We start from the raw sequence: 56,707 nt of genomic DNA, 5'->3' as shown, positions 1-56,707 counted from the left end.
CTGATCACTGTATCACTAGCTCTCGAAAGAGCAGTACATCTCCGCCAGGCGGAGCATCACATGGCCCGAGGGCCCGTCGAGTTCCCGTATCGGTACCCCCGACTTAAGTCGTATATCTCACTATGAAGCCGAAGAGTCCAGACCTCTGTCCGGTCAAAGGTTGCGGCAAAATGGCATCATTATAAGCCAGACGTACAAGGAGATATTCTTGTTGTTTTTCAGTCTCTTAGAATGATGTCGGCGAAGGCCATCCGCGGAATTACCGCCGCCCATACGGGTTGCAGAGGCGCTGAAATGCGACTTCTATAATGCATTCTAAACATCTGAAAACGCGACGTTTTCGCTGCTCGTCGGCCGCAAATTGAACACGATTGAGATCGTCGTTTTTAATTTTGCACGTACAATCACGTGATCAGATATCGCCGCGCTCAATCGCGCCCGCATGCACACGGGCGATGCTCTTCGGCAGAAAAGACCGGCCGAACAGCACAACCGGCCGATGCGGCGAAGCGACGAACCGCCGCCTGATCCTGGCCGCATCCGAGACAGCGCTCCTCCCGGTCATGAAAAATGCGCTGACAGAATGCCTCTCGTCCTCAAGCCGGACGGAGGCGAACGCGAGCCGCGATCAGGTCATTCACCGCGTTCGGTGCGGGATCTTCAGCGAAACGGGGCCGCTGAAGCGGAGGGAGGTTCCAAAGCATGGCCGTCACTGGGGAAATGGGCGTCTGGCCTGCCCTGTCCCATGCGCCACACGGATCTGGGAGGCGTCGGGTTCGGCGCCTAGAGATGCATGACCCCAAAGCCCATGCGCTCATGGTTCGTTTCGGGGTGGAAAGCCGATTCGCCGTGCGCAGCGATGGCGAGCCACCGTCCGTCGGAAACGATCGCCACCTTGAGCTTCAGGCTCGATTCTGCCGCCACGTCCGAGCTGACGCCCTTCAGGCATTCGAGGCCCGCATGGATCACGGCGTGGATCTCGTTGTGATGGTGATGGATGATATGGCTTTGAAGCGCGCAGGCGACGAGCGACTTCACGAATGTCTTCGTCACATCCGTGCGAATGCCGCTGACAAAGGTGATGCCGAGCTTCAAGCGCGTACTCGCAGCGATATACTGCTTGAAGACCTCTTCCTCCTCGCGCGAGCTGATCGCAGCAATGATCGCGACCTTACCCAGACGGTCAGGATTGATGTCCATTGGGGGATTTCCTTGTGCGAGAACATGCCCGGCCCGCGATAACCCAAGGTTATCCCGCGAAACCCTTCCGCTATGCTGCCCCCCAAGGCGTGCAGTCGGGCCGGTGCCGAGAGGCATCTCGATAGGGCGTCACTTGGTTCCAGTAAACCCTAAAGATCGCTCCAGGCTTGCAATCGAGATTGTCCTTTACGGCGCGTGCGCGGGGCATAAATGTGAAGACAGATACGCCCGAGCGAAGGTGCATTCGCCTGCGCTACCCCATAACTCTGCGGCGCCGACCCCTGTTCCGCCGCGAGTGCAAGACGCGAGGAGAATCTATGCCCGCTGCCATCACACCGTCCGTTCTGGAAACGGTCGGCAACACACCGCTTTTGCGGCTGCGTCACGCATCGGAGATGACCGGCTGCGAAATCCTCGCCAAAGCCGAGTTTCTCAACCCTGGCCAGTCTGTCAAAGACCGGGCCGCCCTTGGCATCATCCGCGACGCGGAAAAGCGTGGATTGTTGCAACCGGGCGGGACCATCGTCGAAGGGACAGCCGGCAATACGGGCATCGGGCTCGCTCTCGTTGCGAAAGCGCTTGGCTACCGCGCCGTCATCGTCATCCCGCAAACGCAGTCTGAGGAGAAGAAGCAGGCTCTTCGTCTGCATGGCGCGCGCCTCCTGGAAGTCCCGGCGGTGCCCTACCGCAACCCCAACAACTACATCAAAGTCTCGGGACGACTTGCCGAGAAGCTCGCCGCAGAGGAGCCAAACGGCGCGATCTGGGCCAACCAATTCGACAACACCGCGAACCGCAACGCCCATATCGAAACGACGGGTCCGGAAATCTGGCGGCAGACGGATGGCAAGCTCGACGGCTTCATCTGCGCCGTCGGAACGGGCGGCACACTCGCCGGATGCGGCATGGCGCTGAAAGAGAGGAACAGTTCGATCAAGATCGGGCTCGCGGACCCAGATGGCGCGGCATTGTACAATTACTATGCCCATGGCCAGCTCAAATCCTCCGGCTCATCCGTCACGGAGGGCATCGGCCAGGGTCGGATCACGGCCAATCTTGAAGGTGCTGCCGTCGACATGCCGTTCAACATTCCCGATTCGGAAGCGATGACCGTCCTCTTCGACCTCGTCGAGAAGGAGGGGCTGTGCCTGGGTGGTTCGTCGGGGATCAATGTTGCGGGAGCCATCCGCATGGCCCGCGAGCTGGGTCCGGGCCACCGTATCGTGACCATTCTGTGCGACCATGGCGCACGTTACGCCACGAAATTGTTCAATCCCGACTTCCTGCGCGCTAAGAACCTGCCTGTGCCGACCTGGCTGTCACAGCCGCCGGCGATCGATATCCCATTCGAGGAGGTGCCCGAGTGAGTGGGCCGACTGAACTTCTCTTTCGCGACGATGCCTATCTGAAAGAATGCGAGGCGGAGGTTGTCGCCATCAACGATCGTGGCGGCGTCATCCTGGACAAAACCGTTTTCTACGCCACCGGCGGCGGCCAGCCTGGCGACACAGGACGCCTTCTCTTCGCCGACGGAGAGGCCGCGATCAGCGCCACCGTCTATGGCGACGACAAATCTGAGATCGTGCATGTGCCGGCTGGCGAGACGAAGCTCCCTTCAGTTGGGGAGCAAGTGAAAGTCATCCTCGACTGGGACCGACGTCACGCGCATATGCGCATGCACACCGCCCTGCATCTCCTCTGCTCGCTGATCGCCTTCCCCGTCACGGGAGGATCGATCGGAGCGGCGGAAAGCCGGCTCGATTTCGATATCGCCGAGGCGGATGCCATCGACAAGGACGCGCTGACCGATGCGCTCAACGAACTCGTGAAAGCTGACCACGCCGTGACAACACGCTGGATTACGGATGAAGAACTCGCCGACAACCCGGATCTCGTTCGCACCATGAGCGTGAAGCCGCCAACCGGCTCCGGCAAGGTGCGGCTCGTGGCGATTGGCGCCGATGGTTCGGTCGATCTTCAGCCTTGTGGCGGCACCCATGTGCGCACAACCGGCGAAATCGGCGGCCTCAAAATCGGCAAGGTCGAGAAAAAGGGCCGCCAGAACCGACGCATCCGTTTGCAGCGGGCGAACTGACGATGGGCACCATGCTGGTCAGTCCCAAATGGCTCAACGAGCACCTTGCGGACGAAAAGGTAAAAGTCGTCGACGCCTCCTGGTACCTCCCCGCCCATGCGCGCGATGCCAAGGCGGAGTACCAGGCCGGACATATTCCCGGTGCGGTTTATTTCGACATCGACCGGATCGCCGATCCCGACACGGAGCTGCCGCACATGCTGCCGAGCCGCGAAACTTTCGCGCAAGCAGCGGGAAAGCTCGGGCTGTCGGAGAAGGATACGATCATCGTCTACGACGGAATGGGCTGCTTCTCCGCTCCGCGCGTATGGTGGACGCTCAAGACCTTCGGCGCGACCGATGTGCGCCTCCTCGATGGCGGTCTGCCGGCCTGGCGCGCGGCAGGACTGCCGTTGGAGACCGAAACGCCCTCACCTCCCGAGACAACCTTCACCGTTCGGTTCGACCGAGACGCGGTTGCCGATCTTGAGCGGGTCCGCAATGCGATCGTCAACAAGAACGCGCAGGTGGTCGATGCACGGCCCGCAACGCGCTTCAGCGGCGAAGCGGCCGAGCCGCGCCCCGGTCTGAAGAGCGGCCACATGCCAGGCTCTTTCAATCTGCCCTTCGGCGCACTTTTCGCAGAAGACGGCAAAAGCCTGGCGGAACCCGGCACCATCCGTCGGCTTTTCGAGCAAGCCGGCGTCGACTGGCACAGACCCATCATCACATCCTGCGGTTCGGGCGTGACGGCCGCAGTCTTGAGCTTCGCGCTTGCCACGGCGGGCAAGCGGGATGTGGCTCTTTACGATGGTTCGTGGGCGGAATGGGGCGGCAGAACCGACACACCCATCGAACGAGGAAGCGAATGACGCGTCTGGTTCCGACCACGATCACGGATCTGCGGATGAGTGCGCCCCCGCGGCACCTTCCCCCGCCTCCGGCCGGCATTCGTCTCGCGCTGATGCGTGCCGAAAACTGCCCCCTGCATTTCTACCGATATCTCTACGCCACGATTGGTCGGAGCTATCTGTGGGTCGAACGGCACGGGCTCGACGATGCGACCTTGGCGGAACGCATCCACGGGGACGGCATCGAAGTCTGGGTGCTTTATGGGAATGGCGCACCGGCCGGCTTCTTCGAGCTCAACTTCGCCGATCCCACAACCGTCGACCTCGTCTATTTCGGCCTCATGCCGGACTGGAAGGGCCGCCGCATCGGACCCTGGCTCCTCGGCACTGCCGTCAACGAAGCTTTTTCGCGCGGTGCGGAAGCGGTCACCGTGAACACGTGCACGATGGATCACCCGGCAGCCTTGCCGCTCTACCAGCGCCTGGGATTTGAGGCCGTCGGGCGGCGAGAGCATCAGCTACCGGTCCCGGAAGGCTTCACCCTGCCCACCCACGTCCCGGCCGCGAATTCACCGTAAGACGGAACAATTCGCCATCGGCGGATTTAGCCGTGTCCGAGGGGGCTCGGAACACGGATAGGTCGATGAGATTTGCAGCCATACTCGCGGCGACGGCGCTCACTCTGCCGCTCGCCCACACCGCCTCCGCCGGCACTGCCGGCGTGGAGCGCCCGACCCTCCTTGCGCAAGCGGGACAGCCCGACTGGCCGCCCAACATCGGCCCGAGACGCGGCAACGGCGAGGGTGAGAAGAAGCGCGAGCAAAACCGCGAACGTCCAAAGCTCGGACAACCCGGCCCGCCTCCACAAAAGGCTCCTCAACCGCAAGCGAACAAGCCCCAGAGGCCGCCTCAAGGTCCGGGCCCAATGCAACCTGCACCGCCTGCACCTCGGGCCGAACGGCCGCAGCAGCCCCCGAAGCAGGCGCCGCAGCGACAAGCCGAGCCGCCTCGTAAATCCGCACCCCAGCCCGCACCGAAGCGTGCAGAACCGGCACGCCCAGAAAGACCCGCTGCCGCGCCACCACGAGGCGAAGGGCCGTCTCGTCAAGCAGATCCGCGCCGGGAGAAAGCAGGGCCAGGAGCGGAATTCCTGCATCGGCAAAAGGAACAGGCGAACGAACGGCGGAAGCGGCCCGCGGAAGCGCCCGCCAAGGCACCCGTCCCGCCAAAGCCGGAAGCAACACCACCAAAGCGCAACGTGCAGCAGCGGCCGGAGGCGGAGCCGAGAGGCGAAGCGGCCGCTTCGCAAACGCCCCAGCTCGGCATCGCCGGCGAGCGTGAAGATCCGCGAGTGCGCGAGCTGCGCCAGAAATTGCATCAGCAGCGACGCGAGGCTGTGCGGCAGGCAGATAGGCCAGATCGCGACGAGGCCCGTCGTCGCGGACGGGATGGTCGCGAGCGGCCGGTCGAAGATGACCGGCGAGATCGCCGCGGCCCTCCCCGCGGCGCGGCGGGCTTCATGCTCCCCTTCGCCTCAGGCGACATCGTCCAGGATTCGGGCGACCGCGTCATCGTTCGGCGGAATGGTCAGCTTCTCATTCGCTCCGACAGCGAAACCGACCGTCTTCTGCGCCGCGCACGGGATGTCTCGGTCGACGAGCTGGGCGGTGGACGGACGCGCACGATCGTGACCCGTCCCGACGGAATCCGCGTCATCACCGAGCGGGATTATGACGGCGAGATCATCCGGCGCGTCCGCCAGTATCCGGACGGCAACCAGGTCGTGCTGATCGACGAGCGCGGCTACGATCGTCGCGATCGCGAATATGAGCCAGGCTATTTCGAGCGCTCGCTGCCCCCGCTCGACCTGCAAATGCCGCAAGATCGCTACATCGTCGAAATGCAGCGCGCATCTGAACGCGAGCTCGAAGATGCCTTGATGGCACCGCCGGTCGAAGGCGTCGAGCGGATCTATACATTGGAGGAGGTCCGCGACAGCTCGCGTTTGCGCGACAAGCTCCGTCGCGTCGACCTGGATGCGATCACCTTCGACACGGGCAGCGCCGCGATATCGCGCAGCCAGATAGGTGAGCTCTCAGCGATCGGCCAGGCCATCGAAGACGTGCTGTCGCGCAATCCCAACGAGATCTTCCTCGTCGAAGGCCATACCGATGCCGTCGGCTCGGACGTGTCGAACCTCGCCCTCTCAGACCGCCGCGCGGAATCGGTTGCTATCGTTCTGTCGGAAAATTTCGATATTCCGCCTGAGAATCTCGTCACCCAGGGTTACGGCGAACAATACCTCAAAGTGCCGACGGAGACGGCGGAACGTTCGAACCGGCGCGTCGCCGTGCGCCGCATCACGCCGCTCATTCAAAGCACGAGCCGGTAAATCGCCGCTCTTCCTGTGTGCTGCCTGCAAAGAAAATGGGTCTGCCATAGCGGGCCCATTTTCTTTGCGGCCCATCTTCAGTGGGCGCTCGCAACGGATCCGGTCTCCGGCCCAGACACGGTCACGAGGCACGGCCCCTGTCCAGCCTGACGTTCCATCGCGTCGACAACGCATCCATGGACGAGATTTCCGATATCGTCGCGTTGCCGAGACCCCACCCGGCTCGGAACGCGACCAGTTCGCCAACAGACCCCGAGGTTCCGGCAAGCGCGGAGAACGCGACGATGAGAAGGGCCCCCACCATCAACGTCTTGCGGCCGCCCAACCGGCTCGAAACGAAACCTGTGACCAGCATCATCACCGAGGTGACGAAAAAGTAGCTGGTAAACAGTAGCGATACCTGACTGGGGGATGCGTTGAGGCCCGCTGCGATCGAAGTGAGAATGGGATCGACCAGACCGATCGACATGAAGCTGACGACACATGCGAATGCAGTCGCCCCAAACGGCTTTTGGCTGATCCAGAAAATGGGGAGATGCGGAAATGGCGGACATGCGGATCCTGAACGTCAAAAACAGGTGTACGATACAGGGATACGCGTGGCCCGCACCCAAAAACAAGGTGTATAATACAGGTATTGTGATGAGCCGTGCATGGGCGGGAGGTCGGCATGACTGACACGACAGCGGTGATCGAGAAACTGGAACGCGAGCTGGCGTTCTTTGCGCGAAGGCTGGAAGCAGTTCATCGCAAACGCGGCTATCCTCTTGAGCGCGCTCATTATCTTTTGCTGCTGCAATTGCGCGAAGGCCCTGCAAGCGTCACAGACCTCGCCCACCACCTCGACCTCGACGATTCGACCGTAACGAGGCAGATCGCCGCCATGCAGCGGCGCCGCCTGATCCGCCGCGTCAAGAATCCGGCCGACGGGCGCAGCACCCTCATCGAGCGCACACGGCTTGGCGCCGAGAGCGCCGAGACGATGCGTCTGGCAAGGCTCGGGCGGATCGAGACGCTGTTTGGGGCCTGGAAACAGACTGACCGAGAAAAGTTCGCGCAGATGCTCGCGCAGGTGAATCTTGCCCTATCGGACTCGCTCAAGGAGATGACGGAAGAGCTTCCCTCCCCGTCACCGCGACCCAGGGCCCCGCGATCCAAACCCGCTCGGCAGCGAAAGGCGAAGCCTCAGAAAGAGTGACTAGCCCCCGCTCGGCGCGCTCGCTTCATCGGCCTCATCCGGCTCCTCGACCGAGCGCCGAGGGTCGCCGGAGAGAAACTCGGCCACGGCTCCGAGGCTCGGGATATTCGTAGCGAAGATCTTGATCGCGACGAGAAGCGGCACGGCCATGAACATGCCGACGAAGCCCCAAAGCCAGCCCCAGAAGGCGATCGACAGGAAGACCGCCACCGGGTTCATCTCAAGCCGCCGTCCGACCACCATCGGCGTGACGAAATTGCCTTCCATGGCGGTGAAGAAGAGATAAACGAGCGGCGGATAGAAAGCTTCGCCGAGGGTCGGAAACGTGACGATGCCGACCACGGCCGAAAGCCCGATGCCCATCATCGACCCGACATAGGGGATGAAATTCAGCAACGTCGCCAGGATGCCCCAAAGCAGCGGGTTGGGCATGCCGATGACCCACATGCCCGAGCCGATCGCGATGCCCAGCATCGTGTTGATGAAGGTGACAGTGAAAAGATAGCGAGAAAGCTCGCGCTCGATGTCGTGCGCAATCCGCAAGGCTCGCTTCTTGTCACTGAGCGACGGCATCGAACGCACGAGCTTGACGTAGAAGAGTTCCGAATACGCAAGCAGGAAAAAGAGCAGTACGAGGCAAAGGAGAACGCGCGCCAGGATATCGGGTGTGCTGGTCGCGACATCCGACAAGAGCCCCGGCTCCCGCAGCACCACCTCCTGTGCCGCTCCGGGCGCTGGCCCCCCTTTGCCGGTGGTGAACTTATCCACCTCTTTGGATGCGCGCTGCAGCTGCTCGACGGAACCACGCAGATAGCCGACTTTTCGCTCCATCTCCCGCGCAATGCTGGGCGCGCGATCGACCCACTCCCCGATCGGATCGCTCAGGATGTAGGAGCCGCCGACGAGCATGATGAAGGTTGAGGAGACGAGAAGCGCGCCCGTCACCCACTCCGCGATTCCCCGCCGCGAAAAGAAACGCACCACGGGGCTCAAGACGAGCGCAAACAGGAACGCCAGCACGACCGGCAGGAAGAACCCCTTCGCCAGATAAAGCGAGCCAATAAGAGCGATCAGAAACAGACCGGTCAGAGGCCACGGCGCGCTCTGGCGCTGGGGCACAACGGAAGCGTCGGCTTGTGGGGGCGTCGTCTCCGAGGGACGGTCGTCGGCTTCGGAATCGGTTGAAGTCATGGGCCTGGCGGGTGTCTGCTACCCGCTTCAAACGCCCTGCAAACTCCTCAGTTCCGCCATAATCAGCGGCGGTTTCAATAACTTCCTAGCTGCCTTAGATTTTCCTCGACCGCGCGACTGCCCCCGCTCGCGCCAGCTCGCCGGCCGAACGTCGCGACGAGGCCGAGCCGCCGCCGGCCTGTCGGATAATGCCCGCTTGCCCGATGCTCAGTGCAGGATTTGCGACAGGAAGAGCTTGGTGCGATCGTGCTGCGGGTTCGTGAAGAACTGCTCGGGTTCGTTCTGTTCAACGATCTGACCGGCATCCATGAAGATGACCCGGTTCGCCACCTGTCTGGCAAAGCCCATCTCATGCGTGACGACGAGCATGGTCATGCCGGATTTGGCGAGATCCACCATCACGTCGAGCACCTCCTTGATCATCTCCGGATCGAGCGCGGAGGTCGGCTCGTCGAAGAGCATGATGCGCGGGTTCATGCACAAGGCGCGGGCAATCGCCACACGCTGCTGCTGGCCGCCCGAAAGCTGCCCTGGATATTTGTTGGCCTGCTCGGGGATCTTCACCCGCTCCAAATAATGCATTGCCGCCTCTTCGGCCTCGCGCTTGGGCATCTTGCGCACCCAAATCGGCGCCAGCGTGCAATTCTCCAGGATCGTGAGATGCGGGAAGAGATTGAAGTGCTGGAACACCATGCCGACCTCGCGACGAATTTCGTCGATCTTCTTCAGGTCGTTGGTGAGCTCAATCCCGTCGACGATAATGTCGCCCTTCTGATGCTCTTCGAGCCGATTGATGCAGCGGATCATCGTCGACTTGCCCGAACCCGAAGGGCCGCACACCACGATACGCTCGCCACGGCGCACATTCAGATTGATATCGCGCAACACATGGAACTCGCCGAACCATTTGTTGACGCCGCGCATCTCCACGGCAGGACCGGCGTTCGGGTCCATCATGTCGGCCGCGCCGTTCTCGTCTGCAGAGATATGGGCGCTTGTCTCGGTATCACTCATCAAAGGGGGCTCCTAACGCGCATGGCCAGTGCGAAGACGGTTTTCGGTGAAGATCGAATACCGCGACATGGAAAAACAGAAAATCCAGTAGACGCAGGCCGCAAAGAAATAGGCGGTCGTCGCCTGAACCGGCGTCGACCAGCTGGGGTCGGTAAAGCTCGACTGGATCTGGCCGAGAAAATCGAAAAGGCCAATGATCAAAACGAGCGTCGTGTCCTTGAAAAGGCCGATGAAGGTGTTGACGATGCCCGGGATCACGAGCGTCAGCGCCTGCGGCAGAATGATGAGCCGCATTTTCTGCCAATACGCAAGACCGACCGCGTCTGCGCCCTCATACTGCCCCTTCGGGATCGCCTGCAGCCCGCCCCGGATGACCTCGGCCATATAGGCGGCTGAAAACAACGCCACGCCGATCAGCGCCCGCAGGAGTTTGTCAAAGGAAACGCCTTCCGGCAAAAACAGCGGCAGCATCACCGAGGACATGAACAGGACGGTGATCAAGGGAACGCCGCGCCAGAATTCGATAAAGACGACGCAGGCGAAGCGCACGATCGGCATGTCCGAGCGACGTCCGAGAGCAAGCACGACACCAAGCGGCAGCGACGCGGCAATGCCCGTGATGGCAATCACCAGGGTGACGAGCAGACCGCCCCAGATCGATGTCGGAACGAATTCGAGCCCAAGATCCAGGCTGAGGACAAAGATAACTGCCGCAAGCGCGAGCATCATCGTCAAGACGAGCTTCAGAAGCCCGCCGGCCGGAGCTCCGGTTCCCCGCGCCCACGCATAGGCAATCCCGAGCACGACCAGCGTCAAAAGCGCATACTCGATCCAGAAATCGAGGCCGCTGCCGAGCGGCGCAAGCTCCCGCCCGATGCCGATCATGCTCTCGAATTCCATGTGACCACCGGTCAAAAGCAGGAGTGCGGCAACAGGAAAGACCACGGCCATATAGATGAGGTTGATGCTCTTGAAGGGGGCCGTCGGAACGAGGAGCGGCACGACGCCGATGACGAAGAGAACGAAGACGATGTTGACGCGCCAACGCTCCTCGACCGGATAGCGCCCATAGATGAACTGGGCAAAATAGTCTTTCACGTAAGGCCAGCAGGCCCCGAACCATCCATTCGGCTGGATGCCGCCCTGGTTGATCGTGGTGCAGACGTCGCGGCTATCGCCGGACCACACGGCCTGCACCAAAGCGAAATCGATGAGAGGCGGCACGACGATCCAGATCACATAAAGCGCGATCAGCGTCAGAACCGTGTTCGACAAGCTCGAGAAGAGGTTTTTGCGCAGCCAGCCCACGGGTCCGCTCTCACGATGCGGCGGCGGAGACTGAGACAACATCTCGTCGCGGACATAGACGAGATCAGTTTCGGATTGGATATCGGACATGGCTCAGCGCTCCACCAGCGCGACGCTGCGGTTGTACCAGTTCATGAAGAGCGAGGTCACAAGCGAGATCGTCAGATAGGTCGCCATGGTGATGAGGATGAACTCCACCGCGCGTCCCGTCTGGTTGAGCGCAGTCCCCGCGAAAACCGAGACCAGGTCGGGATAGGCGATTGCGACCGCAAGCGAGGAGTTCTTCGTCAGATTGAGATACTGGCTTGTGAGCGGAGGTATGATCACGCGCATGGCTTGCGGGATAACCACAAGCCTCAAAGTGTGACCGGGCCGCAATCCGAGGGAATAAGACGCCTCTGTCTGGCCATTCGGCACTGCAAGGATCCCCGCCCGCACGATCTCCGCAATAAAGGAGGCCGTGTAGAAGCTAAGCGCCATCAAAAGCCCGATGAATTCGGGGAAGACCCGCAGGCCGCCGCGTGGACCGAAATTGCCCGGGGTCGGGTATTCTAGAGAGAATGGTGGATTGGCGAACGCGAAGCCGGCAACGAAATAGGCAACGAGCGGCAGCCCGATGATGAGCGCGAGGGCCACGCGGAAGAGCGGAAAGATCTGACCAGTGGCCATCTGTCGCCGTCTCGCCCAAGCGCGAAGAACAAAAGTTGCGACGATGCCTATTATGAAGGCAGCCGCCACGAGCGCAAAGCCCCGCCCGAGAACCGGATTGGGTGCGTACCAGCCGGCGATGTTGAGAAGCCCGAACGGTCCGAGATCGATCGCATCGCGCTTGGCAGGTAGGAGCCGCAGAACCGCAAAATACCAAATGAAGATCTGCAACAGCAGCGGGATGTTCCGCAGAACCTCGATGTAGACATAGGCTGCCTTGGCGACGACCCAGTTCTTAGAAAGCCTGGAGATCCCGACGATAAAACCGATGATCGTGGCGAGGATCACGCCAATGAAAGAGACCAGCAGCGTGTTGAGCAGCCCGACGAAATAGACGCGGACGTAGGACGAGGTTTCCTGGTAGTCGATCAATGTCTGATTGATCTGGAAACCGGCCGAATCCCGCAAGATGCCGAAGCCGAAACCGATGCCTTGTGCCCGCAAATTGGCGGCGGTGTTGTGGATGATCCACCAGGCGAAACTGACGATTGCGACAATCAGGAGAACCTGAAAGATCACGCCACGTACGCGCTGATCGTTGAGTGCAGAAAATCCACTCGAGCCTTTTCGGCTCGGCAATACGTCCTGAGCAGCCATGTCCCCTCGGCTAGCAGGTTCCATGCCATCCCGGATCGTGAGCGCCCGGTTTGATGGCAAGGGGCCCGGCCGATCGCTCGGCCGGGCCCATGTTTATTCTTAGCGAACCGGCGGCGCGTACTGCAGGCCGCCATCGCTCCAGAGCTTGTTCAGCCCGCGGTCGATGCCGAGCTCCGTGTCCGGGCCGACATTGCGGTTGAACATCTCACCATAATTGCCGACCGCCTTGATCGCGTTCACCGCCCATTCTTTGTCGAGACCAATCGATTCGCCGAACGAACCTTCCGTCCCGAGAAGGCGCTTGATCGAGGGGTTGTCGGAGTTCTTCATCTCGTCGACGTTGTCCTGAGTGACGCCGAGCTCTTCGGCGTTGATGAGCGCAAACAGCGTCCACTTGACGACGTTGAACCACTGATCGTCACCCTGGCGAACGGCCGGGCCAAGCGGCTCCTTGGAGATGATCTCTGGCAGGATGACATGGTCGTCGGGATTGGTGAGCTTCAGCTTCTGGGCATAAAGGCCCGACTGATCGGTCGTATAGACATCGCAGCGGCCAGCATCGTAGGCGGCCACGACCTCATCGGCCTTTTCGAAGGCGACCACTTCGTAATCCATGTCGTGGCTGCGGAAATAATCCGCGACATTGAGTTCGGTCGTGGTGCCGGTGTTCGTGCAGACGCTGGCGCCCGAAAGCTCCAGAGCCGATGAGACGCCGAGATCTTTCGGCACCATGAAGCCCTGGCCGTCGTAATAGTTCACGCCGGTGAAGTTCAGCCCGAGATCGGTATCGCGCGACATCGTCCAGGTGGTGTTGCGCGTGAGAACGTCGACTTCGCCCGACTGCAGCGCAGTAAAGCGCTCTTTCGCCGAGAGAGGCGTGAATTTCGCGGCGTCCGCGTTGCCGAAGATAGCGGCGGCGATCGCCTTGCACGTGTCTACGTCGAGGCCGGTCCAATTGCCCTGGGAATCAGGGTTCGAGAAGCCGGGCAGGCCCTGGCTCACGCCGCATTGCACGGAGCCTTTGGCCTTCACGTCGTCAAGCGTCGCTGCAGAAGCGGAGACGGCCGACACAGCCAGGGCCGCCCCGGCTACGAGCGGTACGATGGATTTCTTCATATGACGATTTCCTGTTCACCGGTTTGGTTCTTAGAACGATGATTTGCAGTCATGCATCCAAAGCGAAGCAGACCCGCCTCGCTCTTCCCTGCCAGACGCCGCTTGACGCAACCCCGTCCATGCGGCCATCGAAAGCTATCTACTGGCCCCGGTCAAGCCTGCGGCCCTGAGGTCGTATGAGGCAAACAGAGGCAATTTCGAGAGGCGATCAAATGACGCGGAGACCCGCATGAGTAAAAACAAGGACGAAACAATCATGTCCGACACCCCCCGCAAAGCGGCAACTCTCGTCACCCACGGTGGGCGTCACCCGAAGGAATTCCACGGTTTCATCAATCCGCCTCTGGTTCGGGCATCGACCGTTCTCTTCAACGACGTGGACGAGATGAAAGGCCGGCGCGAGAGCCGCTACGCCTATGGTCTAATGAACACGCCGACGATCGAGGCCTTCAACGAGGTCTGGACCGAGCTCGAAGAGGCCGCCGGGACTGTGCTCGTCCCTTCAGGCCTCGCAGCGGTCACGGTGGCGATCTTGTCGGCACTCTCGGCCGGAGAAGAGATCCTCGTGCCGGACAACGTCTATGGGCCGACCCGACGGTTCTGCAATCAGACATTGAAGCGCTGGGGGATGAGGACGAGCTACTACGATCCGATGGATCTCGAGGCTTTGAAATCAGCTCTCGATGGCGGAGCAAGCGCAGTCTTCGTCGAAGCCCCAGGCTCTCTCACCTTCGAAGTTCCCGATATCGGAGCGACACTCGAACTCGCCAAAGCCGCCGGTGCGGTCACGATGATCGACAACACATGGGCGACGCCGCTCCTCTACAAGCCGATCGCCGAAGGTTTCGACCTCTCCATTCAGGCAGGCACCAAATATGTCGGCGGTCATGCCGACGTGCTCATCGGCTCGATCAGCGCCAATGAGAGGATGTGGCCGAAACTCTCCGCAACGCACGCCAATCTCGGCATCCAGGCAGGCCCCGACGAGATCTACCTCGCCATGCGCGGCCTGCGCACGATGAAGCTGCGCATGGATCAGCACGAAGGTCAGGCCCTTGAAGTGGCGAAATGGCTGGCTAACCAGCCGAAAGTCGCACGGCTTCTCCACCCGGCGATGGAAAGCTGCCCAGGGCATGAGAATTGGAAGCGCTATTTCGGTCGCTCAAGCGGGCTCTTCGCGTTTGAGCTCTCGGGCACCGAAGACGACGCCGCGACCTTCCTGAATGCTCTGCGCCTCTTCGGCCTCGGCTTTTCCTGGGGCGGTTTCGAAAGCCTGGCCACGCTGGCGGAGTTTCGGGAAACGCGAAGCGTCACGACCTGGCAGGCCGGCCCCGTGATCCGTCTTCAGATCGGCCTGGAAGCGGTCGAGGACCAGATCGCAGACCTCGAGCAGGCTCTTGCGGCGATCGCAGCCTGACCGGCATCAGGCCGTCGAACGCGTAAATGGCAGGCCGGCTGAGAGCCTCTCAGCCGGCATTTTTCATGGGCGATTTCGCCTCGCGAAAAATCAGCCACAAGTTGCGGAAATAGATGAAGAGGCCGAGACCCTGGCCGAGGATGAAGACGGGGTCTTGCCGATGCAGCGCGTAGATAAAGAGCAGGAACCCGCCAAAGACGGAGAAGAACCAAAAGGCGACGGGAACGACAGACCTCCCTGCCCTTTCGCTCGCCAGCCACTGGATGACGAAGCGCATCATGAACATGAACTGGGCGACGAAGCCGAGCGCGATCCACAAGGTGAACTGCTCGACAAAGACCTCGTGGATCCAGTTCCACATGTCACTCATCCAGATTCTCCTCGCTCAGCTGCGGACGCACCCTGCGCCGGCTGGCCAACCACCACACCCCGAAAAGATCGGCAATGCCAACCCAAAGGCGATCGAAGATGCCGTACTTCGAGGTGCCATGCCGTCGTTCCCGGTCCGCCACATCGACGAGTGCGATCTCGTAGCCTTCCCGCCTCACCAGTGCGGGCAGAAAGCGGTGCCAACCATCAAAATAAGGCAGCCGCAAGAACAACGTGCGGCGGACGGCCTTGAGGCCGCAACCGGTGTCTCGCACCTGGTCATCGAGGAGTGAGCGCCGCACGCGGTTGGCGATACGCGAGCCGTAGCGCTTGGCAAAACTCGCCTTGCGCCCGATCCGCTGCCCGGCCGCCAGGCCGACCTTGTCGCCACCGGCTGCGAGCGCATCGAGAAGTGCGGGAATATAAGCGGGATCGTTCTGACCGTCTCCGTCGATCGTGACGACGGCATCCCCCTTCGCCGCTTCGAGGCCGCTTCGAATCGCGGCGCTTTGGCCGGCGCTCGTCTCATGCCGCAACAGACGCACCTGTGGGTGCTGCCGCGCGCTTGAGCGGACGGTTTCACCGGTCCCGTCACGCGATCCATCATCGACGACGAGGATTTCGAAGGACCGCCCGGAAAGCGCCGTTGCGATTTCGTCGATCAGGAAGCCGATATTGCCGGCCTCGTCCTTGCACGGGACGATGACCGAGACTTCAGGCGAGAGAGGCGAAGTCATGACGTGCCTTTCTGGTGCACATGGCGCCTTTCAATGCGGCCGTCCTCGTCCAGGCGGAAGACGAGACGGCGTTCTGCGAAAATGCGTGCGGTGAGCCAGGCCACTGCCCCACCGAGAAGAAAACCGGCGACCACATCGGTCGGATAATGGGAGCGCGTCGCGAGGCGGCTGACGGCGATCCAGAATGCCCCGGTCAGGATGACGATTCGCGCCCGCGGAAACAGCAATGCCAGCGCCACTCCGAGTGCGGCGACATTCGTCGCATGGCCCGAAGGAAAGCTCGCCCAACTCGGATCGAACGAAAACGGATGGAAGGCGGCCAGACCTTCCGTATCGAAAAGCTTCGGCCGCGCCCGCCCGATCACGTATTTCAGGACGAGAACGATGAGACCGGCCGCCAGCACGGAGACGAAGAGATAGGTCGCCGTCGCCGACGCCCGCACGAAAGCGGCGCGCCGCCTGATGCCGTGAACCGAGATATCGCGAAAGATCTGGTAGATGAGGAATCCGCCAGTGGCGATGAGCATCCAATCGGACTTGCCGATATCGGTCACGAACTCGAGGAAGTCGCGCACCTCCGGCTGCATCGTCGCCTGAAACAGCGTCAGATAGGGATCGGCGAGAATGAAAAGAATGACGAGCAGGCTCCCGATCAACACGACGCCGTTGAGAAAGCCGATGGGGGTCGGACGATACGGCGGATGACGGCGATCGCGCTGCCTCTCGTTCAGAAGACGCGAAAAGGCGAGCGCCCGTTCGCGTCCGCGCACGAGATGCTGCCGCGCGGTCAGGCTCCAGCGGTCCTTGAAATCACTCATTGGGCAGCCGGGACCGTTTCGTAGATGCCGACCGTGACGGGCCGCCCGCGGGAATAATTGTAGCCCGAGACGTCGCCCCTGCGCACGACCGTCAGCCCATCGGCAGCGGCCGATGCGTGGAATTCAGCGTCACGCCGCGCCTCGACCAGACCGACGCGGCATCCGGGTTCTGCGAGAAACTTTGCGACGTCTTCGGAGGATCCGAGAACCACATCCGTGCCCCCGAAGAAGACGAGGCTCGGCTCGGTGTAACCCGTCGCCGCCAGCTCCGGGTTGGGGCACGAAGACACCTTCTCAGCTTCAGCGACCACACGTTCCGAGACCCTAATCGCATCGAGACCCGGAAAGGCAAGCTGGAAGGCTCCGACATAAAGAAGCGCGGCGGAAAGGATCGAGGCGGCCACGGCACGCTCGTCGCGTCCCCTCATCAAGGCTCGGGCGGCGAGAAGTCCCATGACCGCAGCGGCCACCGCAGCGACATCCGCCCCGGCGGGAAGACGCTTCTCCAGATAGAGCGGCAGGACGACAATGCCGATGGCGACGACGACGGGAACGGTAGCCGCCAACAGCCCGATAATAATCCGCAGCGAGGTCCGCGTGAGCACTGCCCCGCGGGCAATCGCAGCACCGGCAAGGAGCGCGAAAGCCGGATAGAGCGGCAAGACGTAATGGGGAAGCTTGGTCGGCACGGCCTCGAAGACGAGCCAGGCTGGCACGATCCAGACGAGACAGAAGAAGATGTCAGGATGGCGCCACTGCCGGACCATCATCGGCAGAGCAAGGAGCACGAAGGGGGTGAGAGGCCAGGCGGTCGCGAAGAGAAGTCCGAGATAGGTTCCAGGAGGCGCGCCGTGGCTCTCCTGCCCGCTCGCCACCTTGGCCAGCAAATCATGACCCACCGAATCCCCGAAAAAGGCACCGTCGGAGAGGAGCGTAATCGCCACGAACCAGGGCAAAGTCACGACGAGCATTGCGACGAGCCCGGGCAATGGCCTCAGACGCAAGAGCGGGACAAACGAGCGCGAGCCGATCATCAAGGAAATCAGCGTCAGGCCGCAGACCATGACGATGACCGGGCCCTTGACCAGGATCCCGGCGCCAAGCGCAATCCAGAATCCGAGGGCGAGCGGCCAGGAAAGCGGCTCTCGCGAAGGCGGCGCCGTCAGTCCGACGCTCTCTTCCGTCTCGCCTCGCCCGCCCATCCAGGCGCGCGCCATGATCGCCTGCGCAAAGACGGTGAGCGCCAGCAGCACGGCATCGGTCTTGGCAAGTCGCGCTTCGACCCCGAGGAGGATCGTGGCGGACATGAGCAGCGAGCCGATGAAGGCCGCGCGTCGGCCGAACAGGGACAGGCCGGCGAGATAGGTGGCAAGCACGGCAAGAACCGCGCCGACAGCCGACGGAATCCGGTAGGCCCAGATCGGGGCATCGGCTCCACCGAAAGGCGCGGTTGCAGCCGCCTGCAGCCAGTAGATGCCGACCGGCTTCTTGTAGCGCGTTTCGGATTGGAAATGGATGTCGACGAAATCGCCGCTTTCATGCATCTGCTTCGTCGCCTGGACGAAACGCGCCTCGTCCCGATCGATCGGTGGCAGCGTCGTCAGACCGGGCAGAAACAGGATGATCGCGACGAGGATCGTGATCAGCCCCGCAAGGGGCGCAAAGCGGCTTGGCCAGCCGATAAGCCGCGAGCGTCGCGCATCCAACGGTGCCTCAGACATCGAAGTCTCGCCTTTTGAACATTCGCGGCTGGTGCTAAGCCGGCAAGGGCCGGCACGCAAGCGCCGCGCGCAGCAGTGCTAACGACAAGGGCCAGCGACGATGGGATCTCGATGTTGAGCGCTCCCAATCTTTCCCAGCCAAAGGCTTTCCTGCGAATGCTTTTTGCCGCGGCCGTCCGCGCTGCCGACCCGGCGACCTGTCTGCCGCCCCACCTGCCCTCGCCGCCTGCCGGCCGCACCATCGTCATCGGCGCCGGAAAGGCTTCGGCCGCCATGGCCAAAGCGCTGGAAGACAATTGGGAGGGGCCTCTCGAAGGCCTGGTGGTGACACGCTACGGCCATGCGGTGCCATGCCGATCGATCGAGATCGTGGAAGCAGCCCATCCGGTCCCGGATGCCTCCGGTGAAAAGGCTGCACGGCGCATCCTCGATCTCCTCCGTGGTCTCACCGAGGACGATCTCGTCATCGCCCTGATCTCGGGCGGCGGTTCGGCCCTTTTGAGTGCTCCGGCGGACGGCCTGACCCTTGCCGACAAGCAGGCGATCAATCGGGCACTCCTCGCCTCTGGCGCCCCGATCGGCGCGATGAACTGCGTGCGCAAGCATCTCTCCGTCGTCAAAGGCGGTCGCCTGGCGGCCGCCGCCTGGCCAGCTCCTGTCTTGACCCTCGCCATATCGGATATCCCGGGCGACGATCCCGCCGGGATCGCCTCGGGTCCAACGGTCGGCGATCCGACATCTTTGGCCGACGCACGCAATGTTCTCACACGTTTCCGCATCGAGCTGCCGGCCGCGGCCGAGGCATGGCTTGCGCGCCCGGAGGCCGAAACGCCGAAACCCGGCGCCTTGCATCTCTCCCGAAGCACCTTCCGCCTCATCGCGGCCCCGCACCGTTCTTTGGAAGAGGCGGCCAAGATCGCCCGCGATTGTGGTGTTACACCGCTCATCCTCGGAGACGACCTGGAAGGCGAAGCCCGGCAGCTCGGCGCCGAGCATGGCCGCCTGGCCCGCACCAAACTTGCCCGGGGCGAGCTGGCGCGGCCATTCGTGCTTCTGTCGGGAGGAGAAACCACCGTCACCTTACGCGGGGACGGCCGTGGCGGCCGCAATGCGGAGTATCTTCTGGCTCTCGCGATCGCACTCGATTCCGCAGACGGGATCTATGCGCTCTCCTGCGACACGGATGGGATCGACGGCTCGGAAGACAATGCCGGCGCGCTTTGTGCTCCCGACACGCTCGCACGCGCCAAAGAACTCGGTCTCGACCCGCACGCAGCTCTGGCGCGCAACGACGCCTACGGCTTCTTTGAAGCGCTCGGCGATCTCGTCATCAGCGGTCCGACCCTGACGAACGTCAACGATTTCCGCGCGATCCTGGCTCTGTAGCAGCACACTGACGCGCCCCAAAACTATTTGGCATCAGGCAGTTGGCGACAGTTTTCCATTCAAAAGATCAATGGCGACCCCGGCAGGATTCGAACCTGCGACCATCGGCTTAGAAGGCCGGTGCTCTATCCACTGAGCTACGGGGCCGGAAGGCGCAAAGGCGCGCCTAATGGGTCCACGGCACCTGCCGATTGAATTTGAAATTGTCGGAGTAAGAGATCGTCGCCCGCTTCTTTTCCTTCGGCTCATAGACGCGATAGGCGATCTTGTTGCGCTGGGCGTAGGCCACGGCCTCCTCCTTGGAGGGGAACCGCAGAAGCACCTGTGAGCGCATGTCGCTTGAAGCCGTATAGCCCATCAGGGGCTCGATCGAGCGCGGTGTTTCCGGCTCGAATTCCAAGACCCATTCGTGCGTCTTGGCCTGGCCCGAGCTCATCGCCGTGCGAGCCGGTTTGTAGATGCGCGCCTGCATACGTCTCTGCCGTCCTTTGCCTTGCCGAAACCTTTCGCAGCGATTCCAGCCTCGCTTCAACAGAAGACTAGCAGGAATGCCGACGAATTCCATGCCATCGCGGCCGGCTCGGTCGTCGTCTCTATAGGATCTGGTCGGGGCCACGAAAAGTCCCGTCCGCAAGCAAACTCTTTCTGCAAGCACGGAGTTTCATTTCCACGGTTTCAGACACCGTCTCGGAGACCGGAATCTCTCGGCCCGCTTGCCGATACGTGCCCGCTGTAAGAAGCTCGCGAGATTGCCTGTCCCGCAAGCGCCAGCCGCCACGGAGAACGACCATCTCGGCCCTTTCTTACGACAATCCCTATGTCAGCGTGCGCACCCCGATTATGGCGCGCAACATGGTCTCCACCTCGCAGCCACTGGCCGCGCAGGCCGGCCTGCGCATGCTCCTTGCCGGCGGAAACGCGATCGATGCAGCACTCGCGGCGGCAATCACCTTGACGGTGGTCGAACCGACAGGCAACGGGCTCGGCTCCGACGCTTTTGCCATCGTCTGGGACGGAAACGAGCTCCATGGCCTCAATGCCTCCGGGCGTTCGCCACGCGCCTGGTCGCCTGAGCGCTTCCGCGGTCTTCCCGAAATGCCGCAGCAGGGTTGGGAGAGCGTCACCGTCCCGGGGGCCGTGTCGGGCTGGGTCGCTCTGTCGGAGCGTTTTGGCGCCCTTCCCTTCGCGGCCTTGTTCGAACCCGCGATCACCTATGCCGAAGAAGGGTTTGCCGTTTCACCGTCGATTGCGCTGCAATGGTCACGAGGTGCCGACAGATTGCGCCACGAACCCGGCTTCGCGCCCCACTTCCTGATCGAAGACCGCGTCCCCCGGCCCGGCGAGATCTTTCGCAATCCAGACCTCGCCAGATCCCTTAGAAAAATTGCCGACAGTCGTGGCGAGGATTTCTATCGCGGCGAGCTCGCCCGCAAGATCGCGGATTTCGCACGGCAACATGATGCTGTTCTCGACGAAGAGGATCTCGCCGCGCATCCCTGCGATTGGTGCGGGACGATCAGCCAGCCGTTCCGCGGGACCGAACTCCACGAGATCCCTCCAAACGGGCAAGGTATCGCCGCGCTGATCGCGCTCGGCATTCTGGATCGGCTCGATCTTGAAAACCTCGACCCCGACGGCGCCGAGGCCCTCCATCTTGAAATCGAGGCGATGAAGCTTGCGCTCGCAGACGCGCATCGTTTCATCGGCGATCCGGTCAATATGGAGATCGCGCCCGACGCTCTACTCGACGACGATTACCTTGCGTCTCGTGCCGCAGCGGTCGATCGCAATCGCGCCTCCGACGCCACCGCCGGCGCACCGAGGCGGGGCGGAACGGTCTATGTCACGGCCGCGGATGCCGCCGGCCGGATGGTTTCCTTCATTCAGTCGAATTATGCGGGCTTCGGGTCCGGCGTCGTGGTGCCGGGAACCGGCATCCACCTGCAGAACCGGGGCTCCGGTTTCGTGCTCGCCCCGGGGCACCCGAACGAGGTCGCAGGCGGCAAGCGCCCCTTCCACACGATCATTCCGGGCTTTCTCATGGGTGACGGCACGCCCCTCATGAGCTTCGGCGTCATGGGCGGCGCGATGCAGGCGCAGGGACACGTACAGATGGTTTTGCGCACGCAGCTTTGGCGGCAGAACCCGCAGGCGGCGAGCGACGCGCCGCGCTGGCGCTTTATCGCCGGGCGCCGGGTTGCCCTCGAAACGGGCATCTCCGCTGATGTCGCGGCAAAGCTGGAAAGGATGGGCCACCAGATCGAGCGCGTCGCGCCGGACGTGGATTTCAGCTTCGGCGGCGCGCAGCTCATTCGTCGCCTCCCCGACGGCTATATTGCCGGCAGCGACCACCGAAAGGACGGTCAGGCGGTGGGCTTCTAGGCACGGCGCCGCAGCCATCGCCTCGGGGCGGAGGCTACGGCGTCGCCACACATCCCAGGTCAGCCGACGAGGCTTGCCTCGAGCGTCACCTCGGCGTTCAAGAGCTTGGAAACCGGGCAGCCTTCCTTGGCCTTTCCGGCGATCTCCTTGAATTTTGCTTCGTCGATGCCGGGCACTTTGGCCTTCAGCGTCAGGCGGCTGGAGGTGATGGTGAATCCCTCCCCCTGCTGCTCGATGGTGACGGCAGCGGAGGTATCGAGCTCTTCCGGCGCCATCCCTTCCTGGGTCAACATCAGCGAGAGCGCCATGGAAAAGCAGGCGGCATGTGCGGCTGCAATAAGCTCCTCGGGGTTGCTGCCCTTGCCGCTCTCAAAGCGGCTCGCAAAGCCGTAAGGATGCGCGTTAAGCGCTCCAGTCTCCGTGGAGATGGTGCCGCTTCCGTCCTTGATACCGCCCTTCCAGACAGCTGATCCGTGCTTGGTGATCGCCATTGTCGGTTGCTCCTTTGCTGGGCTCCGCCGTCTTGTTAGGCGCAGCGGAGCCGGTTGCTTCGACACGATAGATGGGCCAGCGCGGCCGCTTGCAAAGGCATGAGCGCAGCATGACCTGCGCCGTGCCCGTCAAAGGCGACGCCTAGGACGCGATGGAGAGCGCCTGCAGATGAGGGATGCGATCTGAAGCGACAAGCGCTGCGAGCCGCGGATATCGATCGACGTCACCCTCGATCGCCTCGAGCTCGAAGCGGGCGAAAAGCGATTCCGGCAGCCAGTCTTCGCCGCGCGCCTTCTTGATCGCCGTCGGATGCTGACCTTCGCGATAGGCGAAGGCACGCATGGCATCCAGGTTTTCCCAGACGCTGAAGGTGGCGAGCTGCAACAGGGGATGGGAGCCGAAACCGACATGCCAAAGGCACCCCTCCGCCTGGCTGAGCGAACGGTCGACCGCCGGCACCTGTCGCCAGAAAGCCCGAACCCGCTTCGGTGCGACGGTCGCCAAAGTCAGAACCGCAAAAGGATGCTCGCCGACTTCACGTCCCGAATAGTCGAAGAGCTGTTCGCCGTCCCAGCTACCGTGGCCGCTTGCCGGACGGACGGTGATATGAAGCTGTTCGACGCTCGGCCCTGCGACACTGCGATAAAGCCGCGTTTGGCGAAGGCGCGGCAAGTCTTCCGGCCGCTCGGGCACGCCCATCAGGCAGTAGCGCGTAAAGTCTGGGAGGATGGAAAAGCCGCTGCCGCTGCCACAACCCAACAGGCGCAATTCGCCGGATCGCCGTGTCGGGGCGTCGATCACTCCCGGAAATCCCATACGCAGGAAAGCCCCCCACGCCTGCCTGCGCGGATAGCGGAAGAAACTGAGAGTGACGAGATTCGCAGGCATCGTGGGCCATCTCTGGACGCGGCAACGGGGAGAACGCGCGATGGTTGAACAACGATCCCATCGCCCGAGCGGCATTGCTTCACCGGCAGAGGATGGCAAGCTCGCGACAACCTATCATCGGCGGCTCTTGCGACCACACCCTCACTTGCGGTTTTCGGCGATGATCTCTTCCAGTCTTTCGCCGGCTCGTCTGGGCAAGCCCTCCGGAAGCACGACCGCCCCCGGATCCGCCTCTTCCCCGACGGCGATCATCATCACCATGCCCATCGCATAGTGGGGGCTGCATTTGATGCCATAGATCCCCGGCGTTGCGGCGACCACGTCCGCCGTTTCGCCGAGAGCCGTCTTGATTTCCACCGCACCGTTGGGCGCCAGTCCGGCGATGGTTCGGGCATTATGGCCTGGCGTCGTCGCGACAAAGCGGATCGTGTCGCCCGGCGCCACGCGCAGGAAATCCGGCTCATAGACCATTGCGCCTTTCTCTCCTCGGTTCAGCATCTTCACCTCGAAGGTCTCGGCATGCGCAATGTTGCTCGCCAAAACAAGAAATAAAACAAGAAACCCCTTCATAATCAAACTCTTCCCCTGATAATGCAAAGCGCAGGATGGGTTCGCCGCTCGCCGGGTCGCCGATTGAACGCGAGCAGACGTCGAAAACCTGTTCGATCCGAGCTGCAGTCAGAATGTCCTTCGGCATACCGACCGCCTCCAGCCGGCCTTTCGCCATCAAGCCCAGCCGGTCGCACACCATCGCTTGATTGAGATCGTGCAGAGCGACGACCACCGTGATCGGCAGACGCCGGACAAGCGCGAGAATCGAAAGCTGGTGATGGATATCGAGATGGTTCGTAGGCTCGTCCAAGATCAGAATGTCGGCCTTTTGAGCCAGAGCGCGGGCAATATGGGCGCGCTGGCGTTCGCCTCCTGAAAGCGTCTGCCACCGGCGCTCGGCGAGATGCCCAATGCCGGTTTCGGCGAGCGCTTTTTCCACAATCTCGTCGTCGTCGGCCCCAAAGGGCGTGAGCGGACCCAGCCATGGCGTGCGCCCGAGCTCGACCGTTTCGCGGACGGTGAGCCGGTCGGAGGTATCGAGTTGTTGGGCGACGATGGCGATCCGCCGGGCGACCTCGCAGCGCGTGATTTTTTGGATATCGATATCGCCGACCATCACCCGGCCGTGCGACGGTCTCCGCAATCCCGAGAGCAGCAACAACAACGTCGACTTGCCGGAGCCGTTCGGCCCGACGAGACCGAAGAGCTCGCCAGGCTCGATCTTCAGATCGATGTCTGACACGATCGGAGTTCGGCCGGCGGACCAACCGAGAGCATGCGCCGTCAGCGTCATCGCGCCCCTCCGCGACCGCGCACCAGGATCAGCGCGAAGGCCGGCGCGCCGACGAGCGCCGTCACGACACCGATCGGCAGGACCTGACCCGGAATGATGATTCGCGACACGATGTCGGCGAAGATGAGAAAAACCGCGCCGGTGATCGCCGTCATCGGGATGAGCCGGCCATGGCGCGGACCGACCAGAAGCCTTGCGGCATGAGGAACGACGAGTCCGACGAAGCCGATTGCGCCGACGATGCTGACCATAACGGCCGTCACCAGGGCGGCAGCCCCGATCAGGATCGCCTGTGTCTTCAACACGTTGATACCGAGTGAGGCAGCCGCATCCGATCCGAAGGCGAACGCATCGAGCGCCCGGGCATGGACCGTGATGATCACGAGCACCAGGATCGCGACCGGTGCGGCGAGCCACACATCGGGCCAGCGCACACCGGACAGATTGCCGAGGAGCCAGAAGATGATACCGCGCGCCTGTTCGGCGTTGGCGGAATGCGCGATGATCAGCGAGGTCAGCGCATTGAAAAGCTGGGCCCCAGCCACGCCCGCCAGGATCACCTGCCCAGTCGATGTTCCCGCAAAGCCACCGGCTGCCCGCGCCAGGCCGATGACGAGCGCAAACGCCACGAGGGCGCCGACGAAAGCGCCGGCAGAAAGCGACACAAGACCGCCCCCTATCCCGGCGATTGTGACAGCCACGGCTCCCGTCGACGCGCCGGCAGAGATTCCCAAAATATAAGGGTCAGCGAGCACGTTGCGCAGCAGCGTCTGAAGCACCAGCCCCGAGACGGCCAGGCCCGCGCCACAGGAGGCCGCGACGATTGCCCGGCTGAAGCGATAATTCCAGACGATACCCTGATCGATCGGATCGACAGGATAGCTCCCTCCGAACATCTTCATGGCAAGCACCTGCCCCACAGTCTCCAGCGGGATGCGCGTCTCTCCGATCGCAGCTCCGAGGATCAGAGCTGCGCCCAGAATTGCGAGTTTCGATGAGAACGACGTCAGGAGACCCGGCCAGCGGCCGGGTCGATAAGTGGCCATGTCCGGGCTCTGCTATTTCAGCTTCGGAAGTTCATCGGCAAGCATCTCGAGCGCGGAGATGTTGCGGATGGACGGATCCATGGAATGGGCATCCATCACGAGAATCCGCCCCGCCTTGACGGCGTCCATTTCCTTGGCGACCGGGTCCGTCTTCAGGAATTCGAGCTTCTTTTCTACATCGTCGGCAGGAAAGCGGCGGCGCGTCATCTCGGCAACGACGATGATGTCCGGATTGGCCTTGGCGATGGTTTCCCAGCCGACAACCGGCCATTCTTCATCGCTTTCCACGATGTTGCGGAGGCCGAGCTTCTCCATCATCCAGCCGGGAACGCCCTTGCGCCCGGCGACATAGGGATCGACATCCATCTCGGCGGAGGAAAACCAGAAGACGGCCGAAACATCGCCGGACTTCGTCTCTTTCGCCTTTGCAACAGCAGCGGCCTCGCGCTTCGAAAGATCGGCGACAAGCGCCTCGCCGTTCTCCTTCACGTCATGGATCTCGGCGAGTTCGCGGATCGCACGGTAGAGGGCGTCGGTGTTGTACATCTCGAGCCGGGTGCCATCGACGCCGGCGGAATTGTCTTTCACGCAATCGGTCGGAAGGATGTAGGTCGGGATGCCGACGTCATGGAACTGCTCGCGCGTCCCGACGATGCCCTGCGGCCCGATATGCCATTCATAAGAAACCGAGACGAGATCGGGCTTCTTGGCAACGACGCTTTCGAAACTCGGATCGTTGTCCGCGAGCCGTTCGATGCCGCTGTTGAGGTCGGCAAACTCCGGCAGCACATCGCTGAACCAAACAGAGGTGCCAACGACCTTATCGCCAAGGCTGAGAGAGTAGAGAATCTCAGTCGCAGACTGGCCGACCGTGACATCGCGCTCAGGCGCGGCCTCGAACGTGATGGATTGTCCGCAATTGTCGATTGTCAGCGGATATTTGGTTTCACCCGCATGCGCGGCATCGATAAGCGAAAGACTGGCCAGCGCTGCAAGGCCGATCGCGACGTTTCGGTGCATTATGACTGCTATCCTGGTTCCGAGAGAGAACCGCGGGGGCAGGCGGAATGGATTGCCCGAAAAGAAGCTCGCGCATTGTCGTCGACGACAAGGTTGTCATCTCGATCCTTCCCCCGACATCCCCGCCGGGTCTGGTTGCATGATGATGGCAGGTCTCTTGACTTGCGGGTCTCTGCTTCCCCGAGCCTTCCCAGGCGTCAGACGGTGTCCGTCGCACGCCCAGTGGCATTGTTCGGGGTCGCTCTCCGCTCACAATTGCGGGGGCAGTCACGGATTTGGCGCCTACTGGCTACACCGCACCGTATTCCCTTTTCACCCAGCGAAGTCTTCGTTTCGCTGGGAACCATCAATGGCGATAAAGGCCGGATGGTATCGGGGTGTCAAGCCGGGTACCGGCCACATTCCCTCCGGGCTATGCAGCATCGAGCTGGCCATGGAGCTCGTTCGAAGTCATTCGACAAGTCTGAAAGCGAGACGCAAAGCAGGAGGAGCAAGACCTTAAGCCTCTCCCCCGCTCGCAGCAGGGTCACGTTCCGGGCGTTACGAACGCCTCAAAGATGGCGTTGGCTGTCGCATTTCAGGACGCTTCTGCAAGCGTTCGCGGGAAGTCATGACGGCCAGTGGCCGATTCGCTCAAGCCTGCCCCAGCAGCCTGCGCAGCTCGATCTTCAGCACCTTGCCGTAATTGTTCTTCGGAAGCTCGTTCAGGAAGACATAGTCCTTCGGGCGTTTGAAGCGGGCGATTTCCTCACGGCAGAGGGCATCGAGTTCGTCGACACTCGGCGTGTTCTCCGGCGCGACAACGAAGGCGACGACGTCCTCACCCCATTCGGGGCTCGGCCGGCCGACCACAGACACCTCCTGAACGGCGGGATGGCGCAGCAGCACCTCTTCGACCTCGCGCGGATAGATGTTGGTGCCGCCGGAGATGATGACGTCCTTGGAGCGATCCATCAGCGTTAGGAAACCGTCCTCGTCCATCGCACCGACATCCCCGGTCCAGAGCCAGCCGTCGCGAAGAGATCCGGCACTCGCCTTCTCGTTTTGCCAGTAGCCGGCCATGACGCTCGGACCGCGCACCAGAATCTCGCCACTCTCCCCGGGAGCGAGCGTATTGCCGTCGCCGTCCGCCACCCGCACGTCGACGCAGGATTGCGCCGTGCCGACGGAGCCGAGGCGCTCCTTCCAGCGCGGATGGCTTCTGTCGGCCACCAAATCGCGAGAGAGGGCCGTGATCGTCATCGGGCTTTCACCCTGACCATAGATCTGCACGAAGCGCGGTCCGAAGAGGGAGACGGCCTCCTCGATATCGGCGACATACATCGGCCCGCCTCCATAGACGATGGTGCGGATGCCCTCGCCGTCGTAGCCGGTCGCCTTCGCGTGCTGGACGAGGCGTCGCACCATGGTCGGCGCAGCGAAGAAAGACAGGCTGCCGACAGAACGAGCAAGCGATGCGATTTCTTCTGCGTCGAATCCGCTTGATTTTGGAATGACATGGCGGGCACCGCGCAGAACATGCATGAAGTTGTAGAGGCCCGCCCCATGCGACATCGGCGCGGCATAAAGGGCAGCATCCTCGGTGCGCACGTCATCGACATCGACGAAATAGGCAAAGCTCATCGCCTGCAGATTGGCAACCGAGAGCATCACGCCTTTCGGATTGCCGGTCGTGCCGGAAGTGTAGAAGAGCCAGGCGAGCCCGTCCGACGACATCGCCTGTGGCGCGGTAAGCGGTTCGGCGGCAAGCAGCGTCTGGAATGCCTCACCCGGCGCTGTGATCAGACGCACGCCATCGTCGAGGCGTTGCGCCAGCCCTTCGTCCCCCTCGGAGACAAAGACGAGATCTGCTCCGGAATCCTGGATGATATAGGCGGCCTCGCGTGGATGAAGCTTGTGGTTGATCGGCACGGCGGCCGCCCCAGCCCACCAGATCCCATACATGATCTCCAAATACTCGGTCGAATTGGCCATGAAGATCGCAACCCGATCTCCCGGCGAGACGCCATGCACCTCTTTGAGTGCGCGCCCGAGCCGTGCGGCCCGCTCGGCAAACTCTCCATAGGTCGCCACGAGTTCATCGCCACGCAAAAGCGCCGGCGCATCGGGCATGCGTCGCGCCGTGCGAAGAAGCCAGTCCGCGAGGTTCATGGGTCAGACCTCCAGGGGTTCGAGGATCGAAACGTAACTTGCGACGGCGCCTCCACCCATGTTGAAGCAGAGACCGAGTTTCGGGCCTTGAAGCTGCATGTCGCCTGCGTCCCCGGTGAGTTGGCGGGCGGCCATGACGTGCATGGAAACCACCGTCGCACCAACGGGATGGCCCTTGGCCTTCAAGCCGCCCGAGCGATTGATCGGCGGCAACCTTCCGTCCTTCTGCGTGACGCCTTCGCCGACGAGCAAGCCTGCCTCGCCGGGGCGCGCCAGACCCATCGCTTCCATGGTCATCAGCTCAGCGATTGTGAAGCAGTCGTGCACCTCCGCGAAGGAGATGTCGGCGACGCTGACACCCGCCTCGTCCTTCTGGTAGCTCGCAGCGCCAAGCGCGGCCGTCACCTGCACGCCCGGCAGATGGGTCATCTTCTCCGTCCCGACGACGAGAGCGACGTCGGTCCGGCCGGCCTCGATCGCGTCGATTGCCGCGTAGAGCGCGGCTGATCCCGAGGCGCAGGCATTTTCGAGCCGCGTCGCGGGCTTGAAGCGCAGGCCTCCAGCGCGTGAAGGTGGATTCGTCCCCTCGCAAAGACAGGCGCCGCGTGAAGCGACGCCTGTCCTGCCGGTCGCGGAGAGGGCCTACCACTTCGCCATGACGTGGCGGACGACCGTGTAATCTTCGAGCGCGTAGAGGCTCATATCCTTGCCGTAGCCGGAGCTCTTCATGCCGCCATGGGGCATTTCATTGCACAGCATGAAATGCGTGTTGATCCAGGTGCAGCCGTATTGCAGCTGTGCGGCAGCGGCCATGGCGCGGCCGACATCCTTCGTCCAGACGGATGATGCGAGACCGTATTCGCTGTCATTTGCCCAGGCGACCGCCTCGTCGACTTCGGAAAAGCGCGTCACGGAAACGACCGGACCAAAGACCTCGCGCTGCACGATCTCGTCCTTCTGCAAGGCGCCGGCGATCACCGTCGGCCTGTAGAAGAATCCCGGCCCTTCGGCCGCGCTGCCGCCGGTGACCGCCTCCATGTGCCCGTGCGACAACGCCCTCTCGACGAAACTCGCCACACGCGAACGCTGCCTTTCGGAAATCAGTGGCCCGATTTCGACGCCCTCGTCCTCCGGAGCACCGAATTTGAGCGTCGAGACCGCATCGGCGAGATCGGCGACGAGCCGGTCATGGATTTTCGGGCCGGCGTAGACGCGGCAGGCCGCCGTGCAATCCTGGCCGGCGTTGAAATAGCCGAAAGTTCGTATGCCTTCGATCACCGCTTCGAGATCCGCATCGTCGAAGACGATCACCGGCGCCTTGCCGCCGAGTTCCAGATGCGTGCGCTTCATGGCACGGCTTGCCGCCTGCAGCACCTTCTGGCCGGTCGCAACGTCGCCCGTCAAAGACACCATCCGCACCCGCGGATGTTCGACGAGCGGTGCCCCCACCGTCTCGCCTCGTCCGGTGACGATGTTGAGGACACCTTTCGGAAAGAGATCGGCGACGAGTTCGGCGAGGAAAAGCGTCGTCAGGGGCGTCTGCTCCGACGGCTTCAGGACGGCGGTGTTGCCCGCCGCAAGCGCCGGGGCGAGCTTCCATGCCGCCATCATCAAAGGATAGTTCCAGGGCGCGATCGAGCCCACGACGCCGACAGGATCGCGGCGGATCATGCTGGTATAGCCCGGCAGGTATTCGCCGGCCGCCATGCCCGGCAGGCAGCGTGCCGCACCGGCAAAAAAGCGGAAGCAATCGACGATCGCCGGCACTTCGTCAGCGAGTGCCGAAGCATAGGGCTTGCCGCAATTGAGGCTTTCAAGGCTCGCGATCGCCTCCGCCTCCTTCTCGATCCGGTTCGCCAGCTCAAAAAGAAGAGCCGAACGCTCGGCCGGTGTGGTGCGTGCCCAGGCCGGGAAGGCTTCCTCTGCGGCGGCAACCGCCGCATCGACCTGTTCGGAGGAGGCTTCCGGGACGACGCAGATCGCCTCGCCCGTGGCCGGGTTGAGGATCATCTCATCGGCGCCCGCACCGGCAACGAACTCCCCTCCAATGAGAAGTTTCGCAGGCAGTCTCGGCGGTAACTTCATGGTCTCACTCCTCCCTTGGAATGGAAATTCACTTGCCTCCCCCTTCCGCAAAGGCGCTCGAACGTGTCGCCCAGTAAGCGGTCAGGATCGGAATGAAGGTGACGGCAATGACGAAAACGGCGACGACGTTCGTGACCGGGCGCTGACGCGGCCGCACCAGCTCCGACAGCATCCAGATCGGCAGGGTCGTCTGTTGGCCGGCGGTAAAGGTGGTGACGATCACCTCGTCGAAGGACAATGCAAAGGCGAGCATGCCGCCGGCGAGAAGCGCCGTCGCGAGGTTCGGCAGAACGACATAGCGGAACGTTTGAAAACCGTTGGCGCCAAGGTCCATCGACACTTCGATGAGACTGCCTGAAGTGCGCCGCAGGCGCGCGACGGCGTTGTTGTAGACAACGACGACGCAGAAGGTCGCGTGGCCGACGACGATCGTCCAGAACGAAAAGGGTATGTCGGCGAGGCCGAAGGCAGAACGCAACGCGATACCGGTGACGACACCCGGCAGCGCGATCGGCAAAATGACGAGAAGGCTCACCGCCTCGCGACCGAAAAATCGAGCCCGACTGACCGCGGCCGCCGCGAGCGTCCCCAGAATGAGCGCCATCACCGTCGCGGTCAGGGCGACCTGCACGGACAGCGTCAGCGCATCCCACACATCCTGCCGCCCCCAGGCGACGGCAAACCATTTGAGCGTCAGGCCCGGCGGCGGAAAGACGTACGATTTGTCCTCCGTCGTGAAGGCGTAGAGGATGATGAAGGCCATCGGCACATGCAGGAACAGGACACAAAAGATCGTTCCAAGCTTCAGGAGGAGGCTCGCCCGCGGCCTTGCGCTGGCCTGACGTCTAGAGCGCATTGAAAGCCCCCAGGCGTTTGGCGATCATCAGATAGGCCGCCATGATGACGATGGGCACGGTCGAGAAAGCCGCCGCCAGCGGCAGGTTGCCGGCCGTTCCTTGATGCAGATAGACCGCCTGCCCGATGAAGAGCCGCGACGAGCCGACGACGCCAGGGATGATGTAATCGCCGAGCGTCAGCGAGAAGGTGAAGATCGAGCCCGCGACGACGCCTGGAAAAGCGAGCGGCAGGATCACCTTGCGAAAGGTCATGCCAGGCCGGGCCCCGAGATCGGCCGAGGCATCCGTCACCGTCCGCGGCACACGTTCAAGTGCCGCCTCGATCGGCAGGATCATGAAGGGCAGCCAGATGTAGAGAAACACCAGGAACATGCCGATATAGCTGACGGAGAGGCTCGGACCGCCGATCACCGGCAATGCCAGGAGAGCGTCGAGAAGCCAGCTCAGCCCGGTATGAGCCGCGATCCAGCTGATGATGCCTTCCTTGGCCAGGATCAATTTCCAGGCATAGAGGCGAACGAGATAGCTCGACCACAGCGGCAGCATCACCGCGAGATAGAGAAGCCCCTTGATGCGAGGGCCGGCATAGCGCGCCATGTAATGCGCCAGCGGAAAGCCGATGATCGCGGCACCAACGGTCACGCACGCCGCCATCGTCACGGTGCGCATGATGATGTCGAAATTGGCGAGGGTGAAGAGCTGCTTCCAGGTCGCCAGCGTCAGCTCGTATTTCACCATTCCGGTGAAGGGATCGATGGCGAAGAAGGAGTTGAGCAGCAGCGCAAACAGCGAGCCGACATAGACGATGCCGAGCCAGAGGAGCGGCGGCAGAAGAAGCAGCAGGAGAAAGATGCCAGGCCGGCCATAGAACCAGCGCGAGATACGCCGGCCGATCCCCGCAGCGGCATCGCCGGACGGTGTCGGCAGCGTCTCAGGCGAAGAGACGGATGGGCCGGTCATTTCAGCGCCTGCGTCGTGCCCTTCGCCCAGGCGAGGCGGACTGGCGTGCCGACAGCAAAAGCGTTGTCGCCGGTGAGAACATTGGGCGAGGTGACGAGAAGCGCCGCCTCCTCCACGCCGTCAACGGCGATGCGGTAGCGCGTGGCGGCACCGATGAAATTGACCTCTCGGATGGTGGCGGCGATCCCCTCCCCGTCGCGCGACAGAACGATCTTCTCCGGTCGGATCGAGACCGGCTGAGAATTGCCGAAAAGCCGTTCGGCGAGAGGCCCTTCGACAATGTTGGAGGCCCCGACGAAAGACGCGACAAAGCGGGTCAGCGGGCGGTCATAGACCTCCTGCGGCGTACCGATCTGCTCCACGCGCCCCTTGTTGAAGACGGCGAGACGATCCGACATCGACAGCGCCTCCGTCTGGTCGTGCGTGACGAAGACGAAGGTGATGCCGACCTCGCGCTGCAGCTCCTTCAATTCCACCTGCATCTCTTCGCGCAGTTTCTGGTCGAGGGCGCCAAGAGGCTCGTCGAGAAGGAGGACGCGAGGGCGATTGATGAGAGCGCGGGCGAGCGCCACACGCTGCCGCTGGCCGCCCGAAAGCTCGATCGGACGCCGGTGCCCGTAGCCTCCGAGGCGGACGAGTTCGAGCATCTCTTCCGCCTGTTTGCGCCGCGCTTTCTTGCCGACGCCGCGCACCATCAACCCATAGGCCACGTTGTCGGCGACACTCATATGCGGGAACAGGGCATAGTCCTGAAACACCGTGTTGACGTCGCGCTCGAACGGCGGCAGCCGGGTGTCGTCTTTCCCATGAATATAGACATGGCCCGACGTCGGATATTGAAAGCCGGCGACCATCCTGAGGCAGGTCGTCTTGCCGGAGCCGGACGGCCCCAGAAGGGTGAAGAACTCTCCCTCGGCAATATCGAAAGTCACGTCGTCGACGGCGATCACGGAGCCGAACATGCAGGTCACGTGATCGAAGCGCACCTCGGCTTGCATCTTCTATCCCTGGCGCGAAATGGCGGAGGACGACCGGCGCGCCGCCTCAATAGGCGGAGCGGCACGCCGGCTATGCGGGTCGTTCAACGGCCGCCGAGAACGGCGATGTAATCGGAGACCCAACGATAATAAGGGACGCAGCTCTCCTGGCTGTCGCATTCGGCCCTGGGCGTCCGCCAGAAATGGATCTCGTCGAACTTGCCGAAACCGTTCGTTTCGCAACCTTTGTCGCCGAGGAGCTCGTTGCCCTCGCAAGCCGCGGGAACGGATGGATTGGCGCCGAACCAGGCGGCAACGTCACCCTGCACCTTCTTGTCGATGGAATGCTCCATCCACTTATAGGCGCAGGTCGGATGCGCGGCCTCCGAATGCATCATCGTCGTATCGGCCCAGCCGGTCGCCCCCTCTTTCGGGATGACGCTCTCGATCGGCTGGTTCTCCGATTTAAGGAGGTTGACCTGGAACGGCCAGGAACTGGACGCGGCCACGCCTTCATTGGTGAAATCGTCGATCTGCACGAAGGCGTCGTGCCAGTAGCGGTTCACCAGCTTGCGCTGCTCGCGCAGAAGCTCGAGCGCCGCCTTGTACTGATCTTCGTTGAGCTCGTATGGATCCTTGATGCCGAGTTCCGGCTTGGTGCTCATCAGATAGAGCGCGGCATCGGCGATATAGATCGGCCCGTCGAATGCCTGGACGCGACCCTTGTTGGTTTTGCCGTCCGGCAGATCCTGCTCCTCGAAGACGACATTCCAGGAAACGGGCGGCGAATCCTTGAAGACGTCGGTGTTGTAGGCGAGCACGTTCGGGCCCCATTGATAGGGCACGCCGTAATGCTTGCCCTCGACGGTGTGCCAGGGCGCATCCTTCAGCCGATCGTCGAGGCTGTCCCAGGAGGGAATGAGTGCGGTGTTGATTTCCTGGACGCGCCCGCCGGCGATCAGGCGCAGGGAGGCATCGCCCGAGGCGGTGACGAGGTCGAAGCCGCCCTCGTTCATCAGCGCCACCATTTCATCGGAGGTCCCGGCGGTCTTCACATTGACCTTGCAGCCGGTCTCCTTCTCGAAGGCACTCACCCAATCATAGGCGGCATCGCTTTCGCCGCGTTCGATGTAGCCCGGCCAGGCGACGATATCGACCTCGCCTTCCGCATCGCCGAGCTCTTGCAGCGGCTCGGCAAAGGCCGGGCCCGCAGCCAGAACAAATGCGGTGGTCGCTGCCACCACTCGACGGATTCTTTTCTCGCGCATGACGTTGCTCTCCCCTCTTTGAGCCGCGCCGCTATCGGCAAGAGGAAGCTAATCGGAAATCTTTCGCGGTGAGAAATATGAAAAACTAAGCGAGCCTATGAAAAAAATCGAACGGTCTGTCGCCATGCTCATCGCGCTCATTTTTAAGGCAGCGTGCCAGAGCTGTTATCGACCCGGCCGCGACTGGCGGGCGCGCAGCTTTGCCTGCTCGCGCGCAAGCTCGATGAAGGCTCGCGCCGGCTCGGGCAGAAGGCTTCCCTTCCGCCAGATGAGGCCGATATCGATCGTCGGAAACACCTCCTTCAAAGGGCGAACCTCGACGCGGTCACCCTCGAGCGACCATGGACGATAGGTCATGTCCGGCAGAACGGCGAGGCCGATCCCGGTGCCGACGAGCGAGCGGATCGCCTCCACCGAACTCGTCCGCAAGACGGTGCGCGGCTTGATGCCGGCCTCGCGCCAGTGCCTCTGCGTGATGGCGTGCATGTCGTCTGTGGTGAGCTGCACCAGAGGCTGGTCCGCGAGATCGCTGAGCGAGGGCTCATCGAGCGCCAACAGCCGATGATTGGCCGGCAACCAGACGAGATAGGGCGAACGCAGCAAGGTATCGCTGGCGAGCGCATCCCGATTTGACAGCGCCGAGGAGATGAGAAGGCCGACATCGATCTCGCCGCCGATCAAGAGATGCTCGAGGAAGCGCTGCTGGTCTTCCACGACCTTGACGTCCACCTCCGGATAAACGCGCTGATAGCGCGCCAGAAGGTCAGCGAGATAATAGCCTGCGACGAGCGCCGTCACACCGATCGTCAAGGTCCCGCCGCCCGTTGGCTCGCGAACCTTGAGCGCGCGCCCCGCATCGGCCACGACCGCCATAATGCGTTCCGAGTGGCGCAGGAATTGGTGGCCCTCCTGAGTCAGCACCATGCCGCGCGGCGTGCGCAGGAAGAGCGCCGCCCCCACTTCCTGCTCCAGCTGCTTCAATGCGACGGTGATCGCCGATTGCGAGATATGCAGATCGCGCGCTGCAAGCGACACCGACTGGCCGCTGGCGACAGCTATGAAATAGCGCACCTGCTTCAGCGTGATGTTCATGCGGGCTTGCCATGCTCGAACGCGGGGATCGGAGAGTAGCGCAATTGGCGCAACGAAAGCGATCCGCTCGCAAGCCACGTATGGCCATGGCTCACAAGGAGCGAGCCGCGGAGGGTTCCGGCATCGGCAATCCCCACGATGAACCGCCTAGAGGAGCCTAAAAACCGGTCGGAATTCCGTTTGTGAGTTCAGAACCTAGACCGCAAATACAGGCCGCTCGTCTCCAGTTGTGGTGCCGGTTGCGGCGAGACACCAGGCAAGCACTGCGTCGTGATGCGGCGGAAGCATGGTTGCGAGGCCATCTGCAAAAGCCTCGAACTCGGGCCGGTTGAGCTGGTTGACGCCGACGAGGACGGGGACGCCAACGCTGAGCGCCGTCCCAATGGTTGCGGCAAAGCCGTGTCCTTCGGCCTCGCGCTTGCCGAACTTGTTGATGAGGAGAAGGTCGAGCCCGCCCTTTTCCAGGATCGCCTCGACGCCTGCCACAGCGGTTTCGAGCGCGCCGACATCGAGGCGGCAGCCGCGCGCCCCGTCGCCGCGATCCTGGCTGATACGCAATGTCGGGCCGTCAGGCAGAACGGTGAGATCCATATCGCAACGCGTCCGAGCCGCACGTTCGGGGTTCGACTGGACGACGCCAGTGATACAAAATCCGCGCGCCGCGAGATCGCGGGCAACGGCCCTCAACAAGAGGTCGGTGCCTCCGCGGCCTTCGACATGCACGGCCGCCATGGGCGGAACGGCCTCCTCGGTCATGACCTCCTCCCGCCGCGCAAACGGGACGGACGCCCCCACCTCGCCTCAGAAAAAGGCCAACAACATTCCTGCCCCAGAAGTAGAAACATATTTTCTATCAACCACTAAGCGATCTTGTTTCACGTCTGGCCATTTTTCTGAGCGCCCTAACTGTGACCCTTGAATGCCTGCATTGCAGCAGGCCAACCGGCCGGAAGGATTCCCACCCATGACCACGCTTCGCTCATTCGGCACCGCGGCCGCCACCGCATTCGTTCTCTCCATGGCCTTGCGCAGCGTAGCGCTCGCCTACGACCTGCCGCCGGCGCCGGCGCAGGACGAGAATTATGTCCAGGCCAAGAGCAAGGACGAGCCCGCTCCTGGCCCTGCCGGCCCGCTCCCCGACACACTTCACGCAGCCTGGTGCTCCGGGCGCTACAAATCCTACGATCCGCAGACGGACACCTTCGTCAGCGACAACAATTTCAAGCGGAAATGCGTCTCGCCCTATAGCGAGGAAGAGAGCGGCGAAGCCAATTGACGGGTTGTCGACTGACGACCGATCAGGAAATAGCGGCGCGCATGCGCGCCGCCGAACTCTCTTCTTAATCGCCGGCTCTATGAGCCCCTGCCGTGTGAGGCAGATGAGATGGACCGCGCGGCGGGTACCAGAGGCCTACAGCGCGGTCTTGCTTTTTCACGCTGCGTCGGACCCGTTCAGGTCTTCGAGGCGTCTTTCTGGGCTGCTGGCTCGCTGAAGACCATGATCTCCGGAACAGGCCCCTCGAACTTCTCCACCTCGGCCACGGCCGTCTGTCCGCAATTTCCCTGCGCCAGCTTGGAGGTGCCAATGCCGACGGTGAGATTGTTGACGTCGCCGTAGCGGCAAAGGCTACCGGGCGTGCGCGGATCGACAGGATCGAACCAGCCGCCCTCATTGATGCGCACGACGCCCTTGCGGATCACGTCGGTGACGACGAGACCTGCGAGGATCTGGCCACGGTCGTTGAAGACGCGCACGATGTCGCCATCGACGAGGCCGCGCGCGGCCGCATCCTCCGGATGGATCCAGCAGGGTTCGCGTCCCTTGACGGCATAATCCTCGCGCAGCGAGGTGCCGCAGAGCTGCGAATGCAGGCGCTTCACGGGATGGTTCGCCGCAATGTGCAGCGGATATCGGGTGGTCGGGCCGTCCAGCCGTTCCACCGGCTCCATCCAGCTCGGATGCGGCGGGCAGTCGTCGTAATGCATCTTCTCGATGTTGCGCGAAAAGATCTCGATCTTGCCGGACGCCGTGCCAAGTGCGTTGAGGAGCGGATCGGCGCGGAAGTCGGCATAGCGGACGAAATTCTTCTGCTCGTCGAGGAGCGGGAATTCGAGCGCTTCGTCGCTATCCCAGAAGGCATCGAAGACCGGCATCTCCATGCCCTTGGCGCGAGCCTCGATCATCGCGGCCTCGTAGAAGCCGCGGATCCAGTCCATCTCCGTCTTGCCCTCTGTATATTCGTAGCCTTTGCCGAGCTTGTGGGCGATCGCCGTGAAGATGTCGTAGTCGGTGCGCGATTCGAACACCGGGTCGATCAGCTTCTTCATCGGCACGATGTGGCTGAGCGCATAATCGCCAACCTGCGAGATGTCGTTGCGCTCGTAGGAGGTGGTCGCCGGCAGAACGATGTCGGCATGCCGCGCCGTCGCCGTCCACTGGAAATCATGGACGATGAACGTCTCGAGATTGCGCCAGGCGCGCACCATCTCGTTGCGGTCCTGGTGATGCGAGAACGGATTGCCGCCGACCCAATAGGCGAGCTTGATCGTCGGCAACTCGATCTCGTGGCCGTTGAAATCCATCTTCTTGCCCGGATTGAGCAGCGTCTCCACCAGGCGCGAGACCGGGATGGAGGCCGTGCCGCCGCCGGCCAGCCAAGCCGGCTCGCCGACTGCAACCGTACCGCCGCCCGGCTGGTCCGACATGGCGGTGAGAATCGGCGAATTGTGCGTCGGCGCCCCGCCCGAGGCATAATGGTAGCTCAAGCCGTAGCCGCCGCCAGGCAGCCCGATCTGCCCGAGCATCGACGTGAGCGTGATCAGCATCCAATGGACCTGCTCGCCGTGGTGCTGGCGCTGCGTGGAATAGCCGAGGGCCAGCATGGTGCGGTGACTGGCGAAGCGACGCGCCAGATCCTTGATGGTGTCGGCTGGGATCTCGCAGATAGCCGACGCCCATTCGGCGCTCTTCGGCTGGCCGTCCACCTCGCCGGTCAGATAGGGCAGGAACTTGTCGAAGCCGGTCGTGTACTTGTCGAGGAAGCCCTGGTCGTGCAGCCCTTCGCTGTAGAGCGTATGGGCGATGCCGAGCATCATGGCGACGTCGGTCTGCGGCCGCGGCGCGATCCATTCGGCGTCGAGGCGCTGCGCCGTCTCAGTGCGAACCGGATCGATGCAGATGGCCTTGGTGCCGGCCTTCTTCAGAAGATCGACGCCGACGAACGAGCCGTGATCGGCAACCTGCCAGCAGATCTCCGAATTGCGCAGCGGATTGGCGCCCCAGAAGACCATGAGCTCGGTGTTCTCCGCCAACACCGGCCAGGTCGTGCACTGCTCGTAGACCTCGATGGAGCCGACGACATAGGGCAGGATGACCTGGGCGGCGCCGGTCGAGTAGTCGCCCGAGCTGTTGGTGAAGCCGCCATTCAGCTTGAGGAGGCGGCGCAGCAGCGTCTGGCAGTTGTGCATCTTGCCGGGGCTCTTCCAGCCGTAGGAACCGCCGAAGATGCCCGTCGGGCCATACGTGTCGCGCACGCGCACCAATTCGTTGGCGACGAGTTCGATCGCCTTCTCCCAGCTCACGCGCACGAAATCGCCGGTGCCGCGGCCTTCGGGATCGGCACCCGGACCCTGCTCCAGGAAGGCGCGCCGCACCATCGGGTACTTGATGCGCGTCGGCGAATAGATCGAATCGAGCACGCCCGGCAATTGCGGCGAGGGAAAGGGATCCTTCTCCCAGGGCGTGAGCGCGGTCAGACGGCCATCCTCTTTGTGGCCGCGGAAGACGCCCCAATGGCACGCCGAGATGGTGTCCTTGCTCGCCGACTGCGCCAGTGCGCCCTTGGTGAGAAGCGAGGAGCCGGCCATGCCGAGGGCGCCGAGGGCCGCCGCCCCCTGCAGGAAATGACGGCGCGAGACGGCGGGGCGCTGGGGGGTAGAGGTGGTGGACATGGAGTTCCTACCTTTTCGCAGAACGCTTTCGGGGAGCGGCCGAAAGCGTCTAATGGCATGAAAGGGTTCTGAGAAACCCTGCGAGAATGAGGCCGGCAGCACCGTAAAAGCCTTCGGGATCGGCTTTCGCAATTGCTTCGGCGAGCGGCGGCACCCAACCATTGAGGCGCTGTGCAAGGGCTGCGGCCATGACGCCGTCGCCCTGGCGCATCGCCGCGGCGAATGCGGCGAGCTCGATCGAAAGATGGTCTGCCGGTTCCGGGCAAGCTTGGCCGACCGCCACGTCGAGGTGACGGAGCACCGCCTGCATCTCCGCGAAGGGTTCTTGAAACAGGCGGTGGCCGCCGCGTGTGGCGCTTTCGTAAAGCGCGATCGTTTGCGGTCCGCCGAGGCCGTCGAAAAGCCGCGTATATTGGCGCGACAGCTCTCCGGCGACGGCATGAGCCTCGCCCGAGGCAAGCACCGCATCGAGGCGGCGGCCGGCTTCCGGGCAGCCAAAAGCCTCGGCGATCTCAAACAATAGCGCCGCGGCGGGCCCGGAACGGTAGGCTTCGATCGCGCCCTCATCGAGCGGCGCGATGAAGAGACCGCTCAGCCAGTCGGCGACGAAGATCGTCTCTTCGTCGCGACCGAAGCCGGGCGCCGACGCTTCGTGCGCGCCGGGCCGCGTGGTGCCGAGATCGGTCAATGCGCCTCCTCCGCCGCAGCGGTATCCTTCGCATGGTTCTGCAGATAGGCGAGAAGCAGGCGATATTCGTCCGGCGCAAGCGAGGTGAAGCGCTTCATCGCCCCGAGCGTGCCGATCCACTGATTGGCGAGAAAATGGCTGGGCTCAGGCAGGGTGTGACACGCCGCGCAGGTGCTGTTGAAAAGGTTGGACGTGAACTGCCACATCTCCGGCTGGTCGACGAGTACGCCATCGACTTCGGTCCAACCCTTGAGGCTGACCTTTGTCCAGGTCTGCTCCGTATCGGGATCGACGACGGACTCTCCCTTGTCGAGAGCTTCGATGGCGCTGTCGGCGAGGACCGCCTGCATGATACGCTGACCCTTCTGGGCGTAGACGACCGAATCGGCGCCCTCCATCTGCCAGCCTTCGAGCGCGACCTGGACCTTGTCGCCGTCATGTCCGAGGACGTGCAGCTCGGTGCCGCCCAGGAACTTGCCATCTTCGGAGCCTTCCGCCGAGGTCTCGGCCGCACCGACATTGGCAGGATCGAGGAAGAACGACTTCGTGTGCATCACGTAGACGGTGTTCGCTTCTTCCACGGCATTTTCCGAGGACGTCGGGAAGACGATTTCCTTGGCCTTGGCCTCCGGCAGCATGACCACCTGGCTGGTGTGGTTCGGTTCAGGCTGGCCTGGGGCCGGCCGGTCGACGGGCTTGATGCTCTTCAGATAGACGGCCATGGCGTAGCGGTCGGCCGCAGACATCTGCGAGGTGTTGGCGATCACCTCCTCCATGTCGCCACCCGCTCGCTTGTTGATCGGGCTGATGCCCGTGAGCAGGTAATTGGCGGTGGAGTTGACTGACCAGAAGCCGATCCCGGTCTCGTCGGGCGAAATGTTCGGGAAATAGCCGTTACCTTCCGGTGTCGGGCCACCGCCGTAGCGCAGATCGTCAGGGATATTGCCCATGAAGGTGCGCGGCGAATGGCATTCGGCGCAATGGCCCGGACCCTCGACCAAATATTGGCCGCGCGCGCGGATCGCTTCCGGAGACGCGTCGATGACGACTGGCTTCATCGGGTCTGCCTCGTTCTTGGCGACCTTGAGCGCCTTGGTGCTCGTCGGCGCCGAAGCCTTGCCGTCGAGGAAGACCAGGCGCCACACGCCGACGCCGCGGCGGATATTGAAGGGGAACTTCAGTTCATGGTCCGGCACGTCGCTCGCCACCGGCTTAAGCGACTTGATGTAGGCGAAGAGGTCGCGAACATCGTTTGCCGACATCCTCTGATAGGAGGTGTAGGGGAAGGCCGGATAGAGGTTCTGGCCGTCTGGCAGGATCCCGCCGGGACCTACCCCCTCGCGCATGGCGCGAGTGAATTCGGCGAGCGTCCATCCGCCGATCCCATGTTCCGGATCGGAGGAGATGTTGGGCATGTGGAACAGCCCGAATTCGGTATCGAGCTCGCGGCCGCCGCCAAGGAGGAGCGGATCGTCCTGCCTCGGCGAGGCATGGCAGGTGGCGCAGTCGCCAGCCAGGAAAAGTGTGCGGCCGTTCTTGAGATCGGCAGGGCCGGCATCGGCAACATCGCGTTCCGGATGCGTCAGCGACCAGGTCACGGGCGAGGTGAGGACCAGGAAGCCCACGAGGCCGGCGACCACGACGATCGCGACCCCGATGGAGAGAGTTTTGGCGAATTTGCGGGGGTTCTTCAACGCGATCTACCTTGTTTGGCTTCGGACGGGGCCATTGGCGGGACGAGATGCGCCCGGCGGCGGAGTGCGACGCTCGGTCGGCACGAAAACAGCGCATCGCAAATGTATCTGTCCATTTTTACGGAAGTTCCGAGAGTAACGGAAAACATGAACGATGGTCGCGGCCGAGCAGAACGTAAGTTTAGCGGCATGCACCCACCATGCCTTTGATTTGTATCAATCGGCGCATATCGCACATACCCCTCCTTGTCCTCTCGTACCGCTCAACTTGGTGATGTCCTGTACGACACCCCTGTCGGACGCGTCGCACCTTCCCTGCCCGAAGCGGTGGGCGCCCTGCCTGGCCCGCCGGGTCGGTTGCCACCTGCCCCGGGTCGGGCACCTTCAAGAATCCGAGCGCGGACGCGACCGCGGCACAGAGACGGTACCGAAATTCCGACGGGAACGGCAGCCCGTTCAACAGGTTGTGATGAAAAAGCCGGATAAGGAAAATCAAGTTTCAACGGTAAAGCGATCTTGCCTCTGGCCGCACCGAAAAACCTCCGTAGGGGCTGAGGACACGACGGCTCGACCAGGTGCTCACAAGCCGCGGCAGCACGTGGTCCGCCGGCACCGCGAGCTGCGGGATCGGGAGCGGAGGCCTCCCAGGAACGGACTAGCCACGTCCTTGTGACACGCAAAAGCTGCCCATATGCAGAAGAAAACGACAACTTCGAAGGCCCGCCCTCCTCGCGCCAATTCTGCGAGAACGAGACGAATGACTTTGCCGAGGGATATTACGATCTCTCGGATACGAAAACAATCGAGACAACAGGCAGTAAATATTCCTGTTTACATCACGTTTGAATGGGAAAACCCGATAGACGGCTCCGCCACACGGCAGCGCGCCGCCAGACCAGAATCAAGAGAGAGAGAGCACCCGGGGGCAATGTCAGCGCGCGCCCATGATTACCCCCTCTGTCTTTGCGGCTGCCGCACTTTCCCATCTGCGGCAAACAGGTTGCCGATCCGTCAACGAAGTAACGCAAGACGGCATTATGCAGGGCTCTAAGAGAAAAGCTACTCTCGCCATGCACGGGCTCCACTGGGTCCCGGCCCGTGCATGGAGCGCCTCACCACCGGGAGACGCACACTTGCCACCTCAGGGACAACCGCCAGCATGCGACGATATTCTCCTCCCGAGAACTGGTGCTGCACGATAACACTTGAGCATTCTTGCAATAATCGATTCCGAATTGGATTGTTCAGATCATTTTGAACAATAATCGCGCCCGATATTTTCGGGAAGCATAACCATCCCTTACGTCTTACTCGCAAAATCGCGACGGTGAAGGACGATGGAATTCTACGCCCATTCCACCAAGGCGACCGATTGCTGCGATTGGGAGCTTCTCTCTGACCACCTCAGTGACGTGGCGCGGCGGGCACGCGAATTCGCAGCGCCCTTGAATCTCGCGGAGGCCGCCGCGTTTTGCGGCGCCCTGCATGACCTGGGAAAATTCTCGCCAGCGTTCCAGGCGCGGCTGCAAGGCGCGAGCGAACCGGTCGACCATTCCACGGCCGGTGCGAAGGCCGTTCCCGACCTCTTCACGGAAGCCCCGAACCAGTGGATCGCCTGGCTCATGGCACAGGCGATCGCCGGCCACCATGCCGGACTGCCGGATCGGGCCAGCCATCAGCCCAGCTCCCTGGAGGAGCGGCTGGGCGGTTGTACTATGAAAGCTCTGGCGCCCGGCTGGGCCGACCTCCTCCCCGACACGCCGTCCGAACTCGTGCCGCCCTTCGACTGGACGGCCCCCGACTGGCCGCGCTGCGCCTTTCGCTTCGCCATGCTCGGGCGCATGCTCTTCTCCTGCCTCGTCGACGCAGATTTCAAGGAGACCGAGCTCTTCTACCAAAAAACCGGAGACGTCGCGAAGGACCGCGACTGGCCGAGCCTTGCGGAATGCCTACCCACGTTTTTGGACGCCTTTGAGAAGAGGATCGCCGTTTTCGGCGAGCCGCAGAGCGAAATCGGGCGATTGCGGGCCGAAATCCTTGCCACTGCACGGGCACGCGCCGCGATGCCTCCCGGCCTCTTCACACTCAACGTGCCGACCGGCGGCGGCAAGACGCTCGCTTCGCTCGGCTTCGCGCTGGACCATGCGAAACACCACGGCCATCGCCGGATCATCTTCGGGATTCCGTTCACCTCCATCATCGACCAGACGACCGCGATCTTCCGGGAGATCCTGGGCAACGATCTTGTGCTGGAGCATCATTCTGCCATCGAGGATGAAGAGACCGACCACGTCGGCGCAGCGGACAGCACCCGATCGATGAAGGCCAAGATGCGGTTCGCCATGGAAGACTGGGCCGCACCTGTTATCGTCACAACGCATGTGCAGCTGTTCGAGAGCCTGTTCGCCGCCCGCACCTCGCGCTGCCGCAAGCTCCACAACATCGCCGGCAGCGTCATCGTGCTCGACGAAGCACAGACCCTGCCGAAGAAGCTCTTGGCACCAACCGTCTGGGCGATCGACGAGCTCTGCCGCAATTACGACTGCTCGATCGTTCTGTGCACGGCGACCCAGCCCGCTTTCGATGCACGCAAGCTGAAGGCGCTGAAGCCAGACCATCTCCTGGCGCTCGATCTCGACGGCCGCGAGCTCGCTCCCGACCCGCCGCGACTTCACAAGGCCTTTGAGCGCGGACGTCTCGTCTTCGCCGGGGAGATGAGTGACGAGGATCTCGTGGAAGCTCTCAAGGAGCATCCGCAGGCGCTCGTCATCGTCAACAGTCGTCGCCATGCTCTCGATCTCTACAGGGCGGCACAGGCCGAGGAGCTCGACGGGCTCGTGCATCTGACGACCCGGCAATATGCGATGCACCGGCGCAACATCCTCACTGACGTGAAAAGGCGTCTCAAAGACGAACGCCCCTGCCGTCTGATCGCCACGTCGCTGATCGAAGCCGGCGTCGATGTCGATTTCCCCGTCGCCTGGCGCGCCGAAGCGGGGCTCGACCAGATCGCACAGGCGGCCGGTCGCGTGAACCGAGAGATGCGGCGACCGGTCGAGGAAAGCGTCGTCACGGTCTTCAAGCCGTCCGACCCGGACCATGCGCCGCCGGCCGAAATCAAAAGCCTCATCGGCAGCATGGAGCGAATGAAGGATCTCTTCGACAACCATTTCGCGCCGGAGGCCATCGAGCGCTATTTTCACGAGGTCTACTGGCAGGCCGGCGAGGCACGCCTCGGCAAGCCCATCCTCGATCTTTCACAATTCTCGCAGAGCTACGGTCCGGACATTGCCTATCGCACCATCGCCGAACACTACCGGATGATCGACGACGGCATGGCGGCGGTGATCGTCGCCCGCGGCCAGCGCGCGGAGCAGGCCGTCGCAAAGCTCGGAGTCTCGACCATCCCTTCGGGCGCGATCGCCCGCGAGCTGCAGCCCTACCTCGTTTTGGTACCGCCCAAGGCGCGGGCACTCCTCAAGACAAACGAACATATCGCCTTTGCACATCCGGATTTACGGGGAGATCAGTTCGCGATCCTGAAGACGGACGCGCTCTACGAGGAAGACGTTGGTCTGCTCTGGGAGAATGCAGAGTACTTGGCGCTCGAAAACACCATCGCTTAGAAAACGACCTTCTCTGCGGCCACACGGCCCAGTTGCACGATCTCCATAAGAGACGGGATAATCAGTAACCGAGAAAACAAAAGGGGGCGATTCACCATGACCTACGGCATCCGTCTTTTGGTCTCAGGTCCCTTCGCCTGCTTCACCCGACCCGAAATGAAGGTGGAGCGCGTCTCCTATGATGTGATGACGCCCTCGGCCGCGCGCGGCATTCTGGAGGCGATCCACTGGAAGCCGGCGATCCGTTGGGCGATCGACGAGATCCACATCCTGAAGCCGATCCGCTTCCGGTCCATCCGGCGCAACGAGGTGGGTCACAAAGCCTCCGCCCGCAATGCCAAGACGGCGATGAATCGCGGCGATCTCTCCGGCCTCGCCCTCCTCGTCGACGAAGACCGCCAGCAGCGCGCCTCCACCATCCTCGTCGACGTCGCCTACGTCATCGCCGCGCATTTCGAGATGACGGAAAAGGCCGGGCCGCAGGACAACGAAGGCAAGCATCTCGACATGTTCAATCGCCGGGCGCGCAATGGACAGTGCTTCCACCAGCCCTGCCTCGGCACGAGGGAGTTCGACGCCCGCTTCCGATTGATCGACCCGGATGAACCGATCCCCGAGCCGGACAGCTCCGCACATACGGCCGAGCTCGGCTACGGCACCCCACGCGATCTCGGTTTCATGCTCTTCGACATCGACCACCAGGCGAAGGGGCGGCCGTCGCTGTTTTTTCGCGCCATGCTTGAAAACGGCGTCGTGAAGGTGCCGCCCCCCGGCTCGCCGGAGATCCTGCGATGACCATCCTGCAATCCCTGGCGCGCGCCTATGAGCGGATCCCCGACGCGCCGCGGCCCGGTTTCGCCATGCAGAAGATCGGGCTCGCCATTGGACTAAACCCCGGTGGGACGATCGCCACCGTCACGGACCTGCGGGAAGCTCAAGGCAAGAAGAAGGTCGCGCGGCAGATGCCTGTGCCGGCCCCGGTGAAGCGGACGGTCGCGATCCTTCCGAACACGTTCTGGGACAAGACGTCTTACGCGTTGGGGGTAACCGCCGGATCTGGCAAGCGCACGGTGCAGGAGCATCAGGCCTTCGTCGATCATCACCGCAAACTGATTGGCGCGACAGACGATCCGGGCTTGCTTGCCTTTCTCCGTTTTCTCGACCTGTGGCAGCCCGAAATGTTCGAAGCGCATTTTTCGGAGGATCTAAGGGACGAGAACGTCGTCTTCGCGCTGGAAGACGAGCGGCTGCAAAACATTCATCTGCATGGCCGCCCTGCAGCCCTTAAGATTCTCAATACAGGCGACACAGAGGGTGGCGGCCAGATCTGCCTCATCTCGGGAAAACGTGCGCCGGTCGCGCGGTTGCACCCGGCGATCAAGGGCGTTTGGGGCGGACAATCCTCTGGCGGCTCGATCGTGTCTTTCAATCTCGACGCCTTCGAATCCTACGGCCATGAGCAAGGTGAGAACGCGCCGGTCTCGGAAAGCGCCGCCGAAGCTTATGCCGGCGCACTCAACCATTTCCTCCAAAAGGATTCCGGACACCGCGTGCAGATCGGTGACGCGTCGACCGTGTTCTGGGCGGAAGCAGACGACACGCAAATGGCCGCTCTGTCGGAGAAAATCTTCGGAGCGATGGTCGGCGGAGCGGACACTAAGGCGTCGGCCGCCGAGGACGAAGCCGCGGCAAAGCGGGTCGGCATCGTGCTTGAGAAAATCCGCGCCGGCCAGGCGCTGAAAGACGTCGAACCGAAGCTCGGCGAGGGCGTTCGCTTTTACGTGCTGGGCCTGGCGCCGAACGCTGCGCGCATTTCTGTCCGCTTCTGGCTGGCGGAGAGTTTCGGCGAGCTTGCGAAAAACTACGGCCGCTACAGCGCGGACATGCGCATCGCGCCGCCCGACCCACACGGCACGCGGGCGCTCTGGCAGTATCTTTCCGAGACGGCGGTCCTCGGCAAGCGCGAAAACGTCCCGCCGAACCTCGCCGGCGAGTGGACGCGCGCAATTCTGACGGGCACGCCCTACCCGCTCACGCTTCTCAATACGGTTCTCATGCGCATCCGCTCCGACGGGATCATCAACGCCCGCCGCGCATCGATGCTGAAGGCCATTCTCGTTCGCAATTTCCGTAAGGAAAAGGAGGCTCCTGTGGCGCTCGACCCGGACAATCGTAACAAAGGCTATCTGCTCGGCCGCCTCTTCGCGGCCTACGAGCACGCCCAGACCGGCGCACTCGGCCGCAGCGTCAACGCCACCATCAAGGACAAATTCTACGGCGCGGCCTCCGCCCAGCCCAGAAAAGTCTTCGCACGCCTGGAGGCAGGTTCAGCCAACCATCTGTCGAAGATCGGCAAGGTCCGGCCGGGCCAGCGCATCCATATGGAGCGCACGATCGGCGAGATCATGGACCTGATGGATCCGAATTCGGACCCCTTCCCCGCGACCTTATCGGCCACCGAGCAGGCTCTTTTCGGCCTCGGTTATTACCACCAACGCAACGCCTTTTTCGCGCCCAAAGAAATTTCGTCTGAGGAGACTTCGACCGATGCCTGATCTTGCGCAGCGCCACGACTTCGTTCTGATCTTCGACGTCAAGAACGGCAATCCGAACGGCGATCCCGATGCGGGAAACTTGCCCCGGCTCGATCCGGAAACGGGCCACGGCCTCGTCTCCGACGTCAGTCTGAAGCGCAAGATCCGCAATTACATGGAGATCGCGCATAGAGGAGAGAGCGGCCGGGCCATCTACGTGCAAGAAGGCGCAATCCTGAACGAAAAACACCGTGAGGCTTACAGAGCCATCCGGCCGGGCGAAAAGGTCGATGGTGCGAAGCTCAACCCCCATGGCGACGAGGAAGCCGACAAGCTGCGCCGCTTCATGTGCGACAATTTCTTCGATGTCCGCACCTTCGGGGCCGTCATGTCGACAGGCATCAATTGCGGTCAGGTGCGGGGGCCTGTGCAGATGACCTTTGCGCAGTCGGCCGAACCGATCGTGCCGCAGGAGATTTCCATCACCCGCATGGCAGCGACCACCGCCAGAGAAAAAGAAGAACGCCGCGAAGGCGAGGCCGATGACGACAATGCCCGCACGGAAAACCGCACCATGGGGCGCAAGCACATTGTCCCTTATGGCCTCTATCGTGCTCATGGCTTCATCTCTGCAAAGCTTGCGGAGCGTACCGGTTTTTCGGACGATGACCTGGCACTCCTCATGGAAGCGCTGGAAGCCATGTTCGAGCATGACCATTCCGCCGCACGCGGCGAGATGGCGACCAGGAAGCTCATCGTCTTCCGCCATGCAACGGCGCTCGGCAATGCGCCCGCCCATAGCCTCTTCGATCGCGTCAAGATCTGGCGCACCTTCAAGGGCGAAACGTACGAGCCGGGCAGCGAACGCCTCGACAACGCGCCTCCCGCCCGCGCCTTCTCCGACTATGCCGTGACGATCGACCGGGAGAACCTGCCGGACGGGGTGGAGATCATCGAGCGGCTGTGACGGCGATGGCGGCGGCGGATCTTCTCGGGAGAAAAGCTCCTGCAGGAGGCGGCGATCTCGACGCCTACCCGCCCTGGTTCTGGAAATAGACGATGCTGGTTCTCGTAACCTATGACGTGAGAACGAGTGAGCCGGGTGGTGCCAGGCGGCTCCGACGCATCGCCAAGGCTTGCCGCGATTTCGGCCAGCGCGTGCAATTCTCGGTCTTCGAGATCGAGGTCAACCCGGCCCAATGGACGAAACTGAAGGCGCGGCTGGAAGGCATCATCGATCCGGCAGCCGACAGCTTGCGCTATTATTATCTCGGCGCAAAAGGGCAACGCCGCGTCGAGCATGTTGGCGCCAAGCCAGCATCCGATCTTGAAGGCCCCCTGATCGTATGATCCTCCACCACCAAAAGCCGAGGCAACGCTGAAGAGCTGTCGCGAACCGCAAGCGTGCCGCGTTTTCCCGGCAAGTTCACGCACGCCCCAACCTCCTGAAAACATTGCACTGAAACGGAAGCGCTTGCCGACGCGCAGTCTTCCAGAGGCACGCCGAGGCACGGTTCGCGCAAACATCGCCGTTTTCTCTGCCCTGGTCTCGTTTTATCGTGAGGCCGTCGCCCCTCACGCAGCGGCGTGGATCGAAACCGTGATGCAGTTCCGGTGGGACAGGCCGATCTCGTCGCCCGTCACGCAGGGGCGTGGATCGAAACACGGCTCGACTCGTCAAAGCCGTATCGACGCTGCGTCGGCTGCAAATCTGCGGCCGCGTATCGTTGCCGATCACCTTGGCGGTGGATTGTCCGCCAAGATCCGCGATCCCAAAATCTTCTTGATATCAGAAGCTTAAATGGTCGGGGCAGCAGGATTCGAACCTGCGACCCCCTGCTCCCAAAGCAGGTGCGCTACCAGACTGCGCTATGCCCCGACGCCGCAATGGCGCGGAAACTAGGAGGCTGGGGCCGCCGGCGCAAGCGGGAAAGTGAGGGTGGAGGCGAAAGCCGAAAATTCCGGAAACCGGCACCATCATCCCCTTTCCCCAACCCCTGCCCCGCACGCTCGACACTTTCAAAGTCAGCTTGCGTTGCGCTCAGGCCGCTTCCGGCTCCCTCCTGCCTTCCTTCCGGACATTGTCCAGAACGCCGGCACTCTGCTAAGCCCCTCGCAATACTGGAGAAGAGAACGATGAACGACGCGCCCGCAACCGAACAACCGATGTCTGCATCATCGCCTGCGGCGAACTCCCCCTCCCCCGCAATCGCCCCGGAAGACGGGATTCTGTGGCGAGGGCGCCAATGGGCGGTGACCGATTTCGGGCTGGAACGGCTGGGTGGCGGACAATCCGTCCCGACCGACCGCCTGTTTGAAGACATCTCCGTCTATTCCTGGATCCGTCGCATGGGCGACAGGCCCGATGTCGATCTCGACGATTTCACCACCGCGTTCATGGTGGCGCTCGTCCTCCACGGCTTCGTCACCAATCTGCCCGGCGCCAAGGTTTTGGAGGATTATCAGAAGGCTGAACGAAAGCGGGCCCGATCAGCCTGAAGGCAGGCGCGAAACAGCCGATCGAACGCGGCCTATCTGCTTCTTGCGAGGGCGAACAGACGGCAGGTCAGTTTCGCTCGATCGCTTTGCCGGAAACCAGGTCGCCCGGCCGGATATGAAGCCGGTCCGCCGTCCCACCAGCGACCTCAAGCACGAAACGCACCGGCCGCTCAGAGGCGATCGTCGTCTCAGACAAGGGCGTCGTCTCCTTGGCAATGCTTTGGACTTTGTGATCCGATCCGATGAACACCATGTCGAGCGGCACGTAGGTGTTTTTCATCCACATCGTGATCGGGCGGTCGGAGCCGAAATCGAAGAGCATGCCAGTCCCGCGCGGCACCTCGCGGCGGTACATGAGACCCCGCGACCGCTCCTGCTGCGTGAGAGCGAGTTCTACGTCGAAAGTGTGCGTGCCCTGGGCGCTCTTGATGGTGAGCGGCTCTGTCGCTCCCTGCGCCACAGCGCCGGCAGCCAAGAAAATGAGACTGACGAAGAAAGAGACCAGCCGGACAGCCATCACACCAAGCCTTCAGTTCAAGATGAGAAATGCGGTCCCAGTCGCCCGAGACGTTGGAATCAGTGGGGTAGAATCAGTGGGACACCGGAATATGGCCGCCCGAATGTGGCCGGATCTCGGCAGCCATCAGGCCCTTCTCGCCTTCGCCGTAGCGCACAAGCACGAGCTGACCCGGACGGAGCTCGGCCATTCCGAAACGCCGCAGGGTCTCCATGTGGACGAAAATGTCCGGAGCGTCTTCGCCTTCCGTGACGAAGCCGTAGCCCTTCAAACGGTTGAACCATTTGACCGTGGCAGTCACGAGCGGGCTCGTCGGCGTCACCGTGCTGCGCTGGCTCGTGGGTGGCAATGTGGAGGGATGCGGTGCCTCGCTTTCGTCCATGGCAAGGACGCGCATCGCCTGCAGCCCCCTCGCGCCCGGCAGCACTTCGCACACGACGCGGGCGCCCTCATAGGCGGCCTGGAACCCGTCACGTCTGAGACAGGTGACATGCAACAGCACATCCGGCATGCCGTTGTCGGGCACGATGAAGCCATACCCTTTGGCGACATCAAACCATTTGATATGGCCCGAAACTTCGATCACCTCAGACGCGGCCTCGTCGCGAACAGCGTCTTCGCGGACATCCGCTTGCGGCTTGAAGCCCATACGAGACCACTCCATCGAGGACCCACAAGCCTGCGAACGGCAGAGCTTCCAAAATCGGTCCATTGATTCGTGCAAAAAAGCATAACATCGGTGCGGCCAGAGGCCACAAGACCTTTAAGAAGTTTTCACGGCTTTCCTTGCCCACCACCGCTCAGCTCGGGAAATAAAGCGCTAAGAAGCGCACCAATCTCGCCCGAGAAACGGATGTCGGCGACGTCGTCGAGCGGCGTCTCCTCCCGGTTCAAGATCACCAGCCGCGCCCCGGATTGCTTGGCGAAGAGCGGTATTGTGGCCGCAGGATGGACCACCAGCGACGAGCCGAGGACGATCATCAGGTCGCATTCATTGGCGAGTTCGAACGCCCGCCGCATCTCATGCTCGGGCATCGCCTCGCCGAAGGAAATGATCGCGCTCTTGATGAAGCCACCGCAATCGGGACAGCGCGGGCTTTCACCTTTCGCTTCGATCATTTTGCGGACTTCGCCGAGCGTGAAAGGCTCGCGGCAGTCGAGACAATGCGCGTAGGTGGCATTGCCGTGAAGCTCCACGAGATATTCCGGCGAAAGACCGGCCCGCTGGTGCAATCCGTCGACATTTTGGGTGACGACCCCCGGCGAGCGCCCTTCCGCAACGAGATGGGCAAGGACACGGTGCGCGATGTTCGGCTCGGCCTTCGAATAGATTTCGTCGAGCATGAAACGCCGCCGCCAATCCTCCAGCCGCACCTCCTCGCTCGCCATGAATTCCTGGTAGGTGATCGGCTCCATTTTCGACCAGATGCCGCCGGGCGAGCGAAAATCGGGGATCCCCGATTCGGTCGAGATGCCAGCGCCGCAGAAGGCGACGATCGCCTTCGCGTCATCGACCAGACGCTGGAGATGCGCCGCCTCACCCAAGAGCGTGTCATTGTCAGTTTGGATCTGTGCCATAAGCTTTCCCGCCAACCCACTCACGGAGGCATGCATGAAATATCTGCACACTATGGTGCGTATTAAAGACGTCGACCAATCGCTCGACTTCTACTGCAACAAGCTCGGGATGGAAGAGGTCCGCCGCAGCGAGAGCGAGAAAGGCCGCTTCACCCTGATCTTCCTCGCAGCGCCCAATGACAAGGCCCGAGCGGAGACGGAACGTGCGCCGCTCCTGGAACTCACCTACAATTGGGACCCAGAGGAATACGACGGCGGCCGGAATTTCGGCCATCTCGCCTTTGCCACGGACAACATCTACGACACCTGCCAGAAGCTGATGGACGGCGGTGTGACGATCAATCGCCCCCCGCGCGACGGCCACATGGCGTTCGTGCGGTCCCCGGACGGGATCTCGATCGAGCTTCTGCAAAAGGGTGACGCGCTGCCACCGGCCGAACCCTGGGCCTCGATGCAGAACACCGGCTCCTGGTAAGAGCGCTTTCGTGCAGGCGCGCGGCCCTTGCCGACCGCCTGCGCGAGAGGGCGAACAAGGGCAATCAAATTTCCTTCATGATTTTCCTTGCATGACTTGTTTGCGGCGCCGCACCCGACTATAAGGCGCCGCGACGCGCCCATCGTCTAGCGGTCTAGGACGCCGCCCTTTCACGGCGGAAACAGGGGTTCGATTCCCCTTGGGCGTACCATTCTCCCGGCGTCGCACATGCGATTCGTCAGGAGAATGCGGCGCGAGGCGCCTTTCTTCTCTCACATCACCGTCAAATCGCGTCCCATGACCTGGAGCGCCCGCCGATAAGCGCGCACAGGCCGCGTCTCGTGTACTGATGCGGTGCGATTCCGGCCAGCTGAGCGAATCACGCGAGCCGGAATCGCCGAATCAGATCATCAGTTCGATCAGGAAGGGCCCGTCGCGTTCGAAGCTTGCTCGCATCAGGTCTGCGAGTTCATCGAGTGTCTCGGCGCGTGCGGCTTCCACGCCCATGCCTTTGGCGAGATTGATCCAGCCAAGATCGGGATTGCCGAGATCGAGCATCTGCATCGCCGTCTCTCCCGGCGTCGCACCGACATTGGCGTACTCGCCGAGCAAGATCGCATATTGGCGGTTGTTCAAAATGACGGTCGTGACCGGCAGTCTCTCGCGCGCCTGCGTCCATAGCGACTGGATCGTGTACATGGCCGACCCGTCAGCCTGGAGATTGATCACCCGGCGCCCGGAGCCTGCAACAGCCGCCCCCGTCGCAACAGGCATGCCATCTCCGATCGCCCCGCCTGCGAGGTGCAGCATGTCATGCGCGGGCGCGGCATAGGTCTCATCGTACAAGCCACGGCTATAGGAGATCGCCTCCTCACAGAGGATGGCATTCTCCGGCATGAGGGCCGCAACGGTACGGGCGAGACCTTCAGGCGTCGACGCGCCGTGTGCCACCTCCGGCCGCGCTCCCGGATCCGGCATTGCCGCCGGAGGGGCTCCAAGCTCATCGACAAGCGCCTGCAAGGCGGCAACCACGTCCTGGTCGCCGCGCGCCAATGTCTGGAGCTCTGCCTCCGCACGATATTCGATCGATGGCTGACCGGGATACGCGAAGAAGGAGACCGGCGGCTTCGCGGCGACGAGGATGATCTGCTCGAACCGCTCAAGTGCGGCCCGCGCGGCTTCGGCCACATAAGGGACCCGGGCGAGCGGCACGCGGCCCCGCCCCCGCGCCACCTGCCCGCAAACGAAATCCGCCATGAGCGTGGCACCGGTCGCCTGCGCCACGCGCCAGGCAAGCTCCTGGGCCGGCTGAAGAAGCCCGGCGCCCCCGAGGAGAATGAGGGTCTCGCGGCCGTTCCGCAGCATCCGCGCGGCCGTCTCGATGGAATGCGGGTCGAGCGGTGCCGCGGTCAGCGCCGGCAGAGCATCGGCCACGATCCCGCCCTCGCTCCAGCATGTGTCGGACGGCAGGATCAGGGTCGCAACCTGCCCCGGCAGTGCACGCGCGGCCTGCGTCGCGGCCGCAGCATCCCGACCGACATCGGCAGCGCAAGTTGAAGCACGCACGAAGCCGGACACCGTATGAGCGAGGCTGCTCGTATCCATCGTCAGGGGCGCGTCATGCGGGCGATGATACGTCGCCTGGTCACCGACGATGTTGACGATCGCGGCTCTTGCCCGGCGCGCATTGTGAAGATTGGCAAGGCCGTTGGCGAGGCCAGGCCCGCAATGCAGGAGCGTGCAGGCGGGCTTGCCCGCGATCCGCGCATAGCCATCGGCCATCCCCGTCACGACGTTCTCCTGCAGACCGAGGACACAGCGCATGCCGTCGATCTGGTCGAGCGCCGCAACGAAGTGCATCTCGCTCGTGCCGGGATTGGCGAAACAGGTGTCGACGCCTTGATTGAGGAGGGTTTTGACGAGGCTATGTGCGCCGTTCATCGCATTGTCCTTTTTTGGAGAGTCCTTCTCGGAGACTTCACTTTTCTACCCGAGCGCCAGGAACGAGGTTCCGGCGCAAGAGCAAAATGGGGCCGTGCTCCGCCCTGGTCGGTCGCTTCCAGCGGCGACGGACGCCTCCCACCCGCTCCGTCCTATGGGACGGCACGTGCGGCGACAATGAGTTTTGCGAGATGAAAAAGACGCGGCCGAAAAATCCGCCAGCCGCGTCGGCCGGATGGCGGATCCGCCCCCCGACCGAGGGCGCTGATACAAAAAAGGCGGCTCACCACATGAGCCGCCCTCAGACTGCTGACAAAGCCCTGGCGTGAGCCGGGGCTTTTTGATTCAGTGGGCCATGTTGAAGAGCCCGGCCCCTGAGCAGACTGCGATCGAGATGGTGACACTCGATCAATTGGTTCCCAAGGATCACCTGCTTCGCAAGATCGACGCGGTGATCGACTTCTCGTTCATCCATGACCGGGTTGCGGGGCTCTACTGTCCGGATAATGGCCGCCCGGCGCTCGATCCGACCTTGATGTTCAAG

At 62.6% G+C, this 56,707-nt stretch carries 51 protein-coding genes, 3 tRNA genes, 1 pseudogene and 1 riboswitch; of the genes and pseudogenes, 19 read left to right on the top strand and 36 right to left on the bottom strand.

The features are described 5' to 3' along the window. Positions 1–783: 783 nt before the first annotated feature. Positions 784–1,200, bottom strand: coding sequence for a HutP family protein (locus BLP76_RS16745; protein WP_092816060.1), 417 nt, complete (start codon positions 1,198–1,200; stop codon positions 784–786). A gap of 317 nt (positions 1,201–1,517) precedes the next feature. On the opposite strand from BLP76_RS16745, the gene BLP76_RS16740 reads away from it, so the two are divergent. The 5 genes from BLP76_RS16740 to BLP76_RS18850 all read left to right on the top strand — a co-directional run bounded on the left by BLP76_RS16740 (position 1,518) and on the right by BLP76_RS18850 (position 6,517). After that, positions 1,518–2,567, top strand: a complete 1,050-nt coding sequence (locus BLP76_RS16740) for a cysteine synthase A (RefSeq protein ID WP_092816058.1) — start codon at positions 1,518–1,520, stop codon at positions 2,565–2,567. Beyond that, a complete protein-coding gene (locus BLP76_RS16735) occupies positions 2,564–3,295 on the top strand; it encodes an alanyl-tRNA editing protein (RefSeq protein WP_092816056.1) in 732 nt (243 codons plus the stop codon). Before BLP76_RS16740 ends, BLP76_RS16735 begins: the two co-directional genes overlap by 4 nt. Before the next feature lie 2 nt (positions 3,296–3,297). After that, on the top strand, positions 3,298–4,146 hold the full coding sequence (gene sseA, locus BLP76_RS16730) for a 3-mercaptopyruvate sulfurtransferase (RefSeq protein WP_092816054.1): 849 nt from the start codon (positions 3,298–3,300) through the stop codon (positions 4,144–4,146). After that, positions 4,143–4,703 carry a GNAT family N-acetyltransferase gene (locus tag BLP76_RS16725; protein ID WP_092816052.1) on the top strand — a complete coding sequence of 187 codons (561 nt, stop codon included), beginning with the start codon at positions 4,143–4,145 and terminating at the stop codon, positions 4,701–4,703. The genes sseA and BLP76_RS16725 overlap by 4 nt, the downstream gene beginning before the upstream one ends. A gap of 680 nt (positions 4,704–5,383) precedes the next feature. Beyond that, complete coding sequence (locus BLP76_RS18850; protein ID WP_170130535.1) at positions 5,384–6,517, top strand: OmpA family protein; 1,134 nt, start codon at positions 5,384–5,386, stop codon at positions 6,515–6,517. Positions 6,518–6,638: 121 nt separating this feature from the next. On the opposite strand, the gene BLP76_RS16715 is transcribed toward BLP76_RS18850, so the two are convergent. Continuing rightward, positions 6,639–6,986 (bottom strand): MFS transporter, encoded by a 348-nt coding sequence (locus BLP76_RS16715; protein ID WP_211098004.1) that lies wholly within the window; start codon positions 6,984–6,986, stop codon positions 6,639–6,641. A 201-nt stretch (positions 6,987–7,187) separates the two neighbouring features. Between BLP76_RS16715 and BLP76_RS16710 the strand changes: the two genes are divergently transcribed. Then, on the top strand, positions 7,188–7,715 hold the full coding sequence (locus BLP76_RS16710) for a MarR family winged helix-turn-helix transcriptional regulator (protein WP_111328843.1): 528 nt from the start codon (positions 7,188–7,190) through the stop codon (positions 7,713–7,715). Here the strand turns inward: BLP76_RS16710 and BLP76_RS16705 are convergent, their stop codons facing one another. From BLP76_RS16705 to BLP76_RS16685, 5 genes are all read right to left on the bottom strand, one after another. After that, positions 7,716–8,906, bottom strand: a complete 1,191-nt coding sequence (locus tag BLP76_RS16705; RefSeq protein ID WP_244514640.1) for an AI-2E family transporter — start codon at positions 8,904–8,906, stop codon at positions 7,716–7,718. Between the two features lie 207 nt (positions 8,907–9,113). After that, on the bottom strand, positions 9,114–9,863 hold the full coding sequence (locus tag BLP76_RS16700; protein WP_274605725.1) for an amino acid ABC transporter ATP-binding protein: 750 nt from the start codon (positions 9,861–9,863) through the stop codon (positions 9,114–9,116). Between the two features lie 69 nt (positions 9,864–9,932). Continuing rightward, complete coding sequence (locus BLP76_RS16695) at positions 9,933–11,318, bottom strand: amino acid ABC transporter permease (protein ID WP_092816046.1); 1,386 nt, start codon at positions 11,316–11,318, stop codon at positions 9,933–9,935. Between the two features lie 3 nt (positions 11,319–11,321). Next, complete coding sequence (locus BLP76_RS16690; RefSeq protein WP_092816044.1) at positions 11,322–12,533, bottom strand: amino acid ABC transporter permease; 1,212 nt, start codon at positions 12,531–12,533, stop codon at positions 11,322–11,324. Between the two features lie 99 nt (positions 12,534–12,632). Beyond that, positions 12,633–13,649, bottom strand: a complete 1,017-nt coding sequence (locus tag BLP76_RS16685; protein WP_092816043.1) for an amino acid ABC transporter substrate-binding protein — start codon at positions 13,647–13,649, stop codon at positions 12,633–12,635. A 256-nt stretch (positions 13,650–13,905) separates the two neighbouring features. On the opposite strand from BLP76_RS16685, the gene metC reads away from it, so the two are divergent. Further along, positions 13,906–15,066 (top strand): cystathionine beta-lyase, encoded by a 1,161-nt coding sequence (gene metC, locus BLP76_RS16680; RefSeq protein ID WP_092816165.1) that lies wholly within the window; start codon positions 13,906–13,908, stop codon positions 15,064–15,066. Between the two features lie 49 nt (positions 15,067–15,115). On the opposite strand, the gene BLP76_RS16675 is transcribed toward metC, so the two are convergent. The 4 genes from BLP76_RS16675 to BLP76_RS16660 are packed head-to-tail and all read right to left on the bottom strand — an operon-like array spanning position 15,116 to position 18,711. After that, a complete protein-coding gene (locus BLP76_RS16675; RefSeq protein ID WP_092816041.1) occupies positions 15,116–15,436 on the bottom strand; it encodes a lipid-A-disaccharide synthase N-terminal domain-containing protein in 321 nt (106 codons plus the stop codon). Beyond that, a complete protein-coding gene (locus BLP76_RS16670; RefSeq protein ID WP_092816039.1) occupies positions 15,429–16,172 on the bottom strand; it encodes a glycosyltransferase family 2 protein in 744 nt (247 codons plus the stop codon). The genes BLP76_RS16675 and BLP76_RS16670 overlap by 8 nt, the downstream gene beginning before the upstream one ends. Further along, positions 16,169–16,990, bottom strand: a complete 822-nt coding sequence (locus BLP76_RS16665) for a phosphatase PAP2 family protein (protein ID WP_092816037.1) — start codon at positions 16,988–16,990, stop codon at positions 16,169–16,171. Before BLP76_RS16665 ends, BLP76_RS16670 begins: the two co-directional genes overlap by 4 nt. Beyond that, the gene (locus tag BLP76_RS16660; RefSeq protein WP_092816035.1) at positions 16,987–18,711 is read right to left on the bottom strand and encodes an ArnT family glycosyltransferase; all 1,725 of its coding nucleotides are present in this window, start codon (positions 18,709–18,711) and stop codon (positions 16,987–16,989) included. Before BLP76_RS16660 ends, BLP76_RS16665 begins: the two co-directional genes overlap by 4 nt. 156 nt (positions 18,712–18,867) lie before the next feature. On the opposite strand from BLP76_RS16660, the gene BLP76_RS16655 reads away from it, so the two are divergent. Further along, positions 18,868–20,097, top strand: coding sequence for a glycerate kinase type-2 family protein (locus BLP76_RS16655; protein ID WP_244514639.1), 1,230 nt, complete (start codon positions 18,868–18,870; stop codon positions 20,095–20,097). Between the two features lie 71 nt (positions 20,098–20,168). Here the strand turns inward: BLP76_RS16655 and BLP76_RS16650 are convergent. Beyond that, positions 20,169–20,244, bottom strand: a tRNA-Arg gene (locus tag BLP76_RS16650). 19 nt (positions 20,245–20,263) lie between these two features. Then, positions 20,264–20,569 carry an ETC complex I subunit gene (locus tag BLP76_RS16645; RefSeq protein WP_092816030.1) on the bottom strand — a complete coding sequence of 102 codons (306 nt, stop codon included), beginning with the start codon at positions 20,567–20,569 and terminating at the stop codon, positions 20,264–20,266. A gap of 368 nt (positions 20,570–20,937) precedes the next feature. Here BLP76_RS16645 and BLP76_RS16640 point away from each other — a divergent pair, with 368 nt between their 5' ends. Further along, positions 20,938–22,479: a gamma-glutamyltransferase family protein gene (locus BLP76_RS16640; RefSeq protein WP_092816028.1), complete on the top strand. Its 1,542-nt coding sequence runs from the start codon at positions 20,938–20,940 to the stop codon at positions 22,477–22,479. Between the two features lie 59 nt (positions 22,480–22,538). On the opposite strand, the gene BLP76_RS16635 is transcribed toward BLP76_RS16640, so the two are convergent. From BLP76_RS16635 to BLP76_RS16565, 15 genes and pseudogenes are all read right to left on the bottom strand, one after another. Further along, the gene (locus tag BLP76_RS16635; RefSeq protein ID WP_092816026.1) at positions 22,539–22,970 is read right to left on the bottom strand and encodes an OsmC family protein; all 432 of its coding nucleotides are present in this window, start codon (positions 22,968–22,970) and stop codon (positions 22,539–22,541) included. 142 nt (positions 22,971–23,112) lie between these two features. Next, the gene (locus BLP76_RS16630; RefSeq protein ID WP_092816024.1) at positions 23,113–23,859 is read right to left on the bottom strand and encodes a DUF3291 domain-containing protein; all 747 of its coding nucleotides are present in this window, start codon (positions 23,857–23,859) and stop codon (positions 23,113–23,115) included. 141 nt (positions 23,860–24,000) lie between these two features. Beyond that, positions 24,001–24,330, bottom strand: a complete 330-nt coding sequence (locus BLP76_RS16625) for a plastocyanin/azurin family copper-binding protein (RefSeq protein ID WP_244514638.1) — start codon at positions 24,328–24,330, stop codon at positions 24,001–24,003. After that, entirely contained in the window at positions 24,320–25,204 is an 885-nt protein-coding gene (locus BLP76_RS16620; RefSeq protein ID WP_092816020.1) for an ABC transporter ATP-binding protein, read from the bottom strand. The genes BLP76_RS16625 and BLP76_RS16620 overlap by 11 nt, the downstream gene beginning before the upstream one ends. Beyond that, positions 25,201–26,250: a FecCD family ABC transporter permease gene (locus BLP76_RS16615; protein ID WP_092816018.1), complete on the bottom strand. Its 1,050-nt coding sequence runs from the start codon at positions 26,248–26,250 to the stop codon at positions 25,201–25,203. Before BLP76_RS16615 ends, BLP76_RS16620 begins: the two co-directional genes overlap by 4 nt. A gap of 12 nt (positions 26,251–26,262) precedes the next feature. Then, the gene (locus tag BLP76_RS16610; protein WP_092816016.1) at positions 26,263–27,270 is read right to left on the bottom strand and encodes an ABC transporter substrate-binding protein; all 1,008 of its coding nucleotides are present in this window, start codon (positions 27,268–27,270) and stop codon (positions 26,263–26,265) included. Between the two features lie 130 nt (positions 27,271–27,400). Then, positions 27,401–27,631: riboswitch (cobalamin riboswitch) on the bottom strand. A gap of 272 nt (positions 27,632–27,903) precedes the next feature. Beyond that, positions 27,904–29,421, bottom strand: coding sequence for a class I adenylate-forming enzyme family protein (locus BLP76_RS16605; RefSeq protein ID WP_092816014.1), 1,518 nt, complete (start codon positions 29,419–29,421; stop codon positions 27,904–27,906). 3 nt (positions 29,422–29,424) lie between these two features. Next, a pseudogene (locus tag BLP76_RS16600) lies at positions 29,425–29,976 on the bottom strand (thiolase C-terminal domain-containing protein); the annotation flags it as partial. Positions 29,977–30,063: 87 nt separating this feature from the next. Further along, positions 30,064–31,488: a gamma-aminobutyraldehyde dehydrogenase gene (locus tag BLP76_RS16595; protein WP_200170606.1), complete on the bottom strand. Its 1,425-nt coding sequence runs from the start codon at positions 31,486–31,488 to the stop codon at positions 30,064–30,066. 46 nt (positions 31,489–31,534) lie between these two features. Then, on the bottom strand, positions 31,535–32,362 hold the full coding sequence (locus tag BLP76_RS16590) for an ABC transporter permease (RefSeq protein ID WP_092816008.1): 828 nt from the start codon (positions 32,360–32,362) through the stop codon (positions 31,535–31,537). Continuing rightward, positions 32,352–33,323 carry an ABC transporter permease gene (locus tag BLP76_RS16585; protein WP_092816006.1) on the bottom strand — a complete coding sequence of 324 codons (972 nt, stop codon included), beginning with the start codon at positions 33,321–33,323 and terminating at the stop codon, positions 32,352–32,354. The genes BLP76_RS16590 and BLP76_RS16585 overlap by 11 nt, the downstream gene beginning before the upstream one ends. Then, positions 33,320–34,321 carry an ABC transporter ATP-binding protein gene (locus BLP76_RS16580; protein WP_092816004.1) on the bottom strand — a complete coding sequence of 334 codons (1,002 nt, stop codon included), beginning with the start codon at positions 34,319–34,321 and terminating at the stop codon, positions 33,320–33,322. Before BLP76_RS16580 ends, BLP76_RS16585 begins: the two co-directional genes overlap by 4 nt. A gap of 83 nt (positions 34,322–34,404) precedes the next feature. Continuing rightward, positions 34,405–35,568, bottom strand: a complete 1,164-nt coding sequence (locus BLP76_RS16575) for an ABC transporter substrate-binding protein (protein ID WP_092816003.1) — start codon at positions 35,566–35,568, stop codon at positions 34,405–34,407. Positions 35,569–35,733: 165 nt separating this feature from the next. After that, positions 35,734–36,660, bottom strand: coding sequence for a LysR family transcriptional regulator (locus tag BLP76_RS16570; RefSeq protein WP_092816001.1), 927 nt, complete (start codon positions 36,658–36,660; stop codon positions 35,734–35,736). Positions 36,661–36,855: 195 nt separating this feature from the next. Then, on the bottom strand, positions 36,856–37,416 hold the full coding sequence (locus BLP76_RS16565; RefSeq protein ID WP_200170602.1) for a DUF2478 domain-containing protein: 561 nt from the start codon (positions 37,414–37,416) through the stop codon (positions 36,856–36,858). 208 nt (positions 37,417–37,624) lie between these two features. On the opposite strand from BLP76_RS16565, the gene BLP76_RS16560 reads away from it, so the two are divergent. Further along, positions 37,625–37,936 carry a BA14K family protein gene (locus BLP76_RS16560; protein WP_170130536.1) on the top strand — a complete coding sequence of 104 codons (312 nt, stop codon included), beginning with the start codon at positions 37,625–37,627 and terminating at the stop codon, positions 37,934–37,936. Positions 37,937–38,112: 176 nt separating this feature from the next. Here the strand turns inward: BLP76_RS16560 and torA are convergent, their stop codons facing one another. Genes torA through BLP76_RS16545 form a run of 3 tightly spaced genes read right to left on the bottom strand, consistent with a single transcriptional unit; the run spans position 38,113 to position 42,993 of the window. Continuing rightward, entirely contained in the window at positions 38,113–40,611 is a 2,499-nt protein-coding gene (gene torA, locus BLP76_RS16555; RefSeq protein WP_092815998.1) for a trimethylamine-N-oxide reductase TorA, read from the bottom strand. A gap of 49 nt (positions 40,612–40,660) precedes the next feature. Next, positions 40,661–41,299, bottom strand: coding sequence for a TorD/DmsD family molecular chaperone (locus BLP76_RS16550; RefSeq protein WP_092815996.1), 639 nt, complete (start codon positions 41,297–41,299; stop codon positions 40,661–40,663). After that, positions 41,296–42,993 (bottom strand): c-type cytochrome, encoded by a 1,698-nt coding sequence (locus tag BLP76_RS16545; RefSeq protein WP_092815994.1) that lies wholly within the window; start codon positions 42,991–42,993, stop codon positions 41,296–41,298. Before BLP76_RS16545 ends, BLP76_RS16550 begins: the two co-directional genes overlap by 4 nt. Positions 42,994–44,330: 1,337 nt before the next feature. On the opposite strand from BLP76_RS16545, the gene BLP76_RS16540 reads away from it, so the two are divergent. The 5 genes from BLP76_RS16540 (at position 44,331) to cas2 (ending at position 50,503) form a co-directional block, all read left to right on the top strand. Continuing rightward, a complete protein-coding gene (locus tag BLP76_RS16540; RefSeq protein ID WP_092815992.1) occupies positions 44,331–46,619 on the top strand; it encodes a CRISPR-associated helicase/endonuclease Cas3 in 2,289 nt (762 codons plus the stop codon). A 96-nt stretch (positions 46,620–46,715) separates the two neighbouring features. Then, on the top strand, positions 46,716–47,414 hold the full coding sequence (gene cas5c, locus BLP76_RS16535) for a type I-C CRISPR-associated protein Cas5c (protein ID WP_092815990.1): 699 nt from the start codon (positions 46,716–46,718) through the stop codon (positions 47,412–47,414). Next, entirely contained in the window at positions 47,411–49,174 is a 1,764-nt protein-coding gene (gene cas8c, locus BLP76_RS16530; RefSeq protein WP_092815989.1) for a type I-C CRISPR-associated protein Cas8c/Csd1, read from the top strand. Before cas5c ends, cas8c begins: the two co-directional genes overlap by 4 nt. Then, entirely contained in the window at positions 49,167–50,120 is a 954-nt protein-coding gene (gene cas7c / locus BLP76_RS16525) for a type I-C CRISPR-associated protein Cas7/Csd2 (protein ID WP_092815987.1), read from the top strand. The genes cas8c and cas7c overlap by 8 nt, the downstream gene beginning before the upstream one ends. Positions 50,121–50,212: 92 nt before the next feature. Continuing rightward, the gene (gene cas2, locus BLP76_RS16520; protein WP_092815985.1) at positions 50,213–50,503 is read left to right on the top strand and encodes a CRISPR-associated endonuclease Cas2; all 291 of its coding nucleotides are present in this window, start codon (positions 50,213–50,215) and stop codon (positions 50,501–50,503) included. A 452-nt stretch (positions 50,504–50,955) separates the two neighbouring features. On the opposite strand, the gene BLP76_RS16510 is transcribed toward cas2, so the two are convergent. Further along, positions 50,956–51,032, bottom strand: a tRNA-Pro gene (locus BLP76_RS16510). A gap of 257 nt (positions 51,033–51,289) precedes the next feature. Here BLP76_RS16510 and BLP76_RS16505 point away from each other — a divergent pair. Continuing rightward, on the top strand, positions 51,290–51,652 hold the full coding sequence (locus tag BLP76_RS16505) for a hypothetical protein (RefSeq protein ID WP_139163768.1): 363 nt from the start codon (positions 51,290–51,292) through the stop codon (positions 51,650–51,652). Positions 51,653–51,719: 67 nt separating this feature from the next. On the opposite strand, the gene BLP76_RS16500 is transcribed toward BLP76_RS16505, so the two are convergent. The 3 genes from BLP76_RS16500 to BLP76_RS16490 all read right to left on the bottom strand — a co-directional run bounded on the left by BLP76_RS16500 (position 51,720) and on the right by BLP76_RS16490 (position 53,747). Beyond that, on the bottom strand, positions 51,720–52,169 hold the full coding sequence (locus BLP76_RS16500; RefSeq protein ID WP_092815979.1) for a DUF192 domain-containing protein: 450 nt from the start codon (positions 52,167–52,169) through the stop codon (positions 51,720–51,722). 73 nt (positions 52,170–52,242) lie between these two features. Further along, positions 52,243–52,818, bottom strand: a complete 576-nt coding sequence (locus tag BLP76_RS16495) for a cold-shock protein (RefSeq protein WP_092815977.1) — start codon at positions 52,816–52,818, stop codon at positions 52,243–52,245. 125 nt (positions 52,819–52,943) lie between these two features. Continuing rightward, the gene (locus tag BLP76_RS16490) at positions 52,944–53,747 is read right to left on the bottom strand and encodes an SIR2 family NAD-dependent protein deacylase (RefSeq protein ID WP_092815975.1); all 804 of its coding nucleotides are present in this window, start codon (positions 53,745–53,747) and stop codon (positions 52,944–52,946) included. A 34-nt stretch (positions 53,748–53,781) separates the two neighbouring features. Between BLP76_RS16490 and gloA the strand changes: the two genes are divergently transcribed. Continuing rightward, positions 53,782–54,222: a lactoylglutathione lyase gene (gene gloA / locus BLP76_RS16485; protein WP_092815974.1), complete on the top strand. Its 441-nt coding sequence runs from the start codon at positions 53,782–53,784 to the stop codon at positions 54,220–54,222. Between the two features lie 135 nt (positions 54,223–54,357). After that, positions 54,358–54,433, top strand: a tRNA-Glu gene (locus BLP76_RS16480). A gap of 191 nt (positions 54,434–54,624) precedes the next feature. On the opposite strand, the gene BLP76_RS16475 is transcribed toward BLP76_RS16480, so the two are convergent. Further along, positions 54,625–56,163 (bottom strand): acetolactate synthase large subunit, encoded by a 1,539-nt coding sequence (locus tag BLP76_RS16475; protein ID WP_092815972.1) that lies wholly within the window; start codon positions 56,161–56,163, stop codon positions 54,625–54,627. 355 nt (positions 56,164–56,518) lie between these two features. Between BLP76_RS16475 and BLP76_RS16470 the strand changes: the two genes are divergently transcribed. Then, a partial coding sequence (locus tag BLP76_RS16470; protein ID WP_483069164.1) for a transposase occupies positions 56,519–56,707 on the top strand: 189 nt, incomplete at its 3' end.

It is taken from the genome of Afifella marina DSM 2698 (genome assembly GCF_900102695.1).
Taxonomy (GTDB): Bacteria; Pseudomonadota; Alphaproteobacteria; order Rhizobiales; family Afifellaceae; genus Afifella; species Afifella marina.
This window is presented reverse-complemented; position numbering and strand designations above follow the sequence as displayed.

Excerpts from the sequence above, each read along its gene's own strand:
- BLP76_RS16580 (WP_092816004.1), bottom strand. The coding sequence starts at position 34,321 with ATGCAAGCCGAGGTGCGCTTCGATCACGTGACCTGCATGTTCGGCTCC.
- BLP76_RS16705 (WP_244514640.1), bottom strand. The coding sequence starts at position 8,906 with ATGACTTCAACCGATTCCGAAGCCGACGACCGTCCCTCGGAGACGACG.
- BLP76_RS16715 (WP_211098004.1), bottom strand. The coding sequence starts at position 6,986 with ATGTCGATCGGTCTGGTCGATCCCATTCTCACTTCGATCGCAGCGGGC.
- BLP76_RS16725 (WP_092816052.1), top strand. The coding sequence starts at position 4,143 with ATGACGCGTCTGGTTCCGACCACGATCACGGATCTGCGGATGAGTGCG.
- BLP76_RS16660 (WP_092816035.1), bottom strand. The coding sequence starts at position 18,711 with ATGTCTGAGGCACCGTTGGATGCGCGACGCTCGCGGCTTATCGGCTGG.
- BLP76_RS16670 (WP_092816039.1), bottom strand. The coding sequence starts at position 16,172 with ATGACTTCGCCTCTCTCGCCTGAAGTCTCGGTCATCGTCCCGTGCAAG.
- cas7c (WP_092815987.1), top strand. The coding sequence starts at position 49,167 with ATGCCTGATCTTGCGCAGCGCCACGACTTCGTTCTGATCTTCGACGTC.
- gloA (WP_092815974.1), top strand. The coding sequence starts at position 53,782 with ATGAAATATCTGCACACTATGGTGCGTATTAAAGACGTCGACCAATCG.
- BLP76_RS16475 (WP_092815972.1), bottom strand. The coding sequence starts at position 56,163 with ATGAACGGCGCACATAGCCTCGTCAAAACCCTCCTCAATCAAGGCGTC.
- BLP76_RS16690 (WP_092816044.1), bottom strand. The coding sequence starts at position 12,533 with ATGGCTGCTCAGGACGTATTGCCGAGCCGAAAAGGCTCGAGTGGATTT.
- BLP76_RS16710 (WP_111328843.1), top strand. The coding sequence starts at position 7,188 with ATGACTGACACGACAGCGGTGATCGAGAAACTGGAACGCGAGCTGGCG.
- BLP76_RS16505 (WP_139163768.1), top strand. The coding sequence starts at position 51,290 with ATGAACGACGCGCCCGCAACCGAACAACCGATGTCTGCATCATCGCCT.
- BLP76_RS16605 (WP_092816014.1), bottom strand. The coding sequence starts at position 29,421 with ATGAACCTCGCGGACTGGCTTCTTCGCACGGCGCGACGCATGCCCGAT.
- cas8c (WP_092815989.1), top strand. The coding sequence starts at position 47,411 with ATGACCATCCTGCAATCCCTGGCGCGCGCCTATGAGCGGATCCCCGAC.
- sseA (WP_092816054.1), top strand. The coding sequence starts at position 3,298 with ATGGGCACCATGCTGGTCAGTCCCAAATGGCTCAACGAGCACCTTGCG.
- BLP76_RS16645 (WP_092816030.1), bottom strand. The coding sequence starts at position 20,569 with ATGCAGGCGCGCATCTACAAACCGGCTCGCACGGCGATGAGCTCGGGC.
- BLP76_RS16625 (WP_244514638.1), bottom strand. The coding sequence starts at position 24,330 with ATGGTCTATGAGCCGGATTTCCTGCGCGTGGCGCCGGGCGACACGATC.
- BLP76_RS16630 (WP_092816024.1), bottom strand. The coding sequence starts at position 23,859 with ATGCCTGCGAATCTCGTCACTCTCAGTTTCTTCCGCTATCCGCGCAGG.
- BLP76_RS16490 (WP_092815975.1), bottom strand. The coding sequence starts at position 53,747 with ATGGCACAGATCCAAACTGACAATGACACGCTCTTGGGTGAGGCGGCG.
- BLP76_RS16635 (WP_092816026.1), bottom strand. The coding sequence starts at position 22,970 with ATGGCGATCACCAAGCACGGATCAGCTGTCTGGAAGGGCGGTATCAAG.
- BLP76_RS16620 (WP_092816020.1), bottom strand. The coding sequence starts at position 25,204 with ATGACGCTGACGGCGCATGCTCTCGGTTGGTCCGCCGGCCGAACTCCG.
- BLP76_RS16570 (WP_092816001.1), bottom strand. The coding sequence starts at position 36,660 with ATGAACATCACGCTGAAGCAGGTGCGCTATTTCATAGCTGTCGCCAGC.
- BLP76_RS16665 (WP_092816037.1), bottom strand. The coding sequence starts at position 16,990 with ATGAGTGATTTCAAGGACCGCTGGAGCCTGACCGCGCGGCAGCATCTC.
- BLP76_RS16590 (WP_092816008.1), bottom strand. The coding sequence starts at position 32,362 with ATGCGCTCTAGACGTCAGGCCAGCGCAAGGCCGCGGGCGAGCCTCCTC.
- BLP76_RS16560 (WP_170130536.1), top strand. The coding sequence starts at position 37,625 with ATGACCACGCTTCGCTCATTCGGCACCGCGGCCGCCACCGCATTCGTT.
- metC (WP_092816165.1), top strand. The coding sequence starts at position 13,906 with ATGTCCGACACCCCCCGCAAAGCGGCAACTCTCGTCACCCACGGTGGG.
- BLP76_RS16695 (WP_092816046.1), bottom strand. The coding sequence starts at position 11,318 with ATGTCCGATATCCAATCCGAAACTGATCTCGTCTATGTCCGCGACGAG.
- BLP76_RS16500 (WP_092815979.1), bottom strand. The coding sequence starts at position 52,169 with ATGGCTGTCCGGCTGGTCTCTTTCTTCGTCAGTCTCATTTTCTTGGCT.
- BLP76_RS16565 (WP_200170602.1), bottom strand. The coding sequence starts at position 37,416 with ATGACCGAGGAGGCCGTTCCGCCCATGGCGGCCGTGCATGTCGAAGGC.
- BLP76_RS16540 (WP_092815992.1), top strand. The coding sequence starts at position 44,331 with ATGGAATTCTACGCCCATTCCACCAAGGCGACCGATTGCTGCGATTGG.
- BLP76_RS16745 (WP_092816060.1), bottom strand. The coding sequence starts at position 1,200 with ATGGACATCAATCCTGACCGTCTGGGTAAGGTCGCGATCATTGCTGCG.
- torA (WP_092815998.1), bottom strand. The coding sequence starts at position 40,611 with ATGTCCACCACCTCTACCCCCCAGCGCCCCGCCGTCTCGCGCCGTCAT.
- BLP76_RS16610 (WP_092816016.1), bottom strand. The coding sequence starts at position 27,270 with ATGCACCGAAACGTCGCGATCGGCCTTGCAGCGCTGGCCAGTCTTTCG.
- BLP76_RS16685 (WP_092816043.1), bottom strand. The coding sequence starts at position 13,649 with ATGAAGAAATCCATCGTACCGCTCGTAGCCGGGGCGGCCCTGGCTGTG.
- BLP76_RS16585 (WP_092816006.1), bottom strand. The coding sequence starts at position 33,323 with ATGACCGGCCCATCCGTCTCTTCGCCTGAGACGCTGCCGACACCGTCC.
- BLP76_RS16575 (WP_092816003.1), bottom strand. The coding sequence starts at position 35,568 with ATGCGCGAGAAAAGAATCCGTCGAGTGGTGGCAGCGACCACCGCATTT.
- cas5c (WP_092815990.1), top strand. The coding sequence starts at position 46,716 with ATGACCTACGGCATCCGTCTTTTGGTCTCAGGTCCCTTCGCCTGCTTC.
- BLP76_RS16700 (WP_274605725.1), bottom strand. The coding sequence starts at position 9,863 with ATGATGGACCCGAACGCCGGTCCTGCCGTGGAGATGCGCGGCGTCAAC.
- BLP76_RS16495 (WP_092815977.1), bottom strand. The coding sequence starts at position 52,818 with ATGGGCTTCAAGCCGCAAGCGGATGTCCGCGAAGACGCTGTTCGCGAC.
- cas2 (WP_092815985.1), top strand. The coding sequence starts at position 50,213 with ATGCTGGTTCTCGTAACCTATGACGTGAGAACGAGTGAGCCGGGTGGT.
- BLP76_RS16740 (WP_092816058.1), top strand. The coding sequence starts at position 1,518 with ATGCCCGCTGCCATCACACCGTCCGTTCTGGAAACGGTCGGCAACACA.
- BLP76_RS16640 (WP_092816028.1), top strand. The coding sequence starts at position 20,938 with ATGGCGCGCAACATGGTCTCCACCTCGCAGCCACTGGCCGCGCAGGCC.
- BLP76_RS16615 (WP_092816018.1), bottom strand. The coding sequence starts at position 26,250 with ATGGCCACTTATCGACCCGGCCGCTGGCCGGGTCTCCTGACGTCGTTC.
- BLP76_RS16675 (WP_092816041.1), bottom strand. The coding sequence starts at position 15,436 with ATGAGTGACATGTGGAACTGGATCCACGAGGTCTTTGTCGAGCAGTTC.
- BLP76_RS16655 (WP_244514639.1), top strand. The coding sequence starts at position 18,868 with ATGCTTTTTGCCGCGGCCGTCCGCGCTGCCGACCCGGCGACCTGTCTG.